At 54.7% G+C, this 45,360-nt stretch carries 29 protein-coding genes, 1 tRNA gene and 3 pseudogenes (1 of these 33 cut by a window edge); 16 read left to right on the top strand and 17 right to left on the bottom strand.

Annotated elements, in window-relative coordinates; translation table 11 throughout:
* Positions 1–490: 490 nt before the first annotated feature.
* The 3 genes and pseudogenes from USG84_RS24085 to cdiI all read left to right on the top strand — a co-directional run.
* Positions 491–9,076 (top strand): annotated as a pseudogene (locus USG84_RS24085) (filamentous hemagglutinin N-terminal domain-containing protein); the annotation flags it as partial.
* A 2,103-nt stretch (positions 9,077–11,179) separates the two neighbouring features.
* A pseudogene (locus tag USG84_RS24080) lies at positions 11,180–15,730 on the top strand (hemagglutinin repeat-containing protein); the annotation flags it as partial.
* An 11-nt stretch (positions 15,731–15,741) separates the two neighbouring features.
* A complete protein-coding gene (gene cdiI / locus USG84_RS19000) occupies positions 15,742–16,116 on the top strand; it encodes a ribonuclease toxin immunity protein CdiI (RefSeq protein ID WP_151412317.1) in 375 nt (124 codons plus the stop codon).
* 447 nt (positions 16,117–16,563) lie between these two features.
* On the opposite strand, the gene USG84_RS18995 is transcribed toward cdiI, so the two are convergent.
* The 4 genes from USG84_RS18995 to USG84_RS18980 form a co-directional block, all read right to left on the bottom strand.
* The gene (locus tag USG84_RS18995; protein ID WP_151412318.1) at positions 16,564–17,652 is read right to left on the bottom strand and encodes an AAA family ATPase; all 1,089 of its coding nucleotides are present in this window, start codon (positions 17,650–17,652) and stop codon (positions 16,564–16,566) included.
* Positions 17,653–17,797: 145 nt separating this feature from the next.
* On the bottom strand, positions 17,798–18,757 hold the full coding sequence (locus tag USG84_RS18990) for a YbgA family protein (RefSeq protein ID WP_253540198.1): 960 nt from the start codon (positions 18,755–18,757) through the stop codon (positions 17,798–17,800).
* 102 nt (positions 18,758–18,859) lie between these two features.
* Positions 18,860–19,270 (bottom strand): hydroxyisourate hydrolase, encoded by a 411-nt coding sequence (uraH, locus tag USG84_RS18985; RefSeq protein WP_151412319.1) that lies wholly within the window; start codon positions 19,268–19,270, stop codon positions 18,860–18,862.
* A 99-nt stretch (positions 19,271–19,369) separates the two neighbouring features.
* Positions 19,370–20,095: a MerR family transcriptional regulator gene (locus USG84_RS18980; protein ID WP_193805414.1), complete on the bottom strand. Its 726-nt coding sequence runs from the start codon at positions 20,093–20,095 to the stop codon at positions 19,370–19,372.
* 117 nt (positions 20,096–20,212) lie between these two features.
* Between USG84_RS18980 and USG84_RS18975 the strand changes: the two genes are divergently transcribed.
* Positions 20,213–20,737 (top strand): lipocalin family protein, encoded by a 525-nt coding sequence (locus USG84_RS18975; RefSeq protein WP_061096661.1) that lies wholly within the window; start codon positions 20,213–20,215, stop codon positions 20,735–20,737.
* Positions 20,738–20,740: 3 nt separating this feature from the next.
* On the opposite strand, the gene USG84_RS18970 is transcribed toward USG84_RS18975, so the two are convergent.
* From USG84_RS18970 to USG84_RS18945, 6 genes are read right to left on the bottom strand one after another with little or no spacing between them, the layout of a single operon-like run.
* A complete protein-coding gene (locus tag USG84_RS18970; RefSeq protein ID WP_151412320.1) occupies positions 20,741–21,751 on the bottom strand; it encodes a fimbrial protein in 1,011 nt (336 codons plus the stop codon).
* A complete protein-coding gene (locus tag USG84_RS18965) occupies positions 21,751–22,269 on the bottom strand; it encodes a fimbrial protein (RefSeq protein ID WP_151412321.1) in 519 nt (172 codons plus the stop codon). Before USG84_RS18965 ends, USG84_RS18970 begins: the two co-directional genes overlap by 1 nt.
* Positions 22,260–24,785, bottom strand: coding sequence for a fimbria/pilus outer membrane usher protein (locus USG84_RS18960; RefSeq protein WP_320738420.1), 2,526 nt, complete (start codon positions 24,783–24,785; stop codon positions 22,260–22,262). Before USG84_RS18960 ends, USG84_RS18965 begins: the two co-directional genes overlap by 10 nt.
* A 23-nt stretch (positions 24,786–24,808) precedes the next feature.
* Positions 24,809–25,486: a molecular chaperone gene (locus USG84_RS18955; protein WP_151412322.1), complete on the bottom strand. Its 678-nt coding sequence runs from the start codon at positions 25,484–25,486 to the stop codon at positions 24,809–24,811.
* Between the two features lie 53 nt (positions 25,487–25,539).
* A complete protein-coding gene (locus USG84_RS18950) occupies positions 25,540–26,124 on the bottom strand; it encodes a fimbrial protein (protein ID WP_151412323.1) in 585 nt (194 codons plus the stop codon).
* Between the two features lie 53 nt (positions 26,125–26,177).
* Positions 26,178–26,780, bottom strand: coding sequence for a helix-turn-helix transcriptional regulator (locus USG84_RS18945; RefSeq protein ID WP_151412324.1), 603 nt, complete (start codon positions 26,778–26,780; stop codon positions 26,178–26,180).
* Positions 26,781–27,483: 703 nt separating this feature from the next.
* Between USG84_RS18945 and USG84_RS18940 the strand changes: the two genes are divergently transcribed.
* The 5 genes from USG84_RS18940 (at position 27,484) to USG84_RS18920 (ending at position 31,493) form a co-directional block, all read left to right on the top strand.
* Positions 27,484–28,245, top strand: coding sequence for a winged helix-turn-helix domain-containing protein (locus USG84_RS18940; RefSeq protein ID WP_253540206.1), 762 nt, complete (start codon positions 27,484–27,486; stop codon positions 28,243–28,245).
* A 1-nt stretch (position 28,246) separates the two neighbouring features.
* Positions 28,247–28,726: a hypothetical protein gene (locus tag USG84_RS18935; protein WP_151412325.1), complete on the top strand. Its 480-nt coding sequence runs from the start codon at positions 28,247–28,249 to the stop codon at positions 28,724–28,726.
* Between the two features lie 193 nt (positions 28,727–28,919).
* Positions 28,920–29,858, top strand: a complete 939-nt coding sequence (locus USG84_RS18930; protein WP_080441978.1) for a GlxA family transcriptional regulator — start codon at positions 28,920–28,922, stop codon at positions 29,856–29,858.
* A gap of 85 nt (positions 29,859–29,943) precedes the next feature.
* Complete coding sequence (locus USG84_RS18925; RefSeq protein WP_151412326.1) at positions 29,944–31,023, top strand: class I SAM-dependent methyltransferase; 1,080 nt, start codon at positions 29,944–29,946, stop codon at positions 31,021–31,023.
* Between the two features lie 26 nt (positions 31,024–31,049).
* A complete protein-coding gene (locus USG84_RS18920) occupies positions 31,050–31,493 on the top strand; it encodes an acetyltransferase (RefSeq protein WP_151412327.1) in 444 nt (147 codons plus the stop codon).
* Between the two features lie 32 nt (positions 31,494–31,525).
* Here USG84_RS18920 and USG84_RS18915 read toward each other — a convergent pair whose 3' ends face one another.
* The 4 genes and pseudogenes from USG84_RS18915 to USG84_RS18900 all read right to left on the bottom strand — a co-directional run bounded on the left by USG84_RS18915 (position 31,526) and on the right by USG84_RS18900 (position 33,645).
* Positions 31,526–32,113 (bottom strand): hypothetical protein, encoded by a 588-nt coding sequence (locus tag USG84_RS18915; RefSeq protein ID WP_253540210.1) that lies wholly within the window; start codon positions 32,111–32,113, stop codon positions 31,526–31,528.
* Complete coding sequence (locus USG84_RS18910) at positions 32,110–32,475, bottom strand: tlde1 domain-containing protein (protein WP_072051083.1); 366 nt, start codon at positions 32,473–32,475, stop codon at positions 32,110–32,112. Before USG84_RS18910 ends, USG84_RS18915 begins: the two co-directional genes overlap by 4 nt.
* 9 nt (positions 32,476–32,484) lie before the next feature.
* Positions 32,485–32,970: an Hcp family type VI secretion system effector gene (locus USG84_RS18905; RefSeq protein ID WP_253540212.1), complete on the bottom strand. Its 486-nt coding sequence runs from the start codon at positions 32,968–32,970 to the stop codon at positions 32,485–32,487.
* A gap of 377 nt (positions 32,971–33,347) precedes the next feature.
* A pseudogene (locus tag USG84_RS18900) lies at positions 33,348–33,645 on the bottom strand (SymE family type I addiction module toxin).
* 125 nt (positions 33,646–33,770) lie between these two features.
* Between USG84_RS18900 and USG84_RS18895 the strand changes: the two are divergent.
* The 4 genes from USG84_RS18895 to USG84_RS18880 all read left to right on the top strand — a co-directional run bounded on the left by USG84_RS18895 (position 33,771) and on the right by USG84_RS18880 (position 36,573).
* Positions 33,771–33,962 carry a toxin-antitoxin system HicB family antitoxin gene (locus USG84_RS18895; protein ID WP_253540214.1) on the top strand — a complete coding sequence of 64 codons (192 nt, stop codon included), beginning with the start codon at positions 33,771–33,773 and terminating at the stop codon, positions 33,960–33,962.
* 133 nt (positions 33,963–34,095) lie between these two features.
* Entirely contained in the window at positions 34,096–34,542 is a 447-nt protein-coding gene (locus tag USG84_RS18890) for a type I restriction enzyme HsdR N-terminal domain-containing protein (protein ID WP_151412330.1), read from the top strand.
* Positions 34,494–35,450: a hypothetical protein gene (locus USG84_RS18885; protein WP_320738419.1), complete on the top strand. Its 957-nt coding sequence runs from the start codon at positions 34,494–34,496 to the stop codon at positions 35,448–35,450. The genes USG84_RS18890 and USG84_RS18885 overlap by 49 nt, the downstream gene beginning before the upstream one ends.
* A 46-nt stretch (positions 35,451–35,496) precedes the next feature.
* The gene (locus USG84_RS18880) at positions 35,497–36,573 is read left to right on the top strand and encodes a hypothetical protein (protein WP_320738418.1); all 1,077 of its coding nucleotides are present in this window, start codon (positions 35,497–35,499) and stop codon (positions 36,571–36,573) included.
* Between the two features lie 40 nt (positions 36,574–36,613).
* On the opposite strand, the gene USG84_RS18875 is transcribed toward USG84_RS18880, so the two are convergent.
* A tRNA-Sec gene (locus USG84_RS18875) sits at positions 36,614–36,708 on the bottom strand.
* Between the two features lie 290 nt (positions 36,709–36,998).
* On the opposite strand from USG84_RS18875, the gene USG84_RS18870 reads away from it, so the two are divergent.
* On the top strand, positions 36,999–38,390 hold the full coding sequence (locus USG84_RS18870) for a glycoside-pentoside-hexuronide family transporter (RefSeq protein ID WP_151412338.1): 1,392 nt from the start codon (positions 36,999–37,001) through the stop codon (positions 38,388–38,390).
* Positions 38,391–38,402: 12 nt separating this feature from the next.
* Positions 38,403–40,721: an alpha-xylosidase gene (gene yicI, locus USG84_RS18865; protein WP_320738417.1), complete on the top strand. Its 2,319-nt coding sequence runs from the start codon at positions 38,403–38,405 to the stop codon at positions 40,719–40,721.
* Between the two features lie 58 nt (positions 40,722–40,779).
* Here the strand turns inward: yicI and USG84_RS18860 are convergent, their stop codons facing one another.
* On the bottom strand, positions 40,780–42,483 hold the full coding sequence (locus USG84_RS18860) for an AsmA family protein (RefSeq protein ID WP_253540224.1): 1,704 nt from the start codon (positions 42,481–42,483) through the stop codon (positions 40,780–40,782).
* Positions 42,484–42,602: 119 nt separating this feature from the next.
* Positions 42,603–43,994, bottom strand: coding sequence for a xanthine/proton symporter XanP (gene xanP, locus USG84_RS18855; RefSeq protein WP_014881972.1), 1,392 nt, complete (start codon positions 43,992–43,994; stop codon positions 42,603–42,605).
* Between the two features lie 225 nt (positions 43,995–44,219).
* Between xanP and gltS the strand changes: the two genes are divergently transcribed.
* Positions 44,220–45,360, top strand: partial view of a sodium/glutamate symporter gene (gene gltS / locus USG84_RS18850; RefSeq protein WP_061096645.1) — the 5' portion only. The gene runs 62 nt beyond the window's last position; only the first 1,141 of its 1,203 coding nucleotides appear in the window; its start codon is at positions 44,220–44,222; the stop codon falls past the right edge of the window.

Below are 45,360 nucleotides of genomic sequence, written 5' to 3'. Positions count from 1 at the left end.
GCATATCCCACCAGAACCATCCCCTTCCCGCGTATAGCAGAGACTTGCAATCGTCTTACATATCAAAAATTAGAGCAGACGCCCCATCTCTATTTAAATAGCGAAGTTAGACAAGCGAAATAATGCCATTTCCAGCGCCGATGCCCATCGATATCACATATTTTTAATGTTTTTTTACCCTTAACCTAAATATCGCTACTAATTTTGGTAGTGCTTGCTTTGGGACTATTCCTATTTATGGTAGGGGTGGCATACTGAAGAAAACTAAAAAAATTCTCTCTGCTTATGCGTAATTACAGTCCGGCTATCTTTCGTTGTTCGTTATTGTATTGCCCCCTCGGCAATACCGCATCTCTTTCTCCTGACTGAACGTGATATTCGCCGCCTGCTTAATATCGGGCAGGGCGCCTGGTTTTATTATCCGGGCGATTTGGCACCTGAGCACCTCGACATTTATTACCGTATTGGGTTGATGATTTAAGGTAAAGGCATGGATAAGCATCCCGTTGGATTAGCGAAGCGTCTGATTAGTTATCTGGTCATGTTTCTGGTGGCAGGGCAGCCAGTCTTTCCTGCAGTCGCAGCATCCATCAACCCGGTGACGCCAGGTACCCGGATGGACCAGGCGGGGAACGGAGTGCCGGTCATCAACATCGCCACGCCAAACCAGGCAGGCATTTCGCATAACCAGTTCCAGGATTACAACGTCGGCAAAGAGGGGCTTATCCTCAACAACGGCACGGACCGTTTAACCCAGACCCAGCTGGGCGGGCTTATCCAGAACAACCCCAACCTGCAGGCCGGGCGGGAAGCGAAAGGCATCATCAACGAAGTCACGGGAGCTAACCGCTCCCAGCTGCAGGGCTACACGGAAGTCGCCGGCAAGGCGGCAAACGTCATGGTGGCTAACCCGTACGGTATCACCTGTAACGGATGCGGGTTCATCAACACCCCCAACGCCACGCTGACCACGGGTAAGCCGCAGTTTGACGCTAACGGTAACCTGCTGGCGCTGGACGTGACGAAAGGAGCCATCACGGTTGAAGGCCAGGGGCTGGACGCCAGCAAGAGCGACGCGCTGTCGATTATTGCGCGCGCAACGGAAGTGAACGCCGCGATTCACGCGAAAGATCTCACGGTAACCGTGGGCGCCAACCGGGTTGCCGCCGACGACAGCGTCACGCCTGTCGCAGGGGAAGGCGCCGCTCCTCAGGTTTCTGTGGACACTGGCGCGCTGGGGGGGATGTACGCCAACCGTATCCATCTTGTTTCCAGTGAAAAAGGCGTCGGGGTTAACCTCGGGGATCTTAACGCTCGCCAGGGGGATATCACGCTGGATACCAACGGTAAGTTGGTGGTGAATAACAGCCTTGCAAGCGGTAGCCTGACGGCGAAGGCGGATAGCGTTGTCCTCAGCGGCGATCATAAAAGTACGGGAGCGATGCTGATCAACAGCCGTTCAGACGTGGCGGTGACGAACGGCAAACTGGTTAGCGATGGGGATATTACGCTTGCCGGAAATGGAAAGCTGAGCGTCGCTAACGGTACGTTAACGGCGGGTAAAGACATCAACCTGACCTCTGGCTCGCTTACCGCAGATACCACCAGTGAGGTTAATGCGGCTGGCGCCATTCAGGCTAACGTCGCAGGTGCTGCAAACCATGCGGGTAAGATGGTGGCAGGCAGCGGTATCTCCCTTTCCGCAGGCCAGCTCGCTAACAGCGGGAAAATGACCGCGAGCGGCGATCTGAACGTGAAGGCGGGAGGTTTTACCAATAGCGGTGCTGTACAGGCGCAGAAAAATACCCGGCTCGATCTGGGCTCGTTTAACCATACAGGTCAGCTGCTGGCCGGCGGCGTGCTGGGGATCTCAACGGGGGATGCCTGGATTGACGGCATGCTCAGCAGCGAGAGCGATCTAAGCGTTAGCGGTACCGGCGCGCTGAATATCGGGCAAAACGGGCAATTGCTATCCACCGGCAGGCTCGGACTGCAGTCTGACAGCGTCATCAACAACGGGCTGGTCAGCGGGAAACAGAATCTCGCGCTCACCAGCCGTCAATTCAGCGCTCTTCAGGGGAGTACGCTGACCAGCGGGGGCAGCCTGCAGCTCAATGCGGGTGATGCGCAGATCGCCGGGGAGGTTCTGGCCCAGGGCGGCCTGTCCTTCAGCGGTGACCGGCTTACGACGCTGGCGAGCGGGCAGCTTCAGTCGCAGGGCGATATGCTGTTGCAGGCGCATAGCGCCGCCGGGCTGGACGGTGTCCAGGCTGCAAAAGGCAACCTGACGCTCGCTACCGGCAGCTTAACGCATCGCGGTACGAGCCGCGGCAGCAACGTTTCTCTGCAGGCTAACCAGATTGACACCAGCGGCACCCTGCAGGCGGATAATGCCATGGCGCTGAGCGCCGAAACCATTTTTCAGCAGGCCGGAGGGGCGCTGCTGGCGCAGAAAGCGCTGCAGCTTAATGCCAGCCAGTTGACCAACGGTGGTTCGCTGGATAGCGATGCCTTAACGCTTGCCATTACCGGGCATACGGATAACCACGCGAGCGGCAAAATGACGGCCCGCAACGGACTCACGCTGACGGGAAATACCTTAACTAACGACGGCCAGCTGGCTGCAAGCGCGCTGGCGCTGACGCTAAATAACGCCCTAACTAACACGGCCTCCGGCAGCGTGCTCGCCGAAAATACGCTCGGCCTGACCGCTCCGGTGTTCAAGAACGCCGGGAGAGTGGCATCATCCGCTCTGAACCTGAACGCAAATACCCTCGACAATAGCGGCCTGCTGCAGGGCGGGCAAACGTTGCAGCTCGCTTCCGAAAGGCTGGCTAACCGGAGCGAGGGGAAAATCATCAGCGGCAGCGGGCTGAAGCTGAATATTCCACAGCTGGTGAATGCCGGGCTGATTTCGGTGAAGCAGGGGCTCACCATTGAAAGCCTGATGCTGACGAACAGCGGCAATCTTGAAGCTCAGTCAATGGCGCTGAAAGCGGGGCAGAAATTAAGTAATCAGCAAGGCGGCGTACTGCTGGCAGAAGCGTCGCTGGCGTTGAGCAGCCCGGAGTTTGATAACGCGGGCAGCGTTCAGGGTAAAACGCTGACGATTGACGCCGGGGAGTGGAGCAACGGGGGGCAGGTTTCGGGGCTGGACGATCTGTCGGTCAATGTCCGCGATACGTTTACTAACCTCGCCGACGGGCGGCTTGTTAGCCAGCAGGCTGGTCGCGTGAACGCCGGACAGTTTGCTAATTTCGGCGGCGTCACGGCAGACAATCTGCGCATTAGCGGCAACAGCCTGACTAACGACGGCTGGTTGCAAAGCGGCGGGGCGCTGGATCTGAATGTCGGCGCGCTGGCTAACCGGCTTTCCGGCACTCTTCAGGCAGGCAGCGGCCTGGCCGTTACCGTACAGCAGCTGGTTAATGCTGGCGCGATCTCCGCTCAGCAAGGCGCTGCTCTTGATGCGTTAACGCTGGATAACAACGGGCGGATTGAAGCTCAGGATCTGCAGCTGACGCTGCGCGAAAAGCTGAATAACCTGGCTGAGGGGATCCTCCTGGCCCAGCGTAGCCTGAAGCTCGCGACGCCGCAGCTCAGTAACGACGGACGTCTGATGTCGGAAAGCGCGACGCTGAACGCGAAGACGCTCGTCAATAAGGGTTTGCTGCAGGGGAGCGCGGCACTTTTCGCTGACGGTGAGCAGTTTAACAATGCTTCTGAAGGCGAAGTCGTCAGCGGCGGTACGCTTACGTTCAATGAGACCCAGCGGTTCAGCAACGCCGGTAAGGTGCAGGGCGAGACTATTGGTCTGAATACCAGAAAGGCGGATAACAGTGGCCAGTTGCTGGGATTATCTGCACTTAGCCTGAGCGGAACCGAAAGCCTCACCAATAGCGGTAATTTGCTCAGCAAAGGCAAACTGAGCCTTACGAGCGAGCAGCTGGATAACCAGGGGCAGATTGCGGCGCCCGAGCTGAATATCAACACCCGGCAGATGACCAATAACGGTTTGCTTCAGGGTGACCAGCTGTTTGGTTTTACCGCCTCCTCACTCCATAACCAGAAGCAGGGCAGCATTATCAGCGGCAGCGGGCTCAGGCTTGCCATTCCCGACCTGGTTAACGCTGGTTTGATTTCGGTCATTCAGGGGCTGGCTATCGAGGCCGCGACGCTGGACAACGCCGGTAACATCGAGGCGAAGGATTTAAGGCTGACGCTGCGCCAGCAGCTGAATAACAAGGCGAAAGGTGTGCTGCTGGCGGATGATACGCTTCATCTGTCGACGCCTGTATTCACCAACCAGGGGCAGCTGATTAGCCGCTCAGGCACGATAATTGCCGATACCCTGTCAAATGCGGGGTTACTGCAGGGAAACCAGGGGCTTTCCGTCAGCAGCCAGACGCTGGATAACCTTTCAGGGGGGCAACTCCTGAGCGGTAGCGCGCTGACCCTGAATACCGTGCTGGGAAAAAACGCCGGTCGCCTGCAGGGGGATACGGTTCAGGTTGATGCGGAGCGGCTGGATAACAGCGGCCAGGTGCTTGCTATCAACGACCTGTCGCTCACCGCCGGGGAGTTGAATAATACTGCTGGCGCAGAAATGAGCGGCAGTGGGGGCAGTTTACATGTTGAGCAATTGGTCAACGCCGGACTGATCTCGGTCAGCCAGGGGCTGGCTATCGACGCGCTGACGCTAACGAATGGCGGCAATATAGAAGCGGGCAATCTGACGTTAACGTCGGTACAGATGCTGAATAACCAGGCCAGTGGCGTACTGCTGGCGGACAATACCCTCTCGCTTGACGCTGCCAGCGGTGATAACGCCGGGAAGCTTATTGGCAGCAACGCGCGTCTTGCGGTGAGCAGCTTAACAAACAGCGGGCTGATTCAGGGCAACCAGTCCCTCGGGCTGCAGGGCAGCCAGCTGAACAACATTGCCAGCGGCCAATTGCTGAGCGATGGCGATGTCGGGCTTAACGTTGCCCACCTGGAGAATGCTGGTCGGGTTCAGGGGAAAAAACTGACGCTCACGGGCGGACAGTCTGGCGGGGTTAACCGCGGACAAATGCTGGGCCGCGAGGCGCTGAATATCCTGTTCGCCGGAGCGTTCAACAACGACGGGCGCCTTATCAGCCAGAGTAACCTCAGCCTGAAAAGCGGAGGGGTTACGAATACCGGCGTCATTGCTGCCGCGACGATTGACGTCGACAGCGCGGCGGCGCAGGCAAAAAACAGCGGGTTAATTCAGGCCGACGGCAGGCTCAGCTTCGCCGCCGCCTCCTTGTCCAACCAGAAGAGCGGTTCGCTGGTGGCAGGCGATGATATAGCGCTCACAGTATCTTCGCTAATCAATGACGGGCTGATTTCGACGGGGAAAAACCTGCGTCTCGATGGGACGTCTCTTGATAACCGCGGTGGCCTGGAAGCGCTGAACGTGCAGCTGAATCTGTCCGGTCAGGTAAACAACCGGCCTGAGGGGCATCTTTTTGCTGACGACCTGCTGACGCTTAACGCCGGAAGCTGGCGTAACGACGGACAGCTTATCGGCAACAACGTCATTATTACGTCCGGCCAGGGGCAAAATAGCGGCCTGTTGCAGGGCGATACCGGCCTTAAACTTACCGTTACCGGCCTCGATAACGATCGAGCAGGCAAGATAGTCAGCGGCGGGCTGCTGGATATCACCGGCCACGAGCTGAATAACAATGGTCTGATGCAGGGGCAGAGCACGCTTCTGCACGGCGCGGATTTCACTAATGCGGGTTCGCTGACGGGCAAAGGCGATCTGACGCTGAATGTGGATAATACCGCGATCGTCACCGGGCAAATGCTGAGCCAGGGCACGCTACAGCTTGCTGCGAATCATCTTGATAATAGCGGTATTCTGGCGGCGAATGCGGTGAGCGTGAACACCGGAGAGCTCAACAATACCGGGACGCTGCAAAGTAATGGTGCCCTGGACCTCGTGGCGGACGCGTTCAGCAACGTTGGTACGCTTCTGGCCAAACAGGCGCTGAATCTCACGAGCGCAATGCTGACGAACAGCGGCGTGATCCAGGGCGACACGCTGACCCTCGCGGTAAAAAATGCGCTAACCAACGGGGACACGGGCAAAGTCCTTGCCACCCAGGCGCTGGCTTTTGACGGCAATACGTTAACCAACAGCGGCACGCTGGCGGCAGATAATGCGCGTCTGGCTCTCGGGATCCTGAATAATAGCGGCCTGGTGCAGGGTAACAACGGGCTGGCGATCCAGGGACAAGCGGCACAGACCTCGGGCCTGAGAAGTGCCAACGTCGCGCAGACGCCTGCTGCCAGAGTGATTAATAACCTGATCGGCGGACAGCTGTTAAGCGGCGGTGATTTAGCGCTAGCCGCGGATAAGGGCGATAACGCTTGCACGCTACAGGGCCGGACGCTGAATGTTAAGGCCGGAAGCTGGAATAACGAGGGGACATTGCTCGGCCAGCAAGGCGCGAGCCTGAACGTCAGCAGCACGCTGGCAAACAGCGGAACGCTACTCAGCCAGGCCGGGTTTGATATTCAAGCTGGCGCTTTAGATAACCGCGGTCAGCTGGCGGCTGGCACGCTTAACCTGCAATCGGACAGCATCAGCAACAGCGGTTTATTACAGGGCAGCGCGGCGTTGACGTTCAATACCCGGGCTCTGGATAACTTTACCGGTGGACAGATTCTTTCCGGCGGATCGCTCAATCTCGATCTGCCGCAGTTTACCAACGGCGGGCTCGTTCAGGCGAGCCAGGACATGACGCTGACGACCGGCAGCTTTAACAACCTGGGCACATTGTCTGCCGGGGCATTAAACCTTAACGTCGCGCAACAGCTAAATAACCAGAGCGGGGGCAAGCTGCTGGCGGCCCGTCAGCTAAGCAGCCAGAGCGCCAGCCTGACGAATAACGGCGTGCTTGCCGCGAAGAGTGTCGATCTCATCAGCGGCCAGATCGACAACAACGGTATCCTGCAGGGAGACAGCGCGCTGGGGCTGCACACGCCGCGGCTCAACAACCTTACGAATGGGCAAATTGTTAGCGGCAGCTCGCTGAATCTCTCCATCCCGCAGATGGTCAACCAGGGGCTGATGTCTGTAAAAGAGGCGCTGATCCTTTCCGGAGCCACCCTGGATAACCAGGGCACGCTGCAAGGGAGCCGCGTGGGACTAAGCTTCTCCGGCGACGTCGTGAACCGCAGTAATGCGCGCCTGGTGGCACAAAAAGATCTCACCCTGAGCGCGGCCAGTCTTAACAACCAGGGTACGTTAGCGGGAGATTCGGTGAATATCATCACCAACCTGTTGACCAACGTCGGCTTGCTGCAGGGCAACAGCGCGCTGGCGCTGAACTCCCTCACGCCATCCACCCTGGCGATTAACAATAAAACCAGCGGGCAAATTATTACCGGCGGGGCGCTGACGCTCACTTTGCCGCAGTTGACCAACCAGGGGCTGCTGCTTTCGCAGCAGGGGCTCACGCTTAATCTCGATAATCTCGACAACCAGGGTATTGTGCAGGCGCGCGATCTGGGCCTGAACATCGTCAACCTGCTGACGAACCAACAAAGTGGCCGACTGCTCGCTCAACAGGGGGTGACTCTGACGGCCGCACGGCTGGACAACGCAGGTCAGCTGGCGGCGAGTAATGCCACGCTGGCAGTCAATATCCTGAATAACCGCGGCGTGCTTCAGGGCGACGGCGGGCTGTCGATTACCGCACCGACGCTGAACAACCTGACGGGCGCGAAACTGCTGACCGGCGGACAGCTGACGCTTAAGGCCGGTCAGCTCGCGAATGGCGGGATAATGCAGGGGCAACGGCTCGGCGTGAACGCGAGTGGCTGGAACAACAGCGGCAGCGCGCTCGGTATCGACGGAGTGACCGCGCAGGTTGATAACCAGTTGACCAACACGGGTCGCCTGCTTGGCCAGGGGAGTACGCGCGTCACTGCGGGGACGCTGAATAACCAGGGCTCGCTGCTGGTTGACGGTGATCTGATACTGGACGGCGGCAGCCTGTCAAACGGGGGCAGTCTTCAGGGCACTACCCTGACGGTAAATAGCGGCACGGTCGATAACGCCGGTTCCGTGATTGGTCTGAACGCCCTTACGCTTCAACCTCTTCAGGGGCTAACCAACCGGGCCGGTGCGTCGATGAAAACCCAGGGAACGCTGCTGGCGGGTGGACAGAGCATCACGAATGATGGTCTGTGGCAGTCGCAATACCTGAAGGTTAATGCGCGGCAGTTACAGAACAACGGCACGCTGCAAAGCGCGGGAAATATGGATCTCGCGCTGGCCGCTTCACTGATCAATACGGGCTCAATGGTGGCGAACGGGACGGCCACGTTCGGGGCGCCAACGCTGAAAAACCAGGGACAAATGCTGGCGAAGAAGATGTCGCTGTCGGGCGGTTCGCTCAGTAACAGCGGCAACATCAGCGGTGCTGACGGCCTTGGCGTCACGCTCAGCGGCGATCTTGACCAGCTGGCGGGTGCGAAGCTGTTAAGCAACGGCCTGCTCAGCATGGGCGCCAATATCCTGACCAACCTCGGCCATATTCAGGGGAACACCCTGACGCTGAATGCCGGAAGCCTGAATAACCAGGGCCGCATGGAGGCCAATACCGCACTCAACGCCACGCTGCGCGGTAACGTCGATAACGGACGCAATGCCGTGATGCTGAGTCAGGGCTCGTTCCAGCTGGGCGCACAGACGCTGAATAATGACGGTACGCTACAGGGGAACGGTAATACGCAGCTCGACCTGCGCGAACGCGGCAGTAATCAGGGGCAGTTACTCAGTGGCGCAACGCTGACGCTGAACGCGTCGGGGCTGACCAACAGCGGCTGGGTGCAGGGTTTTGCCCTGTGGCTCAACGCCGGTTCGCTGAATAACAGCGGTACGGTGCTGGCGCATCAGCAGGGAACGCTGGGCGGCAATGATATTGTAAACAACGGCATGCTGCAGGGCGCGAGCCTGACGGTTAATCCGGGTCGGCTCGATAATAACGGTACGGTGTATGCCACCCAGAATCTGGGGATCGCTGCCTCGCAGGTCAATAACGCTGCTGCTGCCCGGATGCTAAGCCAGGGTAACCTGGCGATTAACGCCGGGAATACCAGCCTGCAGGGGCAGGTTGTGGCGCTGGGGGACCTCTCCCTCGCGAGCAAGGCTTCCTATAATCAGCTGACTACGCTGGCCGCGGGGAATACGTTGTCCGTCACCAGCCAGGGCGATATCACGACCAATGGCCTGATGCAGGGCAAGGGGATACAGCTTTCCGCTGCGGGTACGCTGAATAATAACGGCCAGCTGCGGGCGGGCTATGGCGAAAGCCAGCTCAGCGCAGGGCAGCTAAACCTGAATGGTACAGGCAGCGTCGAGGCGGGCGGTACGCTGCGCCTGAGCAGCCTGAACGGTATTAATAACGCAGGGTTTGTCGGAACCGCAGGCGATCTGATTGCCAGCGCCGGAAGCACGCTGCTGAATAGCGCCCTGCTGTACGCGGGCAATAATATGAGCCTGCTGGCGAACAGCATCCGTAACGCGCGCGGCGATATTCTGGCCGGCAACAGCCTGTGGATGCAGCGCGACAGCGCAGGTAACGCTAGCGCGGAGGTCGTGAATACTTCAGGCAGTATTGAAACCCAGCGTGGCGACATTTCGATTCTGACCGGGCATTTAGTAAACGAGCGGGATGGGCTCAATGCTGTGCAGAGCGAAACGAATATCGCGCCGTCCTGGGTTAAGGGGGGAACGGCGGATATTCCAGTGGACTGGATTTCGTCTTCCGGTACCGGCAAGTACGGTATGTATGTGACGGAAGGACAGCGTTTTCACGGCCACGGTGACGACTGGTACCAAATGCTTGGCAACTATGCGCCTTATGAAGACGCGGATGTTCAAAAAGTTGCCGTTAAAACTGTTTCGGTTTCCGTGAGCGCGAAGGGGCAGCAGTCCCGCATTGCGTCCGGCAGAGACATCATCGCCCGGTCTGATAACGTTGAAAATATGGCGTCGTCGATTCTGGCGAACAGAAATATTCAGCTTTCAGGAAGTACCTTAAATAACCAGTCATGGCTAAACGGCACGTCGACGGTTTATAACGTTTATCGCTATGGGGTAGGCAATAAATATGCCCCCAGACCTGATGAGACCACGCGAAGCTATGACAAGCTGGTATCAAAATCGATTAGCTATGTTCTTGACAGTGTGACCACTGAAGGGACCAGCGGAGACGTTTATCGCGCCGTTATCCAGGCCGGCGGTGCGGTAGTCGCCAGCTTCAGCAACAATATAAGCAATACCTCCACCACGGCGAACGCTCCTGGCTATAAGCCTGAGCTCAGTGCCCCCGGGTTGAACCTGTCGGGCGGCCCGACGGTTGCGTCTGGCGCTAAGGCCACCGGACTCGGTGCGGCAACCAACCAGAGCGTTACTGCACCGCAGGCAACCATTAACCTGCCCGGCGGTGGGAATGGCATAGGTAATGCGGAAGCGCTCACCAGCCGCAATGCCGGTAATAACGGTCTGGCATCGATTGATAACCATCCACAGAGCATCGGTGATTTTGGCCAGGCTGGCGGCAAGCTGGCCGACGTTCACCTGCAGGCAACGGGTTTAACCACCCAGAACGGTGCGAACGGTACGCCGGTTGATTTAACCGGGACCGGTGCAGCCCTGGTGGTTCCCGGCAGCGCGGGTGGCAAGCATACGACTATTGCCAGCGATGCCGTGGTGCTGGCGGGGCAGCAGCAGTCGGGGACAAGCGGGACATCCTCTCTGGCTTCCCGCGATAAGATCGGTGAAATCGCTGCGGTAACGGCTCAGATCATTTCGCTTTCCAGCGGCGGGAAAACGCCTCCCCCACCGGGTTATAACTACCGCCCAATTTCGCTTACCGATATCTCGTCAGTTGCCCCAGCGCTGACCCGCAATGGTTCGCCGATTAAGCTGAGCGACTATCCGCTACCGGCCAATAATAACGGCTATTTTGTGGCAAACCGCGATCCGAAAAGCCCGTATCTGATTGTTACCAACCCGAAACTGGCGGGTTTAGGTCAGCTGGACAGCAGCCTGTTTAATGATTTGTACAAGCTGGCCGGGACGACGCCGCCTTCGGCACCGCAGGAAACCCGTACAACCTATACCGATGCCACGCAGTTCCTGGGGTCGGATTATTTCCTGGCGCGTCTGAATCTGCGTCCGGAATATGATTACCGTTTCCTGGGCGATGCGGCCTTTGACACCCGCTACGTCAGCAATCAGATCCTGAACGAGACCGGTAGCCGCTACGTTAACGGCGTGGGCTCCGACCTTGAGCAGATGCAGTATCTGATCGATCGCGCCGCTCAGGCCCGGGATAAGCTGGGGTTACAGCTCGGCGTCAGCCTGTCGGAAGAGCAGGTTGCCTCGCTGGATTCCAGTATCCTGTGGTGGGAAAACACGGTGATCGAGGGGCAAAATGTCCTCGTGCCAAGGCTGTACCTGTCGGCGAAGGATGTGGCGTTTAACAAAGGGAGCATTATCGCCGGGAACCAGGTGATCCTTAATGCCGGCAGCATCACGAATGACGGCAGTACGCTGCAGGGTAAAAGCCTGCTGGCAGCCAGCAGCCAGAGCACAATCAATAACATCAATGGCGGCCTGATCGGTTCCAGCGGAAGCCTGCAGCTTAGCGCCCTGGGCGATATCAATAACGTGGGGTCAACCATCAGCGGGCAGAAGGTTAGCCTTGAGAGCGTGGGGGGCAGCATTATTAACCAGACGCTGACCAACCAGTGGACTATCTCGGGCGCCACGAACGGATGGAACAGCCAGGCCGTCTCGCTGACGCAAACCGACCTGGGCGCACTTGCTTCCATCAACGCGACGGACAGCCTGACCCTGAGCGCCGGGAAAGATATCATCAATACCGGCGCTAACCTCAGCGCGGGTGGCGATATGTTGTTAAAAGCGCTTGATGATATCTCTATTATCGGGAATCAGCTGGTGACGCGCGATCGTTTTGGCCGCAATCTTAATGAGATCGTCACCAACCAGGGCAGTACGGTAAACAGCGGGGGCAACCTTGGACTGCAGGCGGGGCACGATCTGAACGTTACGGGCAGCAATCTGACGGCCGGAGGCAGCGCTGCGCTTTGGGCGGGCAACGATCTGGTGCTGGATGTGGCGCAGAATAGCCGCCACAGCCAGACCGCGAAAACGGATTCCCTGAAGACGGATAATACGCGTACAGTCATTAGCGCTGGCGACGATCTGACGCTGGCCGCAGGCCGCGATCTGCGCAGTAACGCCGCAGCGCTTGCCGCACAGGAGCGCGTGGGGCTGCAGGCTGGGCGGGATATCGATCTGCTGGCGGCAGAGTCTACAACCAGCGATAAATACAGCGCGAAGAAAAAAGTCGAGATCAACCAGTCCGTGCGCCAGCAGGGAACGGAGATCGCCAGCGGGGCGAATACGCAGATCCTCGCCGGACGCGATGTCACCACCGAAGCCGCGCAGGTGACGGCGAAGGGCGATATCGGCGTGGCGGCAGGCCGCGACGTCAGCCTCGATACCGCAACCGAAAGCGATTATCACTACAAAGAGGAGACCAAAACTAAGAAAGGACTCTTCAAGAAAACCACTACGCACACTATCGATGAGGAGAGTGCGACTTACGAGAAAGGATCATCGTTCAGTGGAAATAACGTCACTGTCACAGCCGGAAATGATGTGACAGTGAAGGGATCTTCGATCATTGGTGATAGTGATGTTGTTCTCAAAGCGGGTAACGATGTCAATGTTGTGGCCGCGACCAATGAGCAATCTTCATATCATTTGAAAGAGAAGAAAACCAGCGGCCTGATGGGTAGCGGTGGTATCGGCTTTACGATCGGGACCAATTCCACTCGTCACCGGGTTAACGAAGACGGCACGACGCAAAGCCAGAGCGTGAGTACCATCGGCTCCACTGGCGGTAATGTCAGCATTATTGCGGACAGCAAAGCACATATTAGCGGTGCAGATGTAATCGCTGCTAAAAACCTGAATGTAGCTGCCGGAGAAATTGCAGTTGACCCGGGCAATGATCTGCTTCGCCGAAAAGAAACGTATGAACAGAAGAAAAGTGGCCTGACGCTGTCCGTTTCGTCTGCCATTACTGATGCGGCAATGGCGGCAAATAACGCCATTAAGCGCGGCACTGAAGTCAGCAACGATCGCCTGAAGGCACTTTATGGCGTAAAAGCCGCGCAGGAAGCCTGGGTTGCCGGCTCTGGCGTGGCTTCCATGGCTGGTGGTGCTGCCGGTGGTGACATGAATGCTGTTCGGGTTGAACTGAATATTGGCTCAAGCAAAAGCAAATCCACTTCAGAACTGAAGCAAAATGAAGTCCGAGGCAGCACGCTCACAGCCGGAGGCGACGTGAATATGGTCGCTACCGGAAATAATGGGGCGAGCGGCGATTTGCATATTACAGGCAGTGGTGTAACGGGAAATAACGTTACGCTAGTGGCGCAGAACGATCTGATACTTAATGCTGCCTCCAATAATCGTGATCAAAAAAGCTCTAACAACAGTAGTGGGTGGGCGGCTGGTGTGCATGTCTCGGTCGGAAAGGAAACAGGGATTGGTGTTCAGGCGAGTGGCTATCAGTCCAAAGGTGGTGATGACGGGAAAACGACTGAGCATGTGAATAGCCGTGTCAATGCCCGCGACGATCTAAGCATGAGCAGCGGACGTGACATGGTCATTGCCGGTGCGCAGGCGCTGGGTGACAAAATTACTGCCGATGCGGGCCGCGACCTGCTGATAACCAGCCTGCAGGATACTGATGACTACCGCAGCTGGCAGAAAGACGTCAGCGGGGGAGCCAGTTTCACGTTCGGTACCATGACGGGGTCAGCTTCACTCAACATCAGTAACAGCAAAACTAAAAGTGAGTATGCGAGCGTCGGTGAGCAGAGCGGCCTTTTTGCGGGGGAAAAGGGTTTTGATATCACCGTCGGCAAACACACGCAGCTGGACGGGGCTGTCATCGCCAGCACATCTACAGCGGATAAAAACTCTCTGGAAACGGGCACGCTTGGCTGGCGTGACATCCATAACAATGCCGAATATAGCTCAGACACGAAAGGAATCAGTGCAGGGTATGCAGGCGACAAGAATGGAAGCGGCGGTAGCGCAGTACCAGTTATTGGAATAGGGGCGCATGGCGATACGTCCGGCACGACACATTCTGCAATAGCTGACGGCGCAATAACCATTCGTGAAAAGGAAAATCAACAACAGGATGTCGCTGAGTTAAGTCGCGATACGCATAACGCCAACGGCCATATTGATAAGATCTTCGACAAAGAAAAAGTTCAGGAGCAGCAGGAATTAGCCGGCCTGTTCGGTCAGATCGCGAATCAGGCTGCTGGCGACCTCGGCGCTAAAATGGGCTGGGGTGCAGACAGCAAAGAGAAAGCCGCTATTCATGGCGTAATTGGTGCGCTTCAAGCGAGCCTGGGTGGCGGTAATGCCTTGGCTGGTGGTGTTGCAGGTCTTAGCAGCGAAGCCTTTGGCGAAATGGTAACGGATTATCTGGGCACCCACACTTCACTCGGTGAAAGTGAGAAAGGGGCAATTGTTCAGTGGGCGGCAGCGATAAGCGGCGCCACCATTGGTGGGATCATTGCCGGAACGAACGGGGCGCAGTCGGGGGCGGCGGCTTCAATAGATTCTGTGCGTTACAACTACCTTAATCATAAAGAGGCCGAGCGTAAAAAACAGGTTGAACATGAGCTTGAGAGCGGTGATTTAACCGCAGAAGAACGCCAGACGCTAACGCAAGAACTTGCTGATATCAACGCCATGGATAAAACCCGCGATCAGCAAATTCTGGATGTATGTACTCAGGGCAATAAGAGCAGCGCAGGCTGTGGGCAACTTGTTGTACAAGCACAGAAAGCATTGGAAGGATATGGCGATAGCGCTGCGGGTTATAGATTATCATACAAGGACATCTTCCCAGAAGATTACAGTAATGCTGCCGCAATTATGGAAGGTCTTGATTCTGGGAGCATTACTCGCGATGCGGCAATTAAGGGTATAGTTGATAGTACTGGCAAAAAATGGGATGAAGTGGCTAAAGCCTATGATGACGCAATGCAGACACATGCGATTGTGAGCATCATTGCAGGAATGAAAGGAACTGATTCTGTAACACCAAAAACAACTGTTGTTGAAACGGCATCCGGTCAAAAAGCTACAATAAAAACCACAGGTAACGTTGCAGAAGTAACTTATCCTGACGGAATTAGCTTTAAAATAAACCAGCCTGCTCATCTTTCAACACTTGATGGCTACTCGCAGAAAAAAGGCATAACTGGCGCGCATAATGCAGAGGAATTTTATGCTGCGGCAAAAAAATACAATGTCAAAATTGTTAGTAAAACGTATACTGAGACAAAAGGAATAACTCAAGTAACTTATCAGATACCGTCCTACGATAGAGCCGGAAATGTGACTGGATACAAAGCTGCAGAGTTACCTAAAACTATTTATGATCCTAATGTTTTCACTGATAGCAAAATGTTGGAGTTAGGACAACAAGCAGCAGCCAGCGGTTATGAGGCAGCTATGAAACAGGGGTTGCAGGCATATGATGCCCATGCTGGAGGTGTGAGTTTTAGAGTTTATATCGATAAAGCTACTGGCATGGTCAATAATTTCCATCCTCAGTGAAAGGTAATAAAATGAGCAAAGAATTATTTGGACAACCATATGATAAAAGTGATCCATATTGGATTATTAAGTCATACTTCGATCGAATGTACGGAAGTGGATTGTTCATTAAGGCTATCGGTTACATGGCCGAAAAAAATAGTTTCCATCTTGATGGCGCATATTGCAGCTTTCCTGATATGGACAGTTGCTTTGAGGAAGAGCATTTTGAAGGGGTTGAATTTTCATATGGCTATCCTCCAGATGATAGCGATACGATCATTGTAAGTGAAAGTATTTGTTATAAATACCTTGCAAAAGCTTGCGATAAATATTTAAAGTATCATCCAGAAGATGATTTAAAAGTCAACTCCATTTTGGAAAGATCATTTCTTAAAAATGGCTAATTGATGACTAGATTCTCTTTTATGATCACCTTGAGTCTTGAAGTCAATGGTTTCTTTATATAGGATTACATTTTAATTAAAACCTTTGACTCTTTAAGCTGTGGGTGATCGCTAAAGATTATCATTGAGACGTAATCGAAAATTCATCTCCTTATGCTCGTATGAGTAACTTTTTTTAATTAAAGATAGAGCGATTGTCAGGGCTCTAATATATGGAAATTAATACTTTAAAAATGTTCATATTTTTAATTCCACCTAAGATTAGGTGATTTTATTCTTCTCAACCATTAATGATTGATTTGCATCTTTCAGTGAGTTGATTAATCTCCGGCGGTCCGGCCTCATCAGCCCTTTTTTATGGTTAAGCCGGGCCGGATATCTGGTTTTCTTTATTGGCATGCTTCACTGAAGCGAGATATTGCAAAACAGTCTCCGTGCCTCTGGAGACTACCCCAGCCTCTCCACCCTCGTCTCCCCCTCCGCCATCGACAGCTGATACAGCGAGAACGATCTCTGCTTCTCAATCAACGTCGCCAGCTCCGGCGAGTGGCTGGTGAGCCAGATCTGCGAGTAGCGGCTGGCCTCGGCGATTAAGCTCGCCAGCGCGGGCAGCATCTGCGGGTGCAGGCTGTTCTCCGGTTCGTTCAACGCGATAAACGCCGGTGGGCGCGGGCTTAACAGCGCTACCGCCAGGCACAGAAAGCGCAGGGTGCCGTCGGAGAACTCCGCCGGTTCCAGCGGCCTGCTTAGCCCCTCGCGCTGCATCATCATGCGAAAACGTCCGCCGGTGTTGTCGCTATAAAACACGCAGCCGGGGAAGGCCTGGTCGAGAATGCGCATCAGCAGCAGCTCGTCGCCAATCTCCACGATGGTCTGAAACGCCGCCGCCAGGTTAGCGCCGTCGCTGGCCAGTACCGGAGAGCGGAAACCGACCTGCGGGGCGCGCATCGCCGAGCCGGATGAGACGGAAAACTCATGATAAAAGCGCCAGTTACGCAGGGACTCGCGCATCTGCGACACTTCCGGGTAAAGATGCGGTTCGCCGAGCTGCCCGAATACCGATTCGTTCTCATACAGCGTGCCGCTGTGGGTCACTTTTTCATGATGCACGTTGTTCAGAAACACGGCCTGATTCCTGCGCTTCATCAGCTGTGACGAAGGCCGACGGTGCTGGCCGCTCAGCCAGATGGACTCCTCTTTGATCACCGGGTCGAGTTGAAACTGCGAGGGATACGGCAGCTTCTCCACAAATCCGACCTGCAGCTCGTATTCGTAGGATTCGGTTTCCACCGCCAGATTCATCCGCCGCAGCTGGTCGCTGCGGGTTTTGCCTGCCCAGAACACCTTCAGAATGCCGCCCTCGTTCGCCAGCGCCTGGGAAAACTGCCCCTGGGCGGCGCTGTGCATCAGGTATATCGCCTTGTAAATATTGGATTTTCCGGTACCGTTCGGCCCGAAGACGATGTTGAGCTGCTCCAGCTCCAGCGACATCTCGCGGATGGAGCGGTAGTTTTGAATGTGCAGGGTGTTGATCACAGGCAGGCCCCTTTTGCAGAATAAGCCTGTATATAATCACAGTCTTTGAGATGAAATGCAAAAAAGAGACGACAGTGAGGATGTCGTCTAAACGGGGTACTGCTTTGGGCCTCTACGGGTCAATGGGGCCTTCGCATTTTTATGATCACTTAACTGCCAGACGCAGACCCAAATCATCAGGATAGGGATCAAAGTAGTTTTGCGTCATCAGATACCGGTCGGGGTACTCGGCCAGGTAGTGCTTCAGCAGCGTGATCGGCGCGAGGATAGGCAACTGTCCGTTGCGATAGTGCAGGATCACGTCGCGCAGCTCGCCGCGCTGGCGGCTGTTCAGCTGGTTACGGAAATACCCCTGAATATGCATCAGTACGTTGGTGTGATTCTTCCGTGAAGCAGGTTTTTTCAGGATGGTCATCAGCTTTTCCCGGTACGCCACGAAAAAGGCGTCCAGGTCTTCCCACTCGTGCAGCGAGGCAACGAACGGACCGATTTCACGGTAACCCGCCTGGTGGTGCGCCAGCAGCTGAAGCTTATAGCGGCTGTGGAAGTCCAGCAGCGCGCGGCGCGTGAGGCCATTTTTACGCAGCGTGTTCAGTTCGTGCAGCGCAAAAACGCGCTCGACGAAGTTTTCCCGCAGCACCGGATCGTGCAGGCGTCCGTCTTCTTCCACGGGCAGCCACGGCAAGGTTTCAAGGAGGGCGGCGGTGAACAGCCCGACCCCCTCCTTGCGGCCCCGGTTGCCGTTTTCATCGTACAGCCGCACGCGTTCCATGCCGCAGCTTGGGGATTTTGCACAGACAACAAAGCCTGCGAGATCGCCGATTTTCGGCAAATAATCTGCCGCAAAGTCAGCCATTTTCTGCGTAACGTCTTCGTGAGGGGCGTGGCTGAAGCGCATCTGCGTTTCACCGTCTGTCGTGACGATAAGACGCAGCGCCGGACGAGGCGTAGGCAGGCCGATGGCCATCTCCGGGCAGACGGGCCTGAAATTCACCCACTGGGCCAGCTCATCCATGACGAAGCCCATGCGTTTGTGTCCGCCGTCAAAGCGAACGGCGGATCCGGTCAAACATCCGCTAATACCGAGCACAGGTTTCGTTGTCATGGTGTAGTCCTCCCGTTCATATAACTAAAACTTACACAACATGACTAATTTGTCCAAGTATTCGCGGAACTATTTTTTATAATCCTTTAAAATCAATGCGTCTTAACTGCCCTTGTAGGTCGAGTAACCGTACTGGCTAAGCAGAAGCGGGATGTGTAGCTTCTCGTTGGTGCGGGTCACGGTAAACAGCACCGGGATCTCCGGGAAGAAGGTGTCCAGCTTTTTACCGTGGAAGTACTCTGCGGTTTTGAAGGTCACTTTATACACGCCGGGCTGCATGTCCTGATCCTGCGGATAGAGTGATTTGATACGGCCATCGTGGTCGGTTTTGCCGCTGGCGACCTGAGTCCATTTATCCTGCTGCTGCTTTTCCAGCGTAACGGTAACGTCTGATGGCGGCATTCCGGTTTGCTGGTCGAGAATGTGGACGCTTAGCGTGCCGGCAGGGGCGCTAAAGGCGGCAGGAGCAAAGGCCATCGAGGCCAGGATCAGCAGAGGGATAGTTTTTTTCATGGTGTTTTCCTGTTGAGTTAGTCGTCACAGGAAAACGTTAGCATCTGCGGCGCGGGAAAATATTCAACTTTTCGTGAAGATTCCCGCAGGAGAAAATTATCAGAGGATAATCACTTCAAGCGATACCTGCTGCTGCCACTGTTCCACCTGCTTTTTCCGCCCGGCGGTGAGCTTGCCGCTGGTGACCAGCAGCCATTTCCGCTCCGGGAAAATCTCCGGTGCCAGCGCATCAGGGGGAACCGGCAGGATGTCGATCCGGTGGCCCTGTCCGGTGCGCGTTAAGGCTTCGAGCCAGATCTCGCACGGGTCATTCAGGTGCCAGCCGCTGAGCAGAATGTTATCACCCGGCGCTTTTTTATCGCCTTCGAGGCAAAACGAGGTGTAGGCGATGATGATGCCGTCGAGGATCGCGCGCAGGGTCATGGCGGCGGCGACGTTGGCCGAGACCTGGCTGCGCAGCGGACGCAGTACGTTCGCGACCAGTTCGGGTCTTGGGTATTCGCGTCCGGCGTCGTAAATCATCTGGCGCAGGGACTCGACTTTGCCGTCCTGCAGGCGTTGCAGCATGTTCTGCTGCAGGGTTTGCCAGTTGTTGGTCCGCCCCAGCGTCGGACGTTCCAGCAGCGGTTTCACCTGGCCAATCGGGACGCCTTTTTTTACCCAGTCGAGGATTTTGAGCGCCTGCTGGACGTCCTCATCGCTGTACTGGCGGTGGCCGCCTTCCGTGCGCTGGGGCTTGAGTAAACCGTAGCGACGCTGCCACGCCCGCAGGGTGGTGGCGGTGATGCCGCTGAGTCTGGCGAATTCGCCGATGGAGTAAGCCATGTCCGTGTCCAGAGTGGAGGAATACTCTCAATATACTACGAATTTTCCCGAACGGGATGAAGCGCCGAAAGGGTGCACTACACTTAACTTCCAACCGTGCAAATGAAAGGAATTCTCATGAAGCTATGGCCTGTTGTGACCGGTGTTGCGATTGCCCTGACGCTGGTCGCCTGTAAATCCCCCACTCCGCCGAAAGGCGTGCAGCCTATTACCAACTTTGAAGCCAGCCGCTATCTCGGCAAATGGTACGAAGTCGCTCGTCTGGAAAACCGCTTTGAACGCGGTCTGGAGCAGGTGACGGCGACCTATGGCGAGCGCAGCGACGGCGGCATCAGCGTGCTCAACCGGGGTTTTGATCCGGTGAAGAACAAGTGGAACGAGAGCGAAGGGAAAGCGTACTTTACCGGCGAGCCGACCACCGCCGCGCTGAAGGTGTCGTTCTTCGGCCCGTTCTACGGTGGGTATAACGTGATCAAGCTGGACGATAAGTATCAGTATGCGCTGGTTAGCGGCCCGAACCGCGACTACCTGTGGATCCTGTCGCGCACGCCGACCATCCCGGATGCGGTGAAGCAGGATTACCTGAACACCGCGCGCAGTCTGGGCTTCCGGGTTGACCAACTGGTGTGGGTGAAGCACTAGCCCCTACTGGTAGGAAAACGTAATGCTGGCCAGCGCATTGGCCGAGCCGGGGACCAGCTCTCCGGTTCGGATGTATTGCGCCTGGAACGGCAGGGTGAGCGTTTGTGCTGCGGCAGTGCTCTGGATAAAAAACTGGCCCGTCGCGCCCGCTGCCGAGCTGTCCGGCCCCATCATCAGCGGGCCGGTGCCGTTGTAGAAAAATTGCACCCCAACGCCGGACGCCGTGGAGTCTCCGGTCAGCGTCACCACCGACGACGTATTTGACGGCGTGGTCTGATCGGTCATCACCGCGTGAACCGCCACGTTCGCGTCGCAGGTCAGGCCAACGGTAAACGTCCCCGATGGCGACGTGCTTCCCACCGTGGGCAAGGTGCGAATATCAATGGTGCCCAGCGCCACGCTGGCGTTTTTACTGCCGACCGTGCACCCGCTGGCGGTCACCGTGATGGTGGTCGGGCTGATAATCACCCGCGCCGTTTTCGTCTCGTTGTTATAGGCGGTTAATACCGCGGCTTCGATGGTGGGGATTTGATAGATGCCGGATTTCAGGGCGGCACCGGTTTTAATAAAGGTGACTTTTGCTGACCAGCCTAAGCTGGTCGCATAACCGCTGGTACCGTCTGCCGGGTAGCTTTGTGTAACACCGCTTTGCAGCGGCATCCAGGCGGAGCCGTTAAAATCTTTCAGCCCGATGATATACCCCACGCCCGGCACGCTCGTTTCGAAAATGGTGTAATTCGCGCCATCGATCGTGACCGTCATGCCGCTTGAAATGGCGCTACTGCTCGGCTCCAGTGTGCCTTTGGAACAGGTAAAGACCCAGCCGCACCAGAATACCTGCTGGACGCTGGCGGTGGCGCTCCAGGTGGAACCAATAATTTTACCTGGAACCACCGAATCCGCCGGACCGCTGTAGGTCATCGGCTGAGGGGAGAGCGTAATGTCCGATTTCCAGTCCAGCGCCTGTACGCTGGCGCAGAAAAATAACCCGCTGATAAAAAACAGTAAACGCATCACAAATACTCCGTTGTCCAGGTGGCGAAGGCTGACACGTCCCCGGCGCTCACGGGTGCGCCGGTGGCCACCAGCTGCGCGTAGAAGGTCATCTGTACGCTGTCATCCCCCGCCGTTCCATACGCGATGGTTTGCGTGTTGAGAGGAACGAGCACGTTCTCTTTATCGAGGATCTGAACCGCCACGCCGGTTGCGCCGCCGTCGGCAATTTTTAGCAGCTGCGGATTAGTGTCATCCGGCGTGCCGCTGAAGCGAATTTTTACGCCTGCAAAAGTCGGCCCGCACGCTTCGAGCCTGAGCGTAAAGGGCGTTTTAATATTGCTGACGGCCCCGGCCCGGCTGAACTGCTTAATGCCGATGGTTCCCAGCGGCACGTTTTGCTCCTCAGAGCCCTCTGCTACCACGCAGGTATTGCCGATCAAATTGCCGGTGACGGAGACCAGCACGTCATAGCCGCGAACGGGAAGGGTGCAAACCAGCAGCAGCGTGATGCAGCCGATTCGAAGCATTACTGGCATACCACCTCCTGAGAATAGAGACCGATGCGGGCGTTATAGTTTTGCTTGCTTAACGCATAGGAAATGGCGCAGCGCTGGCCGCTGCCGCGACCCCACTCGGCGTTCAGCGTGCCCTTCGCGGGCAAACCGGAGAGATACAGGCTGCCGCCATCGCCAACGATACCGCTGGTTTTGTCATCATCGAGCGAGACCAGCGTGCCGAAGGGGAGCACGTCGTTGCCGTGACGCACGATAAACATCGCTTTTGCCCCCCGGTGCGTGGTGAAGGTGGCGCGAACCAGGGCGCCGTCGGTAGGCGTTTTGTTGGCGATGGCATTTTCCAGCTCCACGTCGTTGTCGACGGTCGTTACGTCCAGCGCGACCTGGTTGACGCGGTATGGCGTGGCGTACGGGATCACCGCGTAGCCCCGGCGGTCCGTTTTAATGCCCTTGTGGTTAAGTACGGCGACGTTGCTGGCCCCCGGGGCTTTCACCAGAATGTTGGTGTTCCCGAGCGGCTGGCTTAGCGTCAGGCCATCTTCATGCAGTACCGCGCCGCCGCTGATGCCGTAGCTGAGGTTGCGGGAGTCGCTGGCGTAGCTGTAGCCCAGGTTGTAGTCTCCCCACGCGCCTTCGTATTGCAGGTTGGCATCGCCGCCGTAGTGCTGTTGTGCGCTGTAGCGCTGGTTGACGCTATAGAACAAATTCTCCTGGCCCGGCAGGTAGCCGCTCACGCCCGTACTGGCGGTTGTGCCGGTTGAGTCCGCATGGGTTGTGGAAAAGCGCGCGCGGGTCGACAGCGCCGGGTTGCCCAGCGGGACCGAAATCGACATCGACAGGATGTTATCTTTCTTGTCGTCATACAGGCTCGAGCTCCGCTGGGCGCTGACGCCAAGCGACACATTACGAAACGTGGCGTTCCACGCAAACTGCAGGCTTTGCGTGGTTTTCGACGTGTTCCAGTAGGTCTGCTGGTCCCAGGAGAGCGACAGCGAGCCGTATTGCCCCATCGGCTGCGACAGCAGCAGCTGGTTTTTTGCTTTGCGCGACATATGCAGGTTGTACACGTTGTCGTAATGGGTGGTCACGGTGCCGTCGTTTTCCACGGTCTGCTTTGGCGATCCGCCCGTCATCCCTTTGTAGGTGGTATCGCTGAGGGTATAAAACCCTTTCGTGGAGTAGCGCAGCGAGAAGAAGTTAACCCGGGTACCGATATCGTTCAGCAGCTTGCTGTAGCGCAGGCGCACCGAATCACCGGTGTAGCGCCGATCGTCAGCCAGCTGGCTGCGGGCGTGGGTCATGTCGATGGAGTAGGCGCCAAAGCGGCCAAGGTTCTGCCCAAACCCGAAGGCCAGGCCGTTATAGCGATCGGCAAACTGCGCCCCGCCGTAAAACGTGAGGCCGTATCGCCAGCCGTAGAACAGCTCGCCCTGCGCGAAAGCGGGCGCATCCTGGTTGCTCGTCGGACGGTATTTCCCGACCCCCAGGGCATATTTCACCTGTCCGTTACGCACCAGGTTCGGCACGCTGGCAAAGGGAAGCGTGTATTGCGTTTTGCTGCCGTCGTTCTCCTGAATGGTGACCGCCAGATCGCCGCCCGAGGAGGTCGGGTAGAGATCTTTCAGCACGAACGCCCCCGGCGGAACGGAGGTTTGATAGATGATGTTGCCGTTCTGGCGAACCGTCACGGTGGCATTGCTACGCGCGATGCCGCGAACTTCAGGCGCGTAGCCGCTGAGGCTGGCGGGCAGCATGTTGTCATCGGTTTTCAGGGCGATGCCGCGCAGGCCCACGGAATCGAACACCTGCGCCGATGTATACGTTTCCCCGGCGTAAACCTGCGCGCGCAGGGCGCGTATATCGCGCTGCAGCCAGGTTTGCACGTGGGTGAGCTCATTGCTGTCTTTGGTCCACGTGGTGAAATCACGCAGACGCCACGCGCCCAGGTTGACGCCGCTGTTAAGGCTCGCAAACAGCTGCTGTTCCCGCGTGCGCGTCTCGCCGCGATACTCATTGTTCGAGCCATTGACCACATAATTCAGCCACGCGGCAGGAATGCCCGTCTCCCAGCTTTCCGGGCTGATGTACCCGCGCGGCAAATTGCGCATCGCACTTTGCGGTACGGTGAAGCTCAGGGTGAGCGTCTTCTGGTCCAGATCAAACTGCGCATCCGCAAACGCCTTCGTTAAGAAGATGCAGCGTTGCGCCAGCGCCAGCGCGCCGCCCTTCGCCTGATGACTATCGATGCCCAGCGCGTCGAATTGCTCTGGCGTGAGGCAGGGCAGCGCTTCACCCGTGCCGTCTTCAGCAAGGCGGAACGTGACGTTACCTGTGAACGCGTAGCTGGTATTGATATACACGTTGAGGTTGTAATCACCCGGCGGCAACGCGCTCCCGGCGTTGACCCAGGCGAGATCGGCGCTGTTTGCGCTCTCGCCGTTGAGGAACGCGGGGTTAAAGCGCAATTCGCTTTCAGCAGCCACGGCTTGCCGAATCACCAGGGCGATCGCCGTGGCGCACAGGATTTTTATTTTCACGTGGTCACGCCTTACTGTTTTTATTAGTGGGATAACGACGCGCGCGTGGCGGGCGTCCATGCCCCGTAATCGTTAATGGTCTGATAGCTCATGCTGCCCGCATGGCTGAAGGTTTCGGCTAGCGTCACGCTGCTTTTCGGGGGCACCATCACCGGCTGCACCGGCATCCCGTCAATTTTCACGTTGATGGTGGTGAGGTAGTACGGCGTGGGGTTGCTGAGCGTGACCTTTCCGGCCCGGTAGGCACCGGCCAGTTTTTTCCACGCTTCTCCCGGGCTCTCACTGAGTCCCGCCGGGCGATAAAAGACCTTGATGCGGTTTGCCGACGCAAACTGCAGCGTATTTCCGGCGCCGCTTTTAGCCTGCTGTGGGATGGCTTTCACTGTCATCCAGTAGAGCGTCTCCCGATCCTCTGGCAGAGCTTTGCCGTTAAACATGATTTTCACCGCGCTTTCGCTGGCCGGTTTTATGACGTACAGCGGTGGTGTTATCACGAAGTCGTTGGTGCGTTCGCCTTTCTCGTTCTCCATCCAGGACTGGATCAGGAACGTGGCGTCGGGATGGGTGTTTCTCACCTGCATCATGGCCTGATTGGTGGCGCTGGAGTAGACCATTCGCGTTGCGCCCAATCCCACGCCACCGGCAGAGACGGCGGATGAACATAACGCGCCCGCCAGGCAAATCCATGTATTTACGCGCATAGTGCGTCTCCTTAACGCTAAGCCAGGCCCGGCCCGCAGACCGGGCCTGTAAATTACGAATAGGTCACGGTGTAGGTCGCGACGGCGCTGGCATCACCTGCGGTAGCGCTGCCCTTCGGCGAGTAATATTTCGCGCTGAAGTTCAGGGTGTTGGCACCCTTACGCAAAGGAATGGCCGCAGCAGGTTCACCCAACTTCACCACGTTGCCCTGTTCGTCATAAAGGCGAATGGCCACGTTTTGCGCAGAGCTGGCGCTGCCGTTTGCCCCGACGGACAGGCTATTAACGTCGGAACCGTCCGGCGTTCCGCTGAAGGTGACCGCTACGGTTGTTGCGGCAATCGGGTTCTCTTCCGTTGAGGCCGAGGTATCGGCGATTTCACAATCTTCCAGGGTGATGGCAAAGGCTTTTGCCGTGCTGGCTTCACTGCCTGGGCTCGCCAGCGTCGCGGTACGCACTTCACCCATATCCACGTCAATGTTGGCGCTTCCTGCGCTGATGGCGCAGGCGGAGGTCACCACTTTGCCGCTAAAGTTCACCGTGCCGCCGCTGGTGCCGGCAGCCAGCGCCGTGCCTGCTGGCAGTAATGCAGCAATAGCGATCGCAAGCAGCGATTTAGTATTGAATTGAGCTTTCATTGTCCTGATTCCATTATGTTGTTATGTCGAGATTTGCTCTGAAAGCAGCAGGTCTAACTGGTTAAAAAGACCAGCAAATCTGTCTTGTTCCTGAGCCCAAGTTTTCTTATCGCTGAGCTTTTTAACGCGCTGACACGACGGTAAGAAAGCTGCTCTGTTTCGGCGATGTAACGCATATCCAGGCCCTTGCGGAGCTCCTTCAATACCCTCCATTCACCCGGCGTCAGCGATAACGCCGTGGGTTTCTTTGTTGGGCGATAACGGCTATCGACCATTTTTAATACGCTGGCTCGCCAGTGATAAAGCGGGTCCTGAAGCGAGATATAGGCGTCTATATCGCCACGTATCCACAGCCAGGAATTTGCCGGTGCGGAATACATGCAAATAAGTACGCCGGGATAGAGGACTTTCATCTTCCTGATATATTTCAGACAATCATATCCCGCATGATATTTCTCCGTGCCGGATAAGAAAATCACGTCTACCGGTTTTGCCGCGAGTATTGTTTCGATCTCCGCGTAATTATCGATCGATGCTGTAATCTGCATAGTCGGGGCAATATTTTTTAATAACGCAGCGATCCCCTGGCGCGCAAAGTGATCCCCACCCAATAGTGCGATATTTAAATGACGTGTGTTGTTGAGCTTATTCGCCATGTCATTCCCTCGATTTATAATTGTAATGAGACTCGTCCGGGCAGAACGATGCCTGTATTTTCGAAGCAATTAAGCATTGCACGGTGTGAGCCCACTATACCCAGGGCGTAAAAGAGGTAACCTGAATTAATCTTAATTTGTTTTAAGTGCAGTTTAGGTGTAGCGTCAATTTCTCCTCGCTGAACCGGCTTTTGCTTATCTGCCTGTAAATAATCATACCGGTAGTTTTTATTGAAAAGTTAGCTTTAATAAATGTTTTGTAAGGAAATAGTCTGAGGACGTCATGCGAGGCGGCTGGTTACTGACGCTGGCTAACAGTTTCGTGCAGAAATTATTAATCAGGACGACAGCTTTCGAATGAGCCGTAATTTCGAAACCCGCTGGCAGAGCGCGTCCTCTCTGCTTTTTGTTAAAAAAACAAATTAAGCACGCTGAATAATTCAGACAACGATGACTAAAGCGTTCAACGGGTGACTTTGTCGAGTTTTGTCAGTGTCAAGACGGCTTTAAATGGCGGTTAAGAAAACTTCAGGCCAGTCAGATAAACAGAAAGGAAAAATAAGATTTTTCGCCAGGCGCCAGGATATACAGTTGCGCATTTATCCGTCACATTAATCCTTACACAGGCGAGGGATACGCAGGTTAACCATGAAGGGAATCAACTGGAACAACAGGCGTTGACCGGAGGTATTTAGCCCATTCTATGCATAAGCATTACATTATTAATGGCCTGGTAGAGTTTCACCCAGCCGCCAGCACATTACGCAATCTCAACAATCCTGACCAGGTGGTGGTATTAAATTCCCCGGCGGGCCGCTGCTTGTTGTTATTAATTGAGAGAGTCGGAAGTATTGTGACCCAACAGGAGTGCATGGATATTGTCTGGCAGCGCCGGGGGATGCTGGTTTCGCCTAATACCTATTACCAGAACATTTCTATTCTGCGTAAAGGGCTGAAGAAGGTGGGGTTTGAAACCGATCCGATTGTCACTATCCCGCGCATTGGACTGACGCTCGCAAGCGATACGCAAATCACCATTAAAGAGACGCAGCCGCAGGCTGAAGAGGAAGGATGCGCTGCTCCGGATGTCTGCGAAGAGACTGTCGCCCCGACTATCTCTGTACACCGCTTCTGGCTGCCGGGCGCGCTGGTGGTATTGCTGGTACTGGCTGGTATGAGCGTTATCAGCCATAGCCTGCTGCATGACAGCTATTTCGTAGACGGATACCGCTTCGCGATGAAGATGGGCGAGTGTCAGCTCTATTTTTCTCGCGATATTGAAACGCAACGCGATCGGGATAAAGCCTTGTCCTATGCCACTCCGTTTAAGGACCAGTGCGCGAACTATCCCTGGATATATGTGAGCGGATACATCCTGCTGCCTCGCGCGTCGGTCATTCGTTGTGACAGGCCGATGACGGAACCCAACCGCTGTATGTCTGATTATTTTATAGAGGATCGCTAGTATGGTTCGCTATCGCCAAACGTTTGTTGCGCTCTGTCTATGCCTGTTAATGGGAGCTGTCGTGGCGGCGTATTACCTCTGGCATCGCTATTACATCCAGCCTTTTGCCTGTCAGGTGAACTTTATCCAGCATCACCGTGATGAGACGCTCTCTCTGTGGCTGAATTACACCGTGGAGGGTAACAGCGGAATACTCAGCATGAATGGGCGGGTGAAAAGTGACCCAGCGAAAACGTTGAACCGCAAAGTATTCTTTCAGATTGAGCGCAAAGACAGTGTCTATAATCTGACGTCCATACGCAATATGAAATTTCCGGACGACAACATCAGCGACAGCTGGCTGGAGAAGTACGAACCCTTATTTTTTATCTATCCGAATAAGAATATTTATATGCGCATTAAGAAACAGCAGAATGAGAATTATTTATTTATTCTGGGAGCGCTGTCGACCTATGTGTGCCACACGTCAAAAAACGGATAGCGACAGGGAGAAATGTTTTTAAGTTTTTGCGGGCATCATTTATGCTTGATTTAACAGCCAGGACCTATCTTAGGAAAATATAACAGCAACATTAATGTTGCGATAATGTAATTATTAATTCTTCGGCAAGTTAATGAAAACTTTAATTGATGATAGCGTCAGAATGACGCCTGCACGGAATAAATCCCTGCATATGGGTTTACTCCTGTGGCCCCATTTCTCTCTTTTGGCATATTCAGGATTGATAGAGGCGTTACGTATTGCATCCAGCGTCCAGAAGCGTAGCCAGAAAATACGCTTTAAACTCAGCCTGATAAGCACTTATTCCGACTTACCGGTAGTCAGCAGTTCGGGGCTCAGCGTGCGGCCAGAGGCCGCCCATGCGCCGCCCGGTGACTTTGACTATATTGCAGCGATCGGTGGAGGTCTGGAGCATCTTCACCAGGGACACCGTGGCGACAGAGCGTTTCTCACGGATGCTCATCACAGCAACGTTCCTCTGATAGGTATTGGTACCGGGAGCTTTATTCTGGCGGAGGAAGGCTTACTGAACGAGCGCCGCGCCTCGATCCATCCTCATCATCATGGCGTTTTCACGCAACGGTTCCCGCAGGTTTATGCTGAGCAAGGCCTCGATTTTATCGACGAAGGTGATGTGCTGACCTGCCCGGGAGGGATCTCAACGCTCACCCTGGCAACGGCGCTGATCCGCGCCCACGGGGGAGACGACATAGCGGCCATAACCTCCCGGCGTCTTTCACTTCCTCCACATGACGCCGCCACGCCACGGCCTGCGAATATCGCCATGATCCCTGATTCACGGCTGCGCAGGGCGGTGATGATTATCGAACAATATCTGACTTACCCGCTGAACGCCGCCAGGCTCGCCCAGGACGTTAGGCTGAGCGAACGTCAGCTCAACCGCCTGTTTCACGCCGAGTTTGGCAAAACGGCGCGGGAATTTATTCGCAGCGCCAGGCTGCGCTATGCCTGCTGGCTGCTGAAGAACTCTCAGCAAAGCGTCACGGATATTGCGCGACGGATGCGTTTTAGCGACTGCGCCCACTTTATTCGTCATTTTCAGGCCGAGTATGGCTGTACGCCGGGAGTATGGCGCACGTCGCAGAACTGATGTGCCGATTTCGTGCTTTCTTCGTAGGGTGTTACTGGCTTGCCTGGATAGACTTCCGTTAAAAGCCTAACGGAGGGAAGACGATATGAACTGGCAGCCTTTTCGCGGCGATGCACCGGAAAATATGACGATTTTCAGTGCGTCCTTTCCCGACGTCAGCGACCAGTGGCCAATGAAAGACGATGCTGCCCGTGAAATCGCCACCCTTGATCGCGCCCTGAAAGCAGAGCCAGCGCTCCGGCCGCCGAAAGTGGAATACGACGAAGGAGGACAGGCCGTGCTTGTCCCGCAGAACCGCTATTCCGAACAGGCCTTCCGTAACCGCCCGGCGCTCGCCGCGTGGCGCACCCGGCTGGTGCCCTCCGCGCTGGCGCTGTTTGTGGTGCAAAACCCGCTGGAGGATCGCCTGCCCGACGGCACTAAAATGGACAGCGATAGCCGCCAGTGGTTTATCCACGCTAACGACGCGGTCGGCGTGCGCTCCCGCGCCCGCGTGCTGGCCGCGCTGGTGGAAAAGTACATTCATAATGAGAGCGAGAACAACTGGATCAGCCTCGCGAGCGGTGCCGCCATCCCGGTGCTGGAGGCGCTGCGCGAAGCAAAGCTCGACGGCCAGCAGGTGTATCTTACGCTGGTGGACAAAGACCCGGTGGCGCTCAGCTGGGCCGAAACCATGGCGGCGCAGGAGGGCATCGTGGTGGGCGAACAGCTGACCCTGCTCAGGCGCAACCTGCTCCATACGCTGGTGCGTAACGAAGACCTGCTGCTGGAGCTGGGCGAGCATCAGGCCGAACTTGTCGACGCGCTGGGGATCTTCGAATACTTCAACGATACCGACGCAGTGATTTTTCTCCAGCGCGCGCTGCGGCTGGTCAAGCCAGGCGGGGCGTTGATTGTGTCGAACATGCTCACCAGCAGCCCGCAGATTGATTTTGTGCTGCGGGGCATCGGCTGGGAGGATATTTACCCGAGGTCGTTACAGCAGCTGCAGGATATACACCTCGCGGCGGGCGTGCCGGTGGAAAACGTCACCGTGGTAGTGCCGAAGGACGGGGTGTACGCGGTGATGGAGATTAGGGTAGGGGATGAAAAACCGCACGTTCAGTTCCCTCTCCCCGTGGGAGAGGGTGAGGGTGGACAGAGCGCAAGGAGTGACTTGAATTAACGTTCTAAACCGCACATGATCCCCCCATGAAAATAGAAACCGCACTTCCCTCACACTTCGAACGTCTGGTCGCGATCTGGGAATCCTCCGTCCGCGCCACCCATCACTTTTTACAGGAAAGCGATATTGCGGCGCTGCGCCCGCTATTGCTTAACGCCTATCTGCCTAACCTTAAGGTCGTGATGGCTCGCGATGACGCAGGCGTTATTCACGGCTTTTTAGGCGTGGATGAAAACCGCATTGAGATGCTGTTTGTTGATGATGCGAGCCGGGGGAAGGGGGTCGGGAAATTGCTGCTCCAATATGCCATCGCAGAGTTTGGTGTGAACGAGGTGGACGTGAATGAGCAGAACCCGCAGGGCGTCGCGTTTTACCGCCATATGGGATTTGAGCAGGTCGGACGCTCGGAACTGGACGGGCAGGGGAATCCGTTTCCGTTGTTGCATATGCGGTTGGGTGGACAGGCTTAACGCCCTCTCCCTAAGGAGAGGGAGTCTGCAAGCTAGTTACTGGTAATTTGCCCGATGATTACGCCACGCACTTTTTCGCCAGCGAAGTAATAAGAGACGGTATTGCTCTTGATGAATCCATTCTGTACTGGCGTTTCCTGGTAAAAAAGCATCGCTTTCTTGTTGGCGATCTCTTTCTTGCCGAACAATGCGGCTAAATTCCCATGCGTCGCATTTAATAATGGAACATTAGCGACTGAGACGCTGACAGGTTCCGGTGTTTTAGCACACTCGTGATGGATGCCATCTTTGGCTATAACTAGCGCAGTTAACAATCCAGCGCCCATTTCCTTATCAGAAATGAACCAGTAATTCGTGCCATCGTCGTCATGAAGGCAGATCCAGCGAGCGGAACTGTCTTTGTTGACTGGTGTGCTGGAGATGTCTGCCAGATGAGTAACCTCCATTTGCACGGTTTTCTTACCGATGGTGATGATTGGAGTAAGGGGCATTGTTGTTGAAATTTCCGTCAGCGAGCCGTCTTCATCGTAATATTGGGTCGCGAAGCCGGTCATTTCCGTTGCTGAGACGTGCGAACTGACTGCAACGAGTAATGGCAATAAACAAAATAAATGCTTCATTTGACAATCAATACCGTATCGTTGCTTTTCCAGATACTCCTTCTGGCACTCAGGGGAGCAATGATGCAGCCCTCTGAAGAGTCGTCGGGGTGCAAACTGCTTTTACCATGTATTTTAAATGAGTCTCTACCACACATATCATTTGTCGAGTAGGGCGTGAGGCTGAGAGTATATTTCCCGGTGTGGGCTGAATTATGAGGGGACCCAATAGTGTAGGTACCTCGTGGCAGCGGTCCGCTGTTTTTTACACATTCTTGTGACGGATCGTTTTTGTAACCACTTGCACCTGCGTAATCTGCATCAAATTGGTAGACACCATCCAGATAAAATTTATGCTCTTTTACATCATATTCCCAGGACATATTTTCTCCTTAAGCGCGTTCTTTCCAGGTATCAGAGTGAGTGATGTTTCCATCAATGTATTGCCATGTGATTTTTTCATATGTCAGATCTACATATTCATGGTGTGTATAGTGTTCGTTATGCGGATGTTTAATATCAAACATGACAGGTTCAATTTGAACAACTCTTGCATTTTCTAACGTTGTCTTAAAGTAAGCCTCCTCGAGTCCGTTATAGTTGATCCTGTAAAATATAAATTCTGCTTTTTTTAGTGTTTGCCCAGTGCACAATGCTTTGTATAGATATGAGGATGATGAATCAATCTCTTTCATGAATGCATAGGTACTACAAATGCGTTTTGCTGTGATTTTTCCGGAGAATTTATCTATAGGTTGTTCTATAGAATGCATAAATTCAATTACTTCTATTGAACCTTCGCGATCTTTTATATCGACAGAACCATTAATCCTCCGGCCTGAATCATCCTCGAGCCATAAGTAAACAGGTATAGCCATCTCAATCTCCTTTTATAGACTGAGGTAAACTACTCTTCTTTAAGGGTTTAGATTGTGACTTTCGTTTCAAAATAGAAAAGCAAATATAATAATAGAGTGGGACTTAAAATTGCTCTTTGCGATGTATTAGTTTCTCAGATAGATTTTTAAAAATTATAACGTTGAATTATGATTTCGTTGCCATCGTAAGATAAATGCTAAGTTAAAATCGCATCAGGTATTGAAATGATGAATGTCATCAAATATTGAACTTGTAAGTTAGCATTACATGTTGGGTTCGATTGCTTTTTGGATGTTATGGAAGAAATCTGGCATTCCATATTGTTTTTTTATGTTGGCTGCATGCCCAGCAGCCAACTTGATAACAGCGGGAATAGTTATGATAATTGCAAGCTCGCCAGCGTGTTCTCGATCTGGCATAACTTTGTTTTAGTGCGTTTGTAATCGTCCAGAATCCTTTGCTCCTGCTCGTTATACGCCACCAGAACGATGCACCCTTTCATCACCTTTACCGTAACCTGCTGTCCGGTATCAAAACCCGCCGCGCGAAGCCATTTGCCGGAAAGGATGATTTTTCGGCATGGATTTGTCGAAAACATTCGGGCGGTATCCCACAATTAACGAACGCTCGGTTCCGGTTTGGTCGGTATCTGGGGTAGAATGCGAATCAGCCATAATCAATTCCTTGATAGTTGGTGAGGTTAGACGCTCCAGTTGTGTTTCCGCACATCGGGGCGTTGCAAGTACAGGAGGTTTAGGTGGCCTCCTATGTGTGCCAGAGTAGATGGATAGATGGCCTCATGTCGATCATATCGCGCGAAAAAAAACCAAAAGGCGGCGGGCAGTCTCCGCAGTTTAAGATGCGAATTGATCCGGCATTGAAGGAACAGTTGGATGCAGTGGCTGCTGAGGAAGGGGTGAGTCTCGCCAGCTGGTTGAAGGAGCTGGCGAGGGAGGCTTTAAGAGAGAAGCGTATAGAGCCACTAGGTTAAACTCTTTTAATTTAGAAAGTATAACCAAATATATCTGAAATTGTTAAAAAGCAAATCTATAAATGTTTTATTACAATGTATAAAGTTCCTCTGCTATCTTATTAAGCGCGGTTTCTCTTTTCTGGAGGTAATCTTGAATCAGCATCTAATTTTGAGAACGTTGTCACAAAAACATAACGGACGAGCCTTGAATGAAGCAGATACACGAGCAAATGTGATTGATACGATTATCCATGAGGTGCTTGACTGGCCTAAGTCTTCAGTTAAAAGAGAAGTGTCAATTCACCCCGGCTATGCAGATTACATGCTTTACAATACCGCGGGTAAGATAGCATTGGTAATTGAAGCAAAGAGGGAAGGTGTTTCATTTGACTTTCCTAAGAAAGCCGGATTAACATCTGATAACCAGATACGTTTTGTTTCGGTTCGGACACTATTAACCAGCCAAAATACTAAAGATGCAATGATCCAAGTTCGCAACTATTGTTTGGAAATAGGTTCAAACTTTGCTTGTGTCACTAATGGTCATGAATGGATTTTTTTAGAGTATTCGAGACTAGTACAGATTGGAAAAGTTTAAGAGCTTTCGTAATTCCCTCATTAGAGTCGATTGATACTGACTTTATAAAATTCTATAATTCATTATCTTATAAGTGTATTTCATATGATGGCTCTCTAAATGCCTTAATTTCAAGAACTCCAAATGAAAACAGAGAGACATATCGCGCTGGACATGATATTCCAGTGTACACAAGAACTATTGAAGCTAACAAATATGTTCAATATCTGAGGCCGATCGCAGAAAGGTTTTTCGGGCAAATAAATGCATCAGATGTTGAATTAATGAATGAAGTATATGTATCAGATTCAAGTTACGATTCAGCTTTTAAATCAGCTTCTGCAATATTAGTAGATTCAGTAACACCATATTTAGAGAATTTTGGAGTAAAAGATACAACGATAAGTGATGATGGCGGTATTTTCGGAATCAGATTAGAAGAAAGTATAAAAAGAGAGTCACGAGCAGATGTAGTGGTATTGTTTGGAGGAAAGGGAATTGGTAAATCAACATTTTTACGACGATTACTCTATGTCAAACCTCCGAAAATTGTAAAGGAGAATGCAGTAGTAGTTTTAATTGATCTTCTGACTGTTCCCGAAGACAAGCATGCAATCGAAGAAACTATTTGGAATGAACTAGTCATTAAAATGGATATTGACAATATTTTGAGTTCAAATAGGGACGTTTTACTCGATTTATTCAAAGATAAATATGAAATAGCACAGCGACAGTCTTTATATGGACTACCTACCGATTCAATTGACTATAATAGATTCCTAAATGAATTGGTTGATACGTGGAAAAATGATAAGCCATATGTAGTTCGAAGGTTATTTAATTATCTTAAGACGCAAAAGAAAGGTGTTATAGTTGTAATAGATAATACAGATCAATACAGATCAATACAGAGCGTTGCAAGAATATAGTTTTACACATGCCCAACAAATAGCTAAAATGCTCGGGTGCTTAGTCGTGATTTCTATGAGAGAAGAGCGTTTTTATGCTTCAACAATAAAAGGTGTGCTCGATGCTTTTCAAAATTCAGGTTTTCATTTAGGTTCTCCTTCACCTCACAATGTTTTTTTGAAACGGCTCGATTATGTTCTTAAACTCTTAAATAGCCCTACAAAAACATATAACTTCCTTCCAAGCGAAATTACTCCTGAAATTGTTTTAACGATCCAAGTATTATTGCGAAATTTGCGTTCAGAATTCAGTTCTAATCGCTCTCATTTGGCTGGTTTTTTAACTGCATGTGCACATGGTAATATTAGGCTTGCTCTTGAGCTATTTAGAGGATTATTGCAGTCAAGATATACAAATATAGATGAAATAACTTCACGTACTGATTGGACATGGCAAATACATCAAGTTTTAAAACCCGTAATGATTCCGAATAGATTTTTTTATGAAGAGTCGGAAAGCTATGTGCCAAATGTTTTCCAACTTCGTTCGAAGCAGAAATCTTCCCATTTTACAATGCTAAGATTTTTATCAATATTGACAAATCATAATGAAACGCATGGTTCTTCTTTTTATGCTTTACCACAATTAATTACTGAGCTTTCAAACAAATTTCATATAGAAGATGATCAAAAAGAATCACTAGATGTATTGCTTCGTTACGGGCTTATAGAATCCAATAACAGATTGGATGAATATACAGACACAATTGATTCGGTTCGTGTAACAAATTACGGTAGTCATATATTCCATAATTTATCTTCAGCATTCACTTACCTGGATTTAGTATCCACCGATACTGCTTTGTATGACTCATATGTATGTAATGAACTTACGAGACTAGCGTTGGACGAGTATACAATTTGGGAAAGCTATAACACGATTAAATCAAAAAGAATCGAGCGTGTCGAAAAACGCATACAAAAAGCTACAGAATTTATTTCTTATTTAGAGAAGGAGGAATTAAAAGAAGCAGAGTCTTACGGTTTAACGCTTCGTGAAAGATTTATGCCATCAATAAGAACTAAATTTGACAGAGAAATAGAAAACGTAAGACGTAGCGCTTCAAGGCAAAAATATAGATAATTTGTTACTATGTTTAAGTTATGAAAGATTGTAGCATTTTTGGCGGAAGATCACAGGAGTCGAACCTGCCCGGGAACGCTGGCGCCCCCAACTGGATTTGAAGTCCAGCCACCTCACCGGAGATGACGATCTTCCGCGCCTGCATTGCTACATGGAGGCGGGGCGCATTATAGCTACTTTCAGGCATTTACCACATCCCCCCGCACACTTTTTTCACCTCTCTTTTGACCTGTACACCCCTGTTTCAGTTAATTCTTAAGAAAATCCTCAGGTTAGCCTTTCGTGCTCTCCGACATTTACCGCGATCACAAAAAACAAGAAACGTAATCTGCTAACCAGAAAACGCAATACCCGCCTTTGAAACAATGGTTTAAAACCAATGCAACCGGTCTCAGCGCCCCCTACAGCGTGAAGGATAAAAAAAGATGAGCGAAGTATTGTCTGTAAAAGAGAAGATTGGCTACGGCATGGGAGACGCCGCCAGCCACATCATTTTTGATAACGTCATGTTGTACATGATGTTTTTCTACACCGATATTTTCGGCATTCCCGCCGGGTTTGTCGGCACCATGTTCCTGCTGGCGCGCGCGCTGGATGCGATCTCCGACCCGTGCATGGGGCTGATTGCCGACCGCACCCGCAGCCGCTGGGGCAAGTTCCGTCCGTGGATTTTGTTCGGCGCCATCCCGTTCGGCATCGTCTGCGTGCTGGCCTACACCACGCCGGACCTCAGCCTCAACGGCAAAATGGTTTACGCCGCGGTGACCTACACGCTGCTGACCCTGCTCTATACCGTGGTCAACATCCCCTACTGCGCGCTGGGCGGCGTGATCACCAACGACCCGACTCAGCGTATCTCCCTTCAGTCCTGGCGCTTCGTGCTGGCGACGGCGGGCGGCATGCTCTCCACGGTGCTGATGATGCCGCTGGTGAACCTGATTGGCGGCGACGATAAGGCATTCGGCTTCCAGGGCGGGATCGCCGTGCTGTCGGTGGTCGCGTTCCTGATGCTGGCGTTCTGCTTCTTCACCACCAAAGAGCGCATCCAGGTGCCGCCGAGCACCACCTCCATGCGGGAAGACCTGCGCGACATCTGGCAAAACGACCAGTGGCGCATCGTCGGCGTGCTCACCATCCTCAACATCCTCGCCGTCTGCGTGCGGGGCGGCGCGATGATGTACTACTGCACCTGGATCATGGGCTCGCCGGAGGTGTTCGTCGCGTTCCTCACCACCTACTGCGTCGGCAACCTGATCGGCTCCGCGCTGGCGAAACCGCTCACCGACTGGAAGTGCAAGGTCAGCATCTTCTGGTGGACCAACGCCGCGCTGGCGGTGGTCAGCGTGGCGATGTTCTTCGTCCCGATGCATGCCACGGCGCTGATGTTCGGCTTCATCTTCGTTATCGGCGTATTGCACCAGCTGGTGACGCCGATTCAGTGGGTGATGATGTCCGATACCGTCGACTACGGCGAATGGACCAACGGCAAGCGCCTGACTGGCATCAGCTTTGCGGGCACGCTGTTCGTGCTGAAGCTCGGCCTGGCGCTGGGCGGGGCGATGATCGGCTGGATGCTGGCAGGCGGCGGCTACGACGCGGCAGCCAAAACCCAGAACAGCGCGACCATCAGCATCATCATCGGCCTGTTTACCCTGGCTCCGGCGGTCTGCTACGTGCTGAGCGCCATTATCGCCAAACGCTACTACACGCTGAAAACCCCCTTCCTGACCAAAATCCTGGGCGAGCTGGCGCAGGGTGCGCGCCGCAATCAGCAGGAGTTTGAAAATCTGCCGGTCAGCAAAGAATTGCAGAACTAAGAGGACGAAAGCATGAAAATCAGTGATGGAAACTGGCTCATTCAACCGGGCCTGAACGTGACGTATCCGGTTCAGGTGTTCGACGTGGAGCAGCAGGGCAACGATCTGGTGGTATTTGTTGCGCCGCGCGACGTGCGCGAACGCACCTGGCAGCTCGACACGTTGATGTTTACGGTGCGCCTGTTTGCCCCGCAGGAGGGGATCGTCGGGGTGCGCATCGAGCACTTCCAGGGCGCGCTGAACAACGGCCCGCACTATCCGCTGAACGTTCTGAAGGACGTGAAGGTCGAGATTGAAAACAACGCCGATTTTGCCGAGCTGAAAAGCGGCAGCGTCAGCGTGCGCGTCACCAAAGGCGAGTTCTGGGCGCTGGATTTCCTGCGCAACGGCCAGCGCATTACCGGCAGCCAGCTGAAAAACAACGGCTACGTACAGGACAGCAATACCGATCGCAATTACGTATTCGAGCGGCTGGATCTCGGCGTGGGGGAAACGGTCTACGGCCTGGGCGAGCGCTTTACCGCGCTGGTGCGCAACGGCCAGACGGTCGAGACCTGGAACCGCGACGGGGGCACCAGCACCGAGCAGTCTTACAAAAATATCCCGTTCTATCTGACCAACCGCGGCTACGGCGTGCTGGTGAATCACCCGGAAAACGTCTCGTTTGAAGTGGGCTCCGAGAAGGTTTCCAAAGTGCAGTTCAGCGTGGAAGGGGAGTATCTCGAGTACTTCGTGATCGACGGCCCGACGCCGAAAGAGGTGCTCAACCGCTATACGCAGTTCACCGGGCGTCCGGCGCTGCCGCCTGCCTGGTCGTTCGGCCTGTGGCTTACCACCTCGTTCACCACCAACTATGACGAAGCGACGGTAAACAGCTTTATCGACGGCATGGCCGAGCGCGACCTGCCGCTGCACGTGTTCCACTTCGACTGCTTCTGGATGAAGGCCTTCCAGTGGTGCGACTTCGAGTGGGACCCGGTGACCTTCCCGGACCCGGAAGGGATGATCCGCCGCCTGAAGGAGAAAGGGCTCAAAGTCTGCGTGTGGATTAACCCGTACATCGGCCAGAAGTCGCCAGTCTTCCGTGAACTAAAAGAGAAGGGCTACCTGCTCAAGCGCCCGGATGGCTCCCTGTGGCAATGGGACAAATGGCAGCCGGGCCTGGCGATTTACGACTTCACCAATCCGGACGCGTGCCGGTGGTATGCCGACAAGCTGAAAGGCCTGGTGGCGATGGGCGTCGACTGCTTCAAGACCGACTTCGGCGAGCGTATCCCGACGGACGTGCAGTGGTTTGACGGGTCCGATCCGCAGAAGATGCACAACCACTACGCCTACATCTACAACGAACTGGTGTGGAACGTGCTGAAAGAGACGGTGGGGGAAGAAGAGGCGGTGCTGTTTGCCCGTTCGGCGTCCGTCGGCGCGCAGCAGTTCCCGGTGCACTGGGGCGGCGACTGCTACGCCAACTACGAATCGATGGCCGAAAGCCTGCGCGGCGGGCTGTCGATTGGCCTGTCCGGCTTCGGGTTCTGGAGCCACGATATCGGCGGATTTGAAAACACCGCTCCGGCGCACGTCTACAAGCGCTGGTGCGCGTTCGGGCTGTTCTCCAGCCACAGCCGCCTGCACGGCAGCAAATCCTACCGCGTGCCGTGGGCGTACGATGACGAGTCCTGCGACGTGGTGCGCCATTTCACGCAGCTGAAGTGCCAGCTGATGCCGTACCTGTACCGTCAGGCGGCGCTGGCGCGCGAGTTCGGCACGCCGATGCTGCGGGCTATGTTGCTGGAGTTCCCGGACGATCCGGCGTGCGATTACCTCGACCGACAGTACATGCTGGGGGATTCGGTGATGGTCGCGCCGGTGTTCTCCGAGGCGGGCGACGTGCAGTTCTACCTGCCGGAAGGCCGCTGGACGCACCTGTGGCACAACGACGAAATTCAGGGCAGCCGCTGGCATAAGCAGCGGCATGATTTCATGAGCCTGCCGGTCTACGTGCGCGATAACACCCTGCTGGCGCTGGGCAGCAACAACCAGAAGCCGGACTACGCGTGGAACGAGGGGACGGCCTTCCAGCTGTTTAACCTGGACGACGGCGCAACGGCGGTGAGCGAAGTGCCTGCGGCGGATGGTTCTGTGGTGTTTACGCTGAAGGCGTCACGTCAGGGCGACATTGTGATCTTTACCGGCGCGGGAGACGCGCAAAACTGGTCGGTATGCTTGCGCAACGTCCAGAAGGTGAGCGGCGTCAAGGGTGGCTCGCACGCTGGCAGCGAGTGGGGCGTGGTGGTGAGAGCTGAGGGGGATGAGTTGGTGGTTCACCTTTAATTCCCCTCACCCTAACCCTCTCCCCAGGGGCGAGGGAACGGTTTACTCCCTCTCCCTTTCAGGGAGAGGGCTGGGGTGAGGGTGGTGTCGACACCACGCCGCCCGTCATCGTCTGCTGCACCTGCTGTTTATCCATATTCACCGCGTTCAGCTTGCCGTTCACCGTCGGCTTCAGCGGGGCATTCGCCTGCATGCTGCCGCTGGCGGTCATCTGAATATTGCCGTCGCCCGTAATCGGCAGCGCAGGCCAGCCCCACTGCTGCAGCACGTTGAGCGGTACGCCGCGCCCGTTCAGGCTCACCGTGGTCTGCCGCTGCGGCAGCTGTGAAACCGTCGCCGTGGCTTCCAGAATCCCTTTCTCGGTAAAGGCGCTCAGGTCGCTAATGTTGACCGTAGCGGCGTTCGCATTCAGCGCCAGCGACGGACGGCGCACGTCCACGCGGTTAAAGGTCGCCGCCGCGCCGTTCAATGTTGCGCTGCCGCCCCAGACGCCCCACTGGCGATCTTTCGCCAGCTGCAGGTTTGCGCCATAGCCGTCCAGGGAGGTGATCTGCCACGGGAAGTCGGGATCGATGTCGATCACCAGGTTGCGGCTCAGGCCGAATTTTTGCAGCGTGACGCTGTTCAGCCATTCCGGCAGCGGCTCCATCCACAGCGTTTTCCAGTTTTCGGGCAGGGTGTATTCCAGCCCGGCGATGGCGACATCGTCCAGCACCAGCGCTTTGCCGTCGCGCAGCCAGTTGCCGGACGTGCGCATCATGCCGCCTTCCCAGCGTGAGGTGAACTGGCGCAGCGCCATGCCCTGTGGGGAAAACTCCGCATTCAGGATCGGGTCAAACAGATGCAGCGAACCGTAGATAAACTCGCTGGCGTTCATGGACAGGCGGCCTTCCTGGCTCTGCCAGTCGCCTTTGCTCAGCGTCAGGTTGCGCAGGCTTAAGTCGAGATCGGTCACCGCCCAGTCCGGGCCCTGCAGGCGGGCGTCGGTGACTTCCAGACGGCCAATCTGTAGAGAAGGAATGGTGGCCAGCGGCGCGAAGAACGCCTTCAGCGTTTTGTCGCTCTGCAGGCGGATCTCGTTCAGGCGCATGGTGTCGATAATCCAGCTTCCGTCGGCGTTGCGCAGGGCGGAGCCTGTGAGCGAGCCACGGGCCATATCGGCACCAATGGTGTTCAGCACTACCTCCTTGCCGTTCAGCTGGCCTTCGATCAGCACGTTGGTGGCCGGTACGCCGTTAAGAGTGAGCGAGCCCGCGCTCATCTGTATCTGCGCGTTTTTACCCAGCACGTTGCCCGCTTCCGGCTGCCACGGGCTGACGCCGCCCGTGACCTTTTGCGCGCTCAGATCCCATTCAGTATTCGGGCTGTTAAAGGCCATATTGTTCAGCTGCAGACGATCGGCCTGGAAGGGCAGCGGCGCCGTTTGAGGCGAGAGATTCAGCGTGCCGTCGAACAGGGTGATGGTGCCCATGTGCAGCGGATCGGTGATCTGGCGGCTGCTCAGGCCAATATCGACTTTTTTGGCAACTAATGTGGCGGGTTTACCGTCCCTCCCAAAGGTGACATTTTCCAGAATGAGGTGGGAAGGGGACGAAAAGCGGTGATTCATCTTATCGAAACTGAGTTCGTAGTCGGTATTCACCGTTATCCAGCTGCTGACCTGAGCCGCGCCCCAGCGGGTCTGGAGCAAAATATAGAACGCCAGCAGCACAATAAGCAGGGCTACCAGAAGATAGACGAGTAGCTTTCCAATAAATTTCATGGTCTTCCATCCCGCAAAACGAACATAAGGGAGTTATGCACGATTTATGCGCAATGCTCAAGGCGGGAATGGTGTAATTAGATGTCACGGCAGGCATTGACTGCCTGCCGTGAGGGAGATCAGTTCTTCTCAGGCGGGAAAACGAGGTTCAGCACGATAGCGGTGATACCGCCGGCGGCGATGCCGGAAGAGAGCAGGTTTTTCACCCAGTCAGGCGCAAACTGCAGGATCAGCGGCTGCTGGGAAACGCCCAGACCAACGGCCAGCGACAGCGCGATAATCATGATCGCGCGGCGGTTCAGCGGCTCGCGGGAGACGATACGCACGCCGGAGGCCGCGATAGTCCCGAACATCACCAGCGTTGCGCCGCCCAGCACCGGTTCAGGAATGTGCTGCACAAAGCCGCTCACCGCCGGGAACAGGCCGAGGACGATCAGCATCAGCGCCACCACGAAACCAACGTAGCGGCTGGCCACGCCAGTCAGTTGGATCACGCCGTTGTTCTGGCCGAAGCAGGAGTTCGGGAAGGTGTTGAATACCGCAGAGACAAATGAGTTCAGGCCGTTCGCCAGCACGCCGCCTTTCAGGCGCTTCATGTACAGCGGGCCGGACACCGGCTGCTCGGAGACGTCAGAGGTGGCGGTAATATCGCCGATGGTCTCCAGAGAAGTGATCATAAAGACCAGCATCAGCGGCAGGAGCAGGCCCCAGTCAATGCCCAGGCCGTAGTAAAGCGGCGTTGGGACGGTGATCAGCGCGCTGTTGGTCGGCGCGGTGTTCTCCGGCAGCATGCCCAGCGCCCACGCCAGCAGATAGCCCGCCGCCATGGCGATCACCAGCGAGGCCACGCGCAGGTAAGGGTTACGCTGACGGTTAAGCAGAATGATGATCGCCAGCACCACGCCCGCCAGCAGCAGGTTTTTCGGCGCGCCGAAGGTGTGGTCGCTCATTGCCGCGTAGCCGCCGCCGATGGAGGTGAGGCCCACCTGAATCAGCGACAGGCCGATAATCATAACGACGACGCCGGAAACCAGCGGGGTGATCACGCGGCGAGCCAGATGCAGCACGCGGGAGATGACCATCTCCGTGCAGCTGGCCAGCATCAGCGTGCCGAACAGCGCTGCCATCATCGTCGGGACATCTGCGCCGCCGGTTTTTAGCGCCGTACCGCCCATGATCAGCGGCGCCACGAAGTTAAAGCTGGTGCCCTGAATTGACAATAATCCAGAGCCCACCGGACCCCAGGCTTTAATTTGAATAATGGAGGCCACGCCGGAGGCAAACAGAGACATACTGATAATGTGCTGCGTGTCCTGCGCCGGTAAACCGAGCGCCTGGCAAATCAGCAGCGCCGGGGTGATCACCGCAACAAACATTGCCAGAAGATGCTGGCAGGCGGCGAAAAGCGTCTGCGGCAGCGGCGGGCGGTCTTCAAGGCGGTAAATCAGTTCGCTATTTTGCTTCTGCGCAATCGGTTGCGCATCGGGCGACTCTATGGTGTTAACGGACATCGGCGGCAATCCCACGGTGGAAAAGCGGGCATTTTATCTGACCATCTGGTAAAAGCAAACGATTGCCAACAAAAAAAAGGAAGAAAATCTGCCGATGTGAGCAGGTTTTTTACAACCTATCGGAAAAAAAAATTACACTTTTTGCGCCGGGGGCTCATGACGAGCGCAACCCGGCCCAGGATAACGCCGCGTGTGTATGGAACACGCGCATAACAGGAGCCTTTTATGATTCATCTCGATACGTTGTCGACCCTTGTTGCCGCAACGCTGGTTCTTCTGCTTGGTCGCAAGCTGGTCCACAGCGTTTCCTTTCTGAAAAAATACACTATTCCTGAACCTGTCGCCGGCGGTCTGCTGGTGGCGCTGGCCCTGCTGATACTGAAAAAAAGCATGGGTTGGGAAATTGATTTTGATATGTCCCTGAAAGACCCGCTGATGCTGGCTTTCTTTGCCACCATCGGCCTGAACGCCAACCTGGCAAGCCTGCGCTCGGGCGGTAAGGTGCTCGGCGTGTTTCTGATTGTGGTGGTGGGGCTGCTGCTGATGCAAAACGCCATCGGCATCGGTATGGCAACGCTGCTGGGGCTGGATCCGCTGATGGGCCTGCTGGCTGGGTCGATTACCCTTTCGGGCGGTCACGGTACCGGGGCCGCGTGGAGTAAGCTTTTCATCGAACGCTACGGGTTTGAAAACGCGACGGAAGTGGCGATGGCCTGCGCGACCTTTGGCCTGGTGCTGGGCGGCCTGATTGGCGGCCCGGTAGCGCGCTATCTGGTGAAGCACTCCACCACGCCGAACGGCAGACCGGACGATGAAATGGTGCCGACCGCGTTCGAAAAGCCGGACGTTGGCCGCAGCATCACCTCACTGGTGATGATTGAAACCATCGCGATGATTGCCATCTGCCTGACCGTGGGCAAAGTGGTTGCGCAATGGCTGGCGGGCACTGCATTTGAACTGCCAACGTTCGTCTGCGTGCTGTTTATCGGGGTGATCCTGAGCAACGGTCTGGCGCTGATGGGCTTTTACCGCGTGTTTGACCGTGCGGTATCGGTGCTCGGCAACGTCTGCCTGTCGCTGTTCCTGGCGATGGCGCTCATGAGCCTTAAGCTGTGGGAGCTGGCCTCGCTGGCGCTGCCGATGGTGGCGATTCTGGCGGTGCAGGCGCTGTTTATGGCGCTGTACGCCATGTTCGTGACCTGGCGCATGATGGGGAAAAACTATGATGCGGCGGTGCTGGCGGCGGGTCACTGCGGGTTTGGTCTGGGGGCTACCCCAACGGCTATCGCCAACATGCAGGCGATCACCGAACGGTTCGGGCCATCGCATATGGCGTTTCTGGTGGTCCCAATGGTTGGCGCATTCT

Source organism: Enterobacter sp. 168J2, assembly GCF_034107265.1.
GTDB classification, from domain to species: domain Bacteria; phylum Pseudomonadota; class Gammaproteobacteria; order Enterobacterales; family Enterobacteriaceae; genus Enterobacter; species Enterobacter nematophilus.
The sequence above is the reverse complement of the archived record's forward strand: the minus strand, read 5'-3'. Positions and strand labels throughout refer to the sequence as shown.

Coding starts and splice junctions, on each gene's coding strand:
- cdiI (WP_151412317.1), top strand. CDS start 15,742: ATGAGCAAAGAATTATTTGGACAACCATATGATAAAAGTGATCCATAT.
- USG84_RS18990 (WP_253540198.1), bottom strand. CDS start 18,757: ATGACAACGAAACCTGTGCTCGGTATTAGCGGATGTTTGACCGGATCC.
- uraH (WP_151412319.1), bottom strand. CDS start 19,270: ATGAAAAAAACTATCCCTCTGCTGATCCTGGCCTCGATGGCCTTTGCT.
- USG84_RS18980 (WP_193805414.1), bottom strand. CDS start 20,095: ATGGCTTACTCCATCGGCGAATTCGCCAGACTCAGCGGCATCACCGCC.
- USG84_RS18975 (WP_061096661.1), top strand. CDS start 20,213: ATGAAGCTATGGCCTGTTGTGACCGGTGTTGCGATTGCCCTGACGCTG.
- USG84_RS18970 (WP_151412320.1), bottom strand. CDS start 21,751: ATGCGTTTACTGTTTTTTATCAGCGGGTTATTTTTCTGCGCCAGCGTA.
- USG84_RS18965 (WP_151412321.1), bottom strand. CDS start 22,269: ATGCCAGTAATGCTTCGAATCGGCTGCATCACGCTGCTGCTGGTTTGC.
- USG84_RS18955 (WP_151412322.1), bottom strand. CDS start 25,486: ATGCGCGTAAATACATGGATTTGCCTGGCGGGCGCGTTATGTTCATCC.
- USG84_RS18950 (WP_151412323.1), bottom strand. CDS start 26,124: ATGAAAGCTCAATTCAATACTAAATCGCTGCTTGCGATCGCTATTGCT.
- USG84_RS18945 (WP_151412324.1), bottom strand. CDS start 26,780: ATGGCGAATAAGCTCAACAACACACGTCATTTAAATATCGCACTATTG.
- USG84_RS18940 (WP_253540206.1), top strand. CDS start 27,484: ATGCATAAGCATTACATTATTAATGGCCTGGTAGAGTTTCACCCAGCC.
- USG84_RS18935 (WP_151412325.1), top strand. CDS start 28,247: ATGGTTCGCTATCGCCAAACGTTTGTTGCGCTCTGTCTATGCCTGTTA.
- USG84_RS18930 (WP_080441978.1), top strand. CDS start 28,920: ATGGGTTTACTCCTGTGGCCCCATTTCTCTCTTTTGGCATATTCAGGA.
- USG84_RS18925 (WP_151412326.1), top strand. CDS start 29,944: ATGAACTGGCAGCCTTTTCGCGGCGATGCACCGGAAAATATGACGATT.
- USG84_RS18920 (WP_151412327.1), top strand. CDS start 31,050: ATGAAAATAGAAACCGCACTTCCCTCACACTTCGAACGTCTGGTCGCG.
- USG84_RS18915 (WP_253540210.1), bottom strand. CDS start 32,113: ATGAAGCATTTATTTTGTTTATTGCCATTACTCGTTGCAGTCAGTTCG.
- USG84_RS18910 (WP_072051083.1), bottom strand. CDS start 32,475: ATGTCCTGGGAATATGATGTAAAAGAGCATAAATTTTATCTGGATGGT.
- USG84_RS18905 (WP_253540212.1), bottom strand. CDS start 32,970: ATGGCTATACCTGTTTACTTATGGCTCGAGGATGATTCAGGCCGGAGG.
- USG84_RS18895 (WP_253540214.1), top strand. CDS start 33,771: ATGTCGATCATATCGCGCGAAAAAAAACCAAAAGGCGGCGGGCAGTCT.
- USG84_RS18885 (WP_320738419.1), top strand. CDS start 34,494: ATGGATTTTTTTAGAGTATTCGAGACTAGTACAGATTGGAAAAGTTTA.
- USG84_RS18870 (WP_151412338.1), top strand. CDS start 36,999: ATGAGCGAAGTATTGTCTGTAAAAGAGAAGATTGGCTACGGCATGGGA.
- yicI (WP_320738417.1), top strand. CDS start 38,403: ATGAAAATCAGTGATGGAAACTGGCTCATTCAACCGGGCCTGAACGTG.
- USG84_RS18860 (WP_253540224.1), bottom strand. CDS start 42,483: ATGAAATTTATTGGAAAGCTACTCGTCTATCTTCTGGTAGCCCTGCTT.
- xanP (WP_014881972.1), bottom strand. CDS start 43,994: ATGTCCGTTAACACCATAGAGTCGCCCGATGCGCAACCGATTGCGCAG.